This window comes from Rhodococcus sp. IEGM 1379 (assembly GCF_030056815.1).
Classification (GTDB): domain Bacteria; phylum Actinomycetota; class Actinomycetes; order Mycobacteriales; family Mycobacteriaceae; genus Rhodococcus_F.
The window spans coordinates 185,036-242,706 of sequence record NZ_JASHKR010000001.1; the positions used below are offsets into that span (position 1 = coordinate 185,036).

Annotated in this window: 55 protein-coding genes and 5 pseudogenes; 32 read left to right on the forward strand and 28 right to left on the reverse strand. The window is 61.8% G+C overall.

Translation table 11 applies throughout. From position 1 onward, the window contains the following. From QM600_RS00790 to QM600_RS00870, 17 genes and pseudogenes are all read left to right on the forward strand, one after another. Positions 1–392: pseudogene (locus QM600_RS00790) on the forward strand (DEAD/DEAH box helicase); the annotation flags it as partial. Between the two features lie 238 nt (positions 393–630). Beyond that, entirely contained in the window at positions 631–2,088 is a 1,458-nt protein-coding gene (gene gnd, locus QM600_RS00795; protein WP_283259578.1) for an NADP-dependent phosphogluconate dehydrogenase, read from the forward strand. A 56-nt stretch (positions 2,089–2,144) separates the two neighbouring features. Further along, positions 2,145–3,653, forward strand: a complete 1,509-nt coding sequence (locus QM600_RS00800) for a DEAD/DEAH box helicase (RefSeq protein ID WP_283259579.1) — start codon at positions 2,145–2,147, stop codon at positions 3,651–3,653. 5 nt (positions 3,654–3,658) lie between these two features. Beyond that, positions 3,659–4,540 (forward strand): DMT family transporter, encoded by an 882-nt coding sequence (locus tag QM600_RS00805; RefSeq protein ID WP_283259580.1) that lies wholly within the window; start codon positions 3,659–3,661, stop codon positions 4,538–4,540. Positions 4,541–4,543: 3 nt separating this feature from the next. Next, the gene (gene guaB1, locus QM600_RS00810; protein WP_283259581.1) at positions 4,544–5,980 is read left to right on the forward strand and encodes a GMP reductase; all 1,437 of its coding nucleotides are present in this window, start codon (positions 4,544–4,546) and stop codon (positions 5,978–5,980) included. Positions 5,981–6,305: 325 nt separating this feature from the next. Continuing rightward, positions 6,306–7,685 (forward strand): hemolysin family protein, encoded by a 1,380-nt coding sequence (locus tag QM600_RS00815; protein WP_283259582.1) that lies wholly within the window; start codon positions 6,306–6,308, stop codon positions 7,683–7,685. Continuing rightward, positions 7,678–8,766, forward strand: coding sequence for a hemolysin family protein (locus tag QM600_RS00820; protein ID WP_283259583.1), 1,089 nt, complete (start codon positions 7,678–7,680; stop codon positions 8,764–8,766). The genes QM600_RS00815 and QM600_RS00820 overlap by 8 nt, the downstream gene beginning before the upstream one ends. 3 nt (positions 8,767–8,769) lie before the next feature. Next, positions 8,770–9,648: a 3-methyladenine DNA glycosylase gene (locus QM600_RS00825; protein ID WP_283259584.1), complete on the forward strand. Its 879-nt coding sequence runs from the start codon at positions 8,770–8,772 to the stop codon at positions 9,646–9,648. A 25-nt stretch (positions 9,649–9,673) separates the two neighbouring features. Then, complete coding sequence (locus QM600_RS00830) at positions 9,674–11,065, forward strand: CoA transferase (RefSeq protein ID WP_283259585.1); 1,392 nt, start codon at positions 9,674–9,676, stop codon at positions 11,063–11,065. Positions 11,066–11,181: 116 nt separating this feature from the next. Beyond that, a complete protein-coding gene (locus QM600_RS00835; protein ID WP_502942833.1) occupies positions 11,182–11,982 on the forward strand; it encodes a metallophosphoesterase family protein in 801 nt (266 codons plus the stop codon). A 216-nt stretch (positions 11,983–12,198) separates the two neighbouring features. After that, entirely contained in the window at positions 12,199–13,533 is a 1,335-nt protein-coding gene (locus QM600_RS00840; RefSeq protein WP_283259587.1) for a YncE family protein, read from the forward strand. 262 nt (positions 13,534–13,795) lie between these two features. After that, complete coding sequence (locus tag QM600_RS00845) at positions 13,796–15,121, forward strand: hypothetical protein (protein ID WP_283259588.1); 1,326 nt, start codon at positions 13,796–13,798, stop codon at positions 15,119–15,121. A gap of 33 nt (positions 15,122–15,154) precedes the next feature. Continuing rightward, the gene (locus tag QM600_RS00850; protein ID WP_283259589.1) at positions 15,155–15,631 is read left to right on the forward strand and encodes an OsmC family protein; all 477 of its coding nucleotides are present in this window, start codon (positions 15,155–15,157) and stop codon (positions 15,629–15,631) included. Continuing rightward, positions 15,624–16,658, forward strand: a complete 1,035-nt coding sequence (locus QM600_RS00855) for a nucleoside hydrolase (RefSeq protein ID WP_283259590.1) — start codon at positions 15,624–15,626, stop codon at positions 16,656–16,658. Before QM600_RS00850 ends, QM600_RS00855 begins: the two co-directional genes overlap by 8 nt. Before the next feature lie 230 nt (positions 16,659–16,888). Further along, on the forward strand, positions 16,889–17,839 hold the full coding sequence (locus QM600_RS00860; RefSeq protein ID WP_283259591.1) for a sulfite exporter TauE/SafE family protein: 951 nt from the start codon (positions 16,889–16,891) through the stop codon (positions 17,837–17,839). A gap of 160 nt (positions 17,840–17,999) precedes the next feature. Next, on the forward strand, positions 18,000–19,748 hold the full coding sequence (locus tag QM600_RS00865) for a hypothetical protein (protein ID WP_283259592.1): 1,749 nt from the start codon (positions 18,000–18,002) through the stop codon (positions 19,746–19,748). After that, positions 19,718–20,632, forward strand: a complete 915-nt coding sequence (locus tag QM600_RS00870; RefSeq protein WP_283259593.1) for a LuxR C-terminal-related transcriptional regulator — start codon at positions 19,718–19,720, stop codon at positions 20,630–20,632. Before QM600_RS00865 ends, QM600_RS00870 begins: the two co-directional genes overlap by 31 nt. 92 nt (positions 20,633–20,724) lie before the next feature. Here QM600_RS00870 and meaB read toward each other — a convergent pair whose 3' ends face one another. From meaB to mutA, 3 genes are read right to left on the reverse strand one after another with little or no spacing between them, the layout of a single operon-like run. Next, complete coding sequence (gene meaB / locus QM600_RS00875) at positions 20,725–21,744, reverse strand: methylmalonyl Co-A mutase-associated GTPase MeaB (RefSeq protein WP_283259594.1); 1,020 nt, start codon at positions 21,742–21,744, stop codon at positions 20,725–20,727. 17 nt (positions 21,745–21,761) lie between these two features. After that, positions 21,762–24,014 (reverse strand): methylmalonyl-CoA mutase, encoded by a 2,253-nt coding sequence (gene scpA, locus QM600_RS00880; RefSeq protein WP_283259595.1) that lies wholly within the window; start codon positions 24,012–24,014, stop codon positions 21,762–21,764. After that, positions 24,011–25,906 carry a methylmalonyl-CoA mutase small subunit gene (gene mutA / locus QM600_RS00885; protein WP_283259596.1) on the reverse strand — a complete coding sequence of 632 codons (1,896 nt, stop codon included), beginning with the start codon at positions 25,904–25,906 and terminating at the stop codon, positions 24,011–24,013. Before mutA ends, scpA begins: the two co-directional genes overlap by 4 nt. Positions 25,907–26,290: 384 nt before the next feature. Here mutA and QM600_RS00890 point away from each other — a divergent pair, with 384 nt between their 5' ends. The 6 genes from QM600_RS00890 to QM600_RS00915 all read left to right on the forward strand — a co-directional run bounded on the left by QM600_RS00890 (position 26,291) and on the right by QM600_RS00915 (position 29,425). Further along, positions 26,291–26,998, forward strand: a complete 708-nt coding sequence (locus QM600_RS00890; protein ID WP_283259597.1) for a TVP38/TMEM64 family protein — start codon at positions 26,291–26,293, stop codon at positions 26,996–26,998. A 31-nt stretch (positions 26,999–27,029) separates the two neighbouring features. Next, on the forward strand, positions 27,030–27,635 hold the full coding sequence (locus QM600_RS00895; protein WP_283259598.1) for a hypothetical protein: 606 nt from the start codon (positions 27,030–27,032) through the stop codon (positions 27,633–27,635). A gap of 3 nt (positions 27,636–27,638) precedes the next feature. Further along, positions 27,639–27,929 carry a hypothetical protein gene (locus tag QM600_RS00900; RefSeq protein ID WP_283259599.1) on the forward strand — a complete coding sequence of 97 codons (291 nt, stop codon included), beginning with the start codon at positions 27,639–27,641 and terminating at the stop codon, positions 27,927–27,929. A 74-nt stretch (positions 27,930–28,003) separates the two neighbouring features. Continuing rightward, on the forward strand, positions 28,004–28,414 hold the full coding sequence (locus tag QM600_RS00905; protein WP_283259600.1) for a VOC family protein: 411 nt from the start codon (positions 28,004–28,006) through the stop codon (positions 28,412–28,414). Between the two features lies 1 nt (position 28,415). Beyond that, complete coding sequence (locus tag QM600_RS00910) at positions 28,416–29,027, forward strand: VOC family protein (RefSeq protein ID WP_283259601.1); 612 nt, start codon at positions 28,416–28,418, stop codon at positions 29,025–29,027. Between the two features lie 80 nt (positions 29,028–29,107). Further along, positions 29,108–29,425: a hypothetical protein gene (locus tag QM600_RS00915; protein ID WP_283259602.1), complete on the forward strand. Its 318-nt coding sequence runs from the start codon at positions 29,108–29,110 to the stop codon at positions 29,423–29,425. A gap of 209 nt (positions 29,426–29,634) precedes the next feature. Here QM600_RS00915 and QM600_RS00920 read toward each other — a convergent pair whose 3' ends face one another. From QM600_RS00920 to QM600_RS00950, 7 genes are all read right to left on the reverse strand, one after another. Continuing rightward, complete coding sequence (locus QM600_RS00920) at positions 29,635–30,189, reverse strand: TetR/AcrR family transcriptional regulator (protein WP_283259603.1); 555 nt, start codon at positions 30,187–30,189, stop codon at positions 29,635–29,637. Between the two features lie 27 nt (positions 30,190–30,216). Beyond that, positions 30,217–30,903, reverse strand: coding sequence for an ABC transporter ATP-binding protein (locus QM600_RS00925; RefSeq protein WP_283259604.1), 687 nt, complete (start codon positions 30,901–30,903; stop codon positions 30,217–30,219). Next, positions 30,900–32,030 (reverse strand): FtsX-like permease family protein, encoded by a 1,131-nt coding sequence (locus tag QM600_RS00930; RefSeq protein WP_283259605.1) that lies wholly within the window; start codon positions 32,028–32,030, stop codon positions 30,900–30,902. The genes QM600_RS00925 and QM600_RS00930 overlap by 4 nt, the downstream gene beginning before the upstream one ends. A 153-nt stretch (positions 32,031–32,183) precedes the next feature. Further along, on the reverse strand, positions 32,184–32,939 hold the full coding sequence (locus QM600_RS00935) for a succinate dehydrogenase/fumarate reductase iron-sulfur subunit (protein ID WP_283259606.1): 756 nt from the start codon (positions 32,937–32,939) through the stop codon (positions 32,184–32,186). Position 32,940: 1 nt separating this feature from the next. Then, complete coding sequence (locus tag QM600_RS00940; RefSeq protein WP_283259607.1) at positions 32,941–34,872, reverse strand: fumarate reductase/succinate dehydrogenase flavoprotein subunit; 1,932 nt, start codon at positions 34,870–34,872, stop codon at positions 32,941–32,943. A 25-nt stretch (positions 34,873–34,897) separates the two neighbouring features. Then, positions 34,898–35,716: a succinate dehydrogenase subunit SdhC gene (gene sdhC, locus QM600_RS00945; RefSeq protein WP_283259608.1), complete on the reverse strand. Its 819-nt coding sequence runs from the start codon at positions 35,714–35,716 to the stop codon at positions 34,898–34,900. Further along, positions 35,713–36,000 (reverse strand): Rv0250c family protein, encoded by a 288-nt coding sequence (locus QM600_RS00950; RefSeq protein WP_283259609.1) that lies wholly within the window; start codon positions 35,998–36,000, stop codon positions 35,713–35,715. Before QM600_RS00950 ends, sdhC begins: the two co-directional genes overlap by 4 nt. A gap of 184 nt (positions 36,001–36,184) precedes the next feature. Between QM600_RS00950 and QM600_RS00955 the strand changes: the two are divergent. Continuing rightward, positions 36,185–36,701 (forward strand): annotated as a pseudogene (locus tag QM600_RS00955) (dihydrofolate reductase family protein). Positions 36,702–36,755: 54 nt separating this feature from the next. Further along, positions 36,756–37,235: pseudogene (locus tag QM600_RS00960) on the forward strand (HEAT repeat domain-containing protein); the annotation flags it as partial. A 158-nt stretch (positions 37,236–37,393) separates the two neighbouring features. On the opposite strand, the gene QM600_RS00965 reads toward QM600_RS00960, so the two are convergent. Beyond that, the gene (locus tag QM600_RS00965) at positions 37,394–38,164 is read right to left on the reverse strand and encodes a hypothetical protein (protein ID WP_283259672.1); all 771 of its coding nucleotides are present in this window, start codon (positions 38,162–38,164) and stop codon (positions 37,394–37,396) included. Between the two features lie 107 nt (positions 38,165–38,271). Between QM600_RS00965 and QM600_RS00970 the strand changes: the two genes are divergently transcribed. Continuing rightward, positions 38,272–38,805, forward strand: a complete 534-nt coding sequence (locus QM600_RS00970) for a hypothetical protein (protein ID WP_283259667.1) — start codon at positions 38,272–38,274, stop codon at positions 38,803–38,805. Positions 38,806–38,839: 34 nt separating this feature from the next. Here QM600_RS00970 and QM600_RS00975 read toward each other — a convergent pair whose 3' ends face one another. Genes QM600_RS00975 through QM600_RS00985 form a run of 3 tightly spaced genes read right to left on the reverse strand, consistent with a single transcriptional unit; the run spans position 38,840 to position 41,430 of the window. Further along, entirely contained in the window at positions 38,840–40,129 is a 1,290-nt protein-coding gene (locus tag QM600_RS00975; protein WP_283259610.1) for an SPFH domain-containing protein, read from the reverse strand. A 2-nt stretch (positions 40,130–40,131) separates the two neighbouring features. Next, entirely contained in the window at positions 40,132–40,563 is a 432-nt protein-coding gene (locus QM600_RS00980; protein WP_094272868.1) for an NfeD family protein, read from the reverse strand. A 42-nt stretch (positions 40,564–40,605) separates the two neighbouring features. Beyond that, positions 40,606–41,430: a DUF3097 domain-containing protein gene (locus QM600_RS00985; protein ID WP_283259611.1), complete on the reverse strand. Its 825-nt coding sequence runs from the start codon at positions 41,428–41,430 to the stop codon at positions 40,606–40,608. Positions 41,431–41,497: 67 nt separating this feature from the next. Here QM600_RS00985 and QM600_RS00990 point away from each other — a divergent pair, with 67 nt between their 5' ends. Together QM600_RS00990 and QM600_RS00995 are read left to right on the forward strand one after the other, a co-directional pair. After that, positions 41,498–42,316, forward strand: a complete 819-nt coding sequence (locus QM600_RS00990; protein WP_283259612.1) for an Rv1486c family protein — start codon at positions 41,498–41,500, stop codon at positions 42,314–42,316. Between the two features lie 275 nt (positions 42,317–42,591). Further along, complete coding sequence (locus QM600_RS00995) at positions 42,592–43,683, forward strand: metallophosphoesterase (RefSeq protein WP_283259613.1); 1,092 nt, start codon at positions 42,592–42,594, stop codon at positions 43,681–43,683. Between the two features lie 550 nt (positions 43,684–44,233). On the opposite strand, the gene QM600_RS01000 is transcribed toward QM600_RS00995, so the two are convergent. Then, a complete protein-coding gene (locus QM600_RS01000) occupies positions 44,234–44,536 on the reverse strand; it encodes a hypothetical protein (RefSeq protein WP_283259614.1) in 303 nt (100 codons plus the stop codon). Between the two features lie 517 nt (positions 44,537–45,053). On the opposite strand from QM600_RS01000, the gene QM600_RS01005 reads away from it, so the two are divergent. Further along, positions 45,054–45,590, forward strand: coding sequence for a CGNR zinc finger domain-containing protein (locus QM600_RS01005; RefSeq protein WP_283259615.1), 537 nt, complete (start codon positions 45,054–45,056; stop codon positions 45,588–45,590). A gap of 276 nt (positions 45,591–45,866) precedes the next feature. Here QM600_RS01005 and QM600_RS01010 read toward each other — a convergent pair whose 3' ends face one another. From QM600_RS01010 to QM600_RS01020, 3 genes are read right to left on the reverse strand one after another with little or no spacing between them, the layout of a single operon-like run. After that, on the reverse strand, positions 45,867–46,310 hold the full coding sequence (locus QM600_RS01010; RefSeq protein ID WP_283259616.1) for an FAD-dependent oxidoreductase: 444 nt from the start codon (positions 46,308–46,310) through the stop codon (positions 45,867–45,869). After that, positions 46,303–47,463: an RNA polymerase sigma factor gene (locus QM600_RS01015; RefSeq protein WP_283259617.1), complete on the reverse strand. Its 1,161-nt coding sequence runs from the start codon at positions 47,461–47,463 to the stop codon at positions 46,303–46,305. Before QM600_RS01015 ends, QM600_RS01010 begins: the two co-directional genes overlap by 8 nt. Positions 47,464–47,491: 28 nt before the next feature. Beyond that, a complete protein-coding gene (locus QM600_RS01020; protein ID WP_283259618.1) occupies positions 47,492–47,899 on the reverse strand; it encodes a YciI family protein in 408 nt (135 codons plus the stop codon). A 261-nt stretch (positions 47,900–48,160) separates the two neighbouring features. Between QM600_RS01020 and QM600_RS01025 the strand changes: the two genes are divergently transcribed. Then, complete coding sequence (locus QM600_RS01025) at positions 48,161–48,838, forward strand: TetR/AcrR family transcriptional regulator (protein WP_283259619.1); 678 nt, start codon at positions 48,161–48,163, stop codon at positions 48,836–48,838. Beyond that, positions 48,835–49,764, forward strand: a complete 930-nt coding sequence (locus QM600_RS01030) for a TIGR01777 family oxidoreductase (RefSeq protein WP_283259620.1) — start codon at positions 48,835–48,837, stop codon at positions 49,762–49,764. Before QM600_RS01025 ends, QM600_RS01030 begins: the two co-directional genes overlap by 4 nt. 24 nt (positions 49,765–49,788) lie before the next feature. Here the strand turns inward: QM600_RS01030 and QM600_RS29730 are convergent, their stop codons facing one another. Together QM600_RS29730 and QM600_RS01035 are read right to left on the reverse strand one after the other, a co-directional pair. After that, positions 49,789–50,079 (reverse strand): immunity protein CdiI family protein, encoded by a 291-nt coding sequence (locus tag QM600_RS29730; protein ID WP_502942834.1) that lies wholly within the window; start codon positions 50,077–50,079, stop codon positions 49,789–49,791. A gap of 72 nt (positions 50,080–50,151) precedes the next feature. Next, positions 50,152–50,643 carry a hypothetical protein gene (locus QM600_RS01035; RefSeq protein ID WP_283259621.1) on the reverse strand — a complete coding sequence of 164 codons (492 nt, stop codon included), beginning with the start codon at positions 50,641–50,643 and terminating at the stop codon, positions 50,152–50,154. Positions 50,644–50,719: 76 nt separating this feature from the next. On the opposite strand from QM600_RS01035, the gene QM600_RS01040 reads away from it, so the two are divergent. Then, positions 50,720–51,061 carry a metallopeptidase family protein gene (locus QM600_RS01040; protein ID WP_283259622.1) on the forward strand — a complete coding sequence of 114 codons (342 nt, stop codon included), beginning with the start codon at positions 50,720–50,722 and terminating at the stop codon, positions 51,059–51,061. Between the two features lie 6 nt (positions 51,062–51,067). Here the strand turns inward: QM600_RS01040 and QM600_RS01045 are convergent, their stop codons facing one another. The 8 genes and pseudogenes from QM600_RS01045 to QM600_RS01080 all read right to left on the reverse strand — a co-directional run. Continuing rightward, on the reverse strand, positions 51,068–51,481 hold the full coding sequence (locus QM600_RS01045; RefSeq protein WP_283259623.1) for a hypothetical protein: 414 nt from the start codon (positions 51,479–51,481) through the stop codon (positions 51,068–51,070). Between the two features lie 58 nt (positions 51,482–51,539). Continuing rightward, positions 51,540–51,940: pseudogene (locus QM600_RS01050) on the reverse strand (DUF302 domain-containing protein). A 41-nt stretch (positions 51,941–51,981) separates the two neighbouring features. Next, the gene (locus QM600_RS01055) at positions 51,982–52,209 is read right to left on the reverse strand and encodes a YgaP family membrane protein (protein ID WP_283259624.1); all 228 of its coding nucleotides are present in this window, start codon (positions 52,207–52,209) and stop codon (positions 51,982–51,984) included. Between the two features lie 49 nt (positions 52,210–52,258). Continuing rightward, on the reverse strand, positions 52,259–52,528 hold the full coding sequence (locus QM600_RS01060) for a metal-sensitive transcriptional regulator (protein ID WP_283259625.1): 270 nt from the start codon (positions 52,526–52,528) through the stop codon (positions 52,259–52,261). 116 nt (positions 52,529–52,644) lie between these two features. Then, on the reverse strand, positions 52,645–54,798 hold the full coding sequence (locus tag QM600_RS01065) for an MMPL family transporter (protein WP_283259626.1): 2,154 nt from the start codon (positions 54,796–54,798) through the stop codon (positions 52,645–52,647). Positions 54,799–54,864: 66 nt separating this feature from the next. Then, a complete protein-coding gene (locus QM600_RS01070) occupies positions 54,865–55,029 on the reverse strand; it encodes a DUF8730 family Cys-rich protein (RefSeq protein ID WP_283259627.1) in 165 nt (54 codons plus the stop codon). A 60-nt stretch (positions 55,030–55,089) separates the two neighbouring features. After that, positions 55,090–56,472, reverse strand: a complete 1,383-nt coding sequence (locus QM600_RS01075; RefSeq protein WP_283259628.1) for an MBL fold metallo-hydrolase — start codon at positions 56,470–56,472, stop codon at positions 55,090–55,092. A 507-nt stretch (positions 56,473–56,979) separates the two neighbouring features. Then, positions 56,980–57,578: pseudogene (locus tag QM600_RS01080) on the reverse strand (sodium:proton exchanger); the annotation flags it as partial. Between the last annotated feature and the right edge of the window lie 93 nt (positions 57,579–57,671).

A 57,671-nucleotide genomic window follows, 5' to 3' on the forward strand; every position in this document is an offset into this window, starting at 1 on the left:
CCGGTGGATACCAGGGCAACCGCGACAGCCGCCCCTCCACCGGCGGCTACCAGGGAAACCGCGAAGGTGGCGGATACCAGGGCAACCGTTCCTCCGGTGGATACCAGGGAAACCGTGACGGTGGCGAAAGCCGCGGCGGCTACCAGGGCAACCGCGACAGCCGTCCGTCAACAGGTGGCTACCAGGGTGAGCGTTCTTCCGGTGGATACCAGGGCAACCGCGACAGCCGCCCCTCCACCGGCGGCTACCAGGGCAACCGCTCTTCGGGCGGATACCAGGGCAACCGCGACAGCGGAGACCGCGCTGCATCGACCAGCGGCGGTGGCTTCCGCAGCCGCACCGATCGTCGTAGCTACGACGGCTTCGACGGCCCGAAGCGCGACCAGCGCTAAACACGCGCTGAGCTGCGGCTCATCAATTGAATAAGCCGCGTCGCGGCGGGTGAATACTGATTACACTCCGGCCACGCCGGAAGCTGTATCGAGACGGATGCAGGTCACTGCAATAAAGTGATCTGCATCCGTGCTTTGTATGCACGGTCTGTTGTTCACGCGCGTCGTAGCCACAGAATTTTTCGCTGCGCGAGGCGCAGGATTTCACAGCCGCGGACCGAGAGGGAAAGCTGTAAGCATGTCAACCACTAGCACCGAATCACCCCGAGCTCAGATCGGCGTCACCGGCCTGGCCGTCATGGGTTCGAATATTGCCCGCAATTTCGCCCGCCACGGACACACCGTTGCCCTGCACAACCGAAGCATCGCGAAGACCGATGCGCTGATCGCCGATCATGGTTCCGAGGGCGATTTCGTGCGTACCGAAACCATCGAAGAGTTTGTCGCCGCGCTGCAGAAGCCACGTCGCGTGCTGATCATGGTCAAGGCCGGCGATCCGACGGACGCTGTCATCGAAGAGCTCGCGAACGCGATGGAGCCCGGCGACATCATCATCGACGGCGGCAACTCGCTGTACACCGACACGATCCGTCGTGAGGCTGCGATCCGTGCCCGCGGACTGCACTTCGTCGGCGCTGGAATCTCCGGTGGCGAAGAAGGCGCACTCAACGGTCCCTCGATCATGCCGGGCGGCCCGAAGGAGTCCTACGAGGCTCTCGGCCCCCTTCTCGAATCCATCTCGGCTCACGTCGACGGCACCCCGTGCTGCACGCACATCGGCCCCGACGGCAGTGGCCACTTCGTCAAGATGGTGCACAACGGCATCGAGTACGCCGATATGCAGCTCATTGGTGAGGCGTACAACCTTTTCCGCGACGCGCTGGGGTACGACGCCGGCCAGGTGGCCGACGTCTTCACCGAGTGGAACAAGGGCACGCTCGAGTCGTACCTGATCGAGATCACGGCCGAAGTCCTGCGTCAGGTCGACGCCGAGACAGGCAAGCCGTTGGTCGACGTCATCGTCGATGCTGCCGAGCAGAAGGGCACGGGCCGTTGGACGGTCAAGTCCGCTCTGGATCTGGGCGTGCCGGTCACCGGTATCGCCGAGGCCGTGTTCGCTCGCGCACTCTCGGGTAGCCGCACGCAGCGCGCTGCCGCTCAGGCTCTGGATCTGGCTTCCGGTGCACTCGGCGACAGGCCGTCTGATGCCGAGCAGTTCGCGGCAGATATCCAGGCTGCGCTGTACGCGTCGAAGATCGTGGCGTACGCGCAGGGCTTCGACCAGATCGCTGCCGGCAGTGCCGAGTACAACTGGGACGTCAAGCCTGCTGACCTGGCAACCATCTGGCGCGGCGGCTGCATCATTCGTGCGCAGTTCCTCAACCGCATCAAGGATGCCTACGAGACGGATCCGGCGCTGCCGAGCTTGATTCTGGCTCCGTACTTCCGCGAAGCCATCGAGGCCGGTATCGACAGCTGGCGCCGTGTTGTCGCCACCGCGACGATGCTCGGTATCCCGGTTCCGGCGTTCGCGTCGTCGCTCTCGTACTACGACGGTCTGCGTGCGAAGCGTCTGCCGGCCGCGTTGACTCAGGGTCAGCGTGACTTCTTCGGCGCTCACACCTACGAGCGCATCGACAAGCCGGGCAAGTTTCACACGTTGTGGAGCGGTGACCGTAGCGAAATCGAGGCCTGACTCACATCGGGTTCCGGTAGGCAGAGTTCACTCTGCCTACCGGGTACCCTGGGTAAATGCCTGAATCGACGATCGACTCGCCCACTTCTACCGACGGGCGTTCGTTCATCGACCTCGGAATCCCCGCCGTGATGGTGCATGCTTTGCGCCGCAGCGGGATTGATGCTCCGTTCCCCATCCAGGCGGCAACCATCCCTGATGTTCTTGCCGGCCGAGACGTCCTCGGACGCGGTGCGACGGGTTCCGGAAAGACTTTGGCCTTCGGACTTCCGATGCTGGTTCGCCTCAAAGGTGGAGCGAGCAAACGGAATCGTCCGCGCGGTTTGGTGCTCGCTCCCACCCGCGAACTTGCGATCCAGATTCACAAAGCACTCGACGACGCCGCAACCGAGATCGGTTTGCGCGTAGCCAGTGCGGTGGGCGGCGTCCCGATCAAGCGTCAGGCCGACATCCTTGCCCGCGGTGTCGATCTGCTGATTGCCACTCCTGGACGGTTACTCGATCTGGTCGAGCAGAAGTCGGTACTTCTCGACGATGTCGTGATCACCACCATCGACGAGGCCGACCACATGGCTGACATGGGGTTCATCGACGAGGTCGCGAAGATCCTCGATACTACTCCGAAAGATGGTCAGCGCCTTCTCTTTTCGGCAACCTTGGATGGCAAGGTCGACGATCTGGTCGCCGGCTACCTGCGCAATCCGGCGTCGCATTCCACGGCTCCCCCGGTCGCCACTGTGTCGACGATGGACCATCACCTGCTGTTCGTGGACCCGGTGGACAAGAGATCCGTTGTCGCACATATCGCTTCGCGTGCCGGGCGCACCATCATGTTCGTCAAGACCAAGCACGGTGTGGATCGTCTAGCTCAGCAGCTGCATTTGATCGGTGTGTCTGCCGGATCTCTGCATGGCGGTAAGACGCAGAACAACCGAACCAAGACTCTCGCATCGTTCTCCGACGGCACGACGCCTGTACTGGTTGCCACCGATGTCGCTGCCCGCGGCATCCACGTCGACGACGTCACCCTCGTTGTCCACGTCGATCCCCCGGCAGAGGCCAAGGACTACCTGCACCGTGCTGGTCGCACCGCACGCGCCGGTGAATCGGGTGTTGTGGTCACCATCGTCACCGACGAGGAACGCGAAACCGTCGAGAAGCTCACCAAAGCGGCGGGTGTGAAGGTGCACAGCGTGCGCGTGCGCCCGGATGATCTCGAGCTCACTCGCATTACCGGAGCGATGGAACCGACGGGCATTCCCGTCGCAGCGCCGGACACCACCGTCGAGGTCAAGCAGACGTCCAAGCGTGGCCGCCAGGAACATGACGCTGCGGGCCGCACCGCTGTCGGTGGACGTATGAAGAAGGACGGCGACAAGCGCGCCGCGCCTTCGCGACGGGTTAGCGATCCCAAGAGTGTGAAGAAGATCCGTGCGGACGGCACGCCTGTCCCCACTCGGGCGGAGCGTTTGGCATCCAAGGGCCTGACACCGCGCCGCGGAACGGGCATGCCCAACTCGGGTCGCCCAACTGCCGGAAAAGCTGGCGGCAAACGCGCACACTGAGATCTATGGGTGATCTACCACTGATCTCGATAATCTGTGCTCTTGCTGCCGCACTACTGTTCGCGTGCGCGTCGGTGGCTCAACAGCGGGCCGCGTCGGCGGTAGCGGAGGACGAGGCGTTGGTCGCGTCGTTGATTCGGAGTCCGCGGTGGTGGGCGGGCCTGCTCGGCGACGGCGGTGGGTACGTCATGCAGGCATTGGCGCTCTCGCTCGGCTCGGTGTTATTGGTACAGCCGCTGATCGTGTCGTCTCTGCTGTTCGCACTGCCATTGTCCGCGAAGTTCTCGGGTATCCGGATCACTCGTTATGCGTGGACATGTGCCGTCATGCTGGCCATTGCGTTGGCGGTGTTCTTGGTTGTCGGTGACCCCACCGAAGGCAACAGCAATGCTGCCTTCTCGGATTGGATTGCGCCGCTGGCGCTTACGGTGGGCGCTGCGGTTGTCGCTACCATCGCCGGGTTGTCGAAACTCGATGCCGGCTGGCGTGCATTGTTTCTGGGCGCGGCCGCAGGCATCTTCTTCGGCGTTGCGGTTGCCTTCACCAAGTACGTGACCGATCTGCTCGGGCACGGATTGGTCGGAGTCCTCAGCGCATGGCAGACCTGGGCGTTGATCGCATCCGGGGCCGTCGGCGTCTACCTCCAGCAACGAGCCTTCCAGGTGGGCCCGCTGTCTGCGTCGTTACCGGCGTTGACGATCGCTGAGCCCATCGCGGCAATCTTTCTGGGGATGACGGTGCTTGACGAGAGGCTCCGTGTCGACGGTCCGGGAATTGCCCTCATCGGGTGCGCTGTGGCGGTCATGATCTTCACGACCATCGCGCTATCGCGGTCGCAAGGCCGCGAAACACCCGGCGTAACTGCGCCATCGCCGGTAGTCTCGTGAAGCGTGCAGTTCCTCGAAGGGCAACGCCCGCCATATGACCTGACCTACGACGACGTCTTCCTCGTCCCCAACCGGACCGACGTGACGTCCCGCTTCGATGTTTCTCTCGCATCGAACGACGGATCGGGAACCACCATTCCTGTCGTCGTCGCCAACATGACCGCTGTTGCGGGCCGCAGAATGGCTGAAACGGTCGCACGTCGCGGTGGTCTCGTGATCATTCCGCAGGACATCCCGACGGAAGCCGTCGCCGAGACTGTGGCGTTCGTGAAGAGCCGTCATCTGGTTGCCGATACCCCGGTGACCTTGAGTCCTGACGACGCCGTCTCCGACGCGCTGGCGTTGCTGTCCAAACGCGCTCACGGGGCTGTCATTGTCGTCGAGAACGGCAAGCCGCTCGGTGTTGTCACCGAAGTTGCGTGTGCGGACGTCGACCGCTTCACCCGCCTACGTGCCGTGGCGATTACCGACTTCGTGACCGCACCGGTCACTGCGACGCCACGCGAGGTGTTCGAGCTTCTCGAGGCCAAGCACGATCCGCTGGCCGTGATCGTCAACGACGACGGCACCCTGGCCGGCGTTTTGACCCGTACCGGCGCCATTCGTGCCGGAATCTACGATCCCGCAGTGGACGCACGCGGCGCATTGCGCGTCGCGGCAGCGGTCGGTGTCAACGGCGATGTCGGGGCAAAGGCCAAGGCGCTTGTCGACGCCGGAGCAGACGTCATCGTCGTCGACACCGCGCACGGTCACCAGCAGCGCATGATCGACGCGCTGACCACTCTCAAAGCCCTCGATCTGGGTGTGCCACTGGTTGCCGGAAACGTGGTGTCCGCGCAGGGAACCCGCGACCTCATCGCGGCCGGCGCAGACATCGTGAAGGTCGGCGTCGGACCCGGCGCTATGTGCACGACGCGCATGATGACGGGCGTCGGACGTCCGCAGTTCTCAGCTGTCGCCGAGTGCGCCGCAGCGGCCCGTGAGCTCGGTAAGCATGTCTGGGCCGACGGCGGTGTACGTCATCCCCGTGATGTCGCACTGGCACTCGCTGCGGGCGCGTCCAACGTCATGATCGGCTCGTGGTTCGCCGGAACATACGAGTCCCCCGGCGACCTCAAGGTCGATCAGGCCGGTAACGCCTACAAGGAAAGTTTCGGTATGGCGTCCAAGCGCGCTGTTGCTGCGCGCACTGCCACCGAAACAGGCTTCGACCGGGCCCGGAAGGGACTGTTCGAGGAAGGCATCTCGAGTTCACGGATGCGCCTAGACCCGGAACGTCCGGGCGTCGAGGATTTGATCGACCAGATTTGTTCCGGTGTTCGAAGTACCTGCACATACGCGGGCGCTCGTTCTTTGGAGGAACTGCACGAGAAAGCTGTGCTCGGAGTGCAGTCCGCCGCCGGTTTTGCCGAGGGACGCCCCCTTCCGTCGGGTTGGTGAGACGCAGGTAATGCCGATCGGCGGGTGCTCGGGTCCCAATACCGGAGCACCCGCCGGTATCATTGGACTCGGAAACATAAAGAAAACTCGGTCGGGAGCCCTATGGCGACCCGACCGAGTCCGCTAGAGCCGAGAAATCTTCGGCCTCGACGAGAGGAACCCGGTGCCCGAGGCACCCACACACTTACCCGGCGCAACACCCGTCGTCATATCCGAGGAATCATCCGATTCCGCTGGTTCGGAGGGCTCCTCTAGCGAGCCGGGAGACAAACCCGGCGCGCTCCGCTCACTTCCCCGCCGTTCAATCCTCAGGTGGCGATGACCCATGGACATCGTTTTCACCATTCTCAGCCTGCTCGGCTTCGTTGCCCTGACTGCAGGCACCGCCCTCTTCGTGGCGGCAGAATTCTCCCTCACTGCTCTCGAACGCAGCACTGTCGACGAAGCAGCGCGTAACGGCGATCGTCGTTCTCGTCAGGTTCAGCACGCGCACAAGACGCTCTCGTTCCAATTGTCCGGCGCGCAACTCGGCATCACGATCACCACGCTCATTACCGGTTACCTCGCCGAACCTGTTCTGGCCCGCTTCATCACCCCGGTGATGAAAGCAATCGGACTGAGTGAATCTGCTTCCTCCACAACATCATTGGTGATCGCACTGGTCCTCGCCACGTCGTTCTCGATGATTTTCGGTGAGCTTGTCCCCAAAAACTTGGCGATCTCCAAGCCGATGCCCACTGCACGTGCAACTGCAGGAATGCAAGCCGGTTTTTCACTGATCTTCCGGTGGGCGATCAACGGACTCAACGGAGCCGCCAACTGGATCGTGCGCCGCATGGGCATCGAGCCTGCGGAAGAACTGCGCTCGGCGCGGTCGCCTCAGGAACTCGGCTCGCTGGTTCGGACGTCGGCGCAACGCGGTTCGATCGACAAGGGAACCGCGCTCCTCGTGGACCGGTCACTGCAGTTCGGTGAACGTACCGCAGAAGAGTTGATGACTCCACGAGTGAAGATCGAATCGTTGGAACTCTCCGATACCGTCGCGGATCTGATCGTGACAGCGTCACGGACCGGCTACTCACGGTTCCCCGTCGTGCGCGGCGACTTGGACGACACTGTCGGTGTCGTCCACATCAAGCACGCATTCACCGTTCCGGCAGACCGTCGTCGCACGACGCGAGTCGACAGCCTGGCCCAGCGGGTTCCGGTCGTACCGTCGAGCCTCGACGGTGACGCCGTCATGGAACGCATCCGTTCCGACGGTATGCAGGTAGCCCTCGTGGTGGACGAGTACGGCGGAACTGCCGGAATCGTCACCATGGAAGACCTCATCGAGGAAATCGTCGGCGATGTGCGAGACGAGCACGACGAACCCGAACTGGACGTGGGACGCGCCGGCGACGGCTGGTCCTGCTCCGGACTCCTGCGTATCGACGAGGTCAACTCGGCTACCGGATATACCGCACCCGAAGGCGACTACGACACCCTCGGCGGTTTGGTGCTCACCGAATTGGGGCGCATCCCCGAGGAAGGCGACGAAGTCGAATTGCCTGACGTCGATTCCTCCGGTGATCATCGCGGGAAGTGGATAGCGCGGGTGACCAGCATGGACGGCCGACGTATCGACCGCGTGACCATCACCCCGGTACCGGGAGATGTCGAACCCGAATCCACTGACAACAAGAAGGAGTCCGACGATGAATAACCTCTTCGGCGTTCTCCTCACTGTCGTGCTGTTGGCCGCCAACGCCTTTTTTGTCGCGGCGGAATTCGCGCTGATCTCAGCTCGTCGTGACCGCCTCGAAGCGTTGGTCGCTCAGGGCAAGAAACGCGCGCTGACAGTCATCAAAGCCGGTGAGAACCTGTCCTTGATGCTTGCCGCTGCGCAGTTGGGCATCACGATCTGTTCGATCCTGCTCGGTAAGGTCGCCGAGCCTGCCATCGCCCATCTCCTCGAGGTGCCGATGGAAGCCATGGGTCTGCCCGACGGTCTGCTGCATCCGATTTCGTTTGCCATCGCTCTGTCGCTGGTGGTTGTTCTGCACATCCTGCTCGGTGAGATGGTTCCGAAAAACATCGCCTTGGCCGGACCTGAGAAGTCCGCGATGTTGCTGATTCCGGTGCACCTGGCGTTTCTCAAGATCGCTCGACCGCTCATCTCCTTCTACAACCTCTGTGCAAACGGAACACTGAAGCTGCTGCGGGTCGAACCGAAAGACGAACTCGACGTCACAGTTTCAGCGGTGGAGTTGTCCGCGATGATCGGCGAATCACGATCCGAAGGTCTCATCGACGCCGAAGAGCACCGGCGATTGACGCAGGCCCTCGAATCGACTGATCGCACCGTCTCCGAGGTTCTCATTCCCCTCGGCAAGGTGCGCACCATCCCGCTGACCCCGTCCGGCACCACGCTGGGCGACATCGAGAGGGCAGTCATCGAGACGGGTTACTCGCGGTACCCCGTGAGGGCTACCGACGGCACCCTCGCCGGATACGTTCACCTCAAGGACGTGCTCGACGAGGTGCTCGACGAAGCAGCCGGCCCGGACACCGTCGTTCCCACGTCGGATATCCGTCCCCTGCCCATCGTTCCGCTCAGTACCCCGCTGGCCGAAGCACTGGCCGGACTGCGCCGGGCAAGCTCGCACCTCGGTGCGGTGACGGACGCCGACGGCATTGTCATCGGCATCGTCGCCCTCGAAGATCTCCTCGAGGAGTACGTCGGAACAGTTCGCGATGGCACTCACCGCGGAACCGATGCTGTTCCCGGACAACGGAACAACTGACCCATGACACGTTCGGTGGCAACACTCGCACTCGCACACAGCGAGTGGACGGCCCGGCAAGGGATCCACGTCGAGAAGGTGGAGCAACTTGTCGGGCCGCACCGAGCGCGTCGTAGCGCCGGAATCTCGCACCCCGTGCACGACTTTCTGTTCACGTATTACAACTTCAAGCCGGCCCAACTGCGACGTTGGCATCCCGGCTACGGCGTGGCTCTGGAAAACGGTTCCTCGTACGCCGAGTACTCCGGATACCGGATCGATGAATCAGGCTGTGCGACAGTCGGCGAGTCCGTGTTGGAGCGTCGACGAAATACCGTCGAATTCGTCGGGAATCTCCTGAGCCGAACTGCTTCTCGCCCTGCTGTTCTGGGTTGCTTCGGCCTCCACGAATGGGCGATGGTCTATCGCGGGGGTGAGGAAGCAATCCGTCACCAAGCAGTTCCACTTCGGCTCGGGTTCGCCGGTACCGACGCCGTCGTGGAGTCCTTGCCGCTCAAATGCACGCACTTCGACGCATTCCGGTTCTTCACACCCGATGCTGCACCCAAGAATTCCCTGACGCTGGTCCGCGAGACGCAGATCGATTACGAGCAGCCCGGTTGCCTCCATGCCGGCATGGATCTGTACAAGTGGGCCTTCAAACTGTTGCCGTTGGTCGATTCGGATCTGGTGATGCAGTGCTTCGAACATGCACTTTTAGCCCGTGAACTCGACATGCGTGCCAGCCCCTACGATCTGAGCGAGTACGGGTATTCCCCGATTGCGATCGAAACACCGACGGGCCGCGCCGAGTACGTTCGTCAGCAACAGCAGTTGGCTGATCGGGCTTTACCGCTGCGGGCTGCTCTGACGGAGCAATGCCAGGTTCTGCTCGAGATGTAACGCTCTGCCAGACGGAAGGATCGATATGCAGCATGGGTACGGGTTCTATCTGGACGAGTATCTGCGCGATGTCGGACTGCATGTCCACGACCGGCGCGAGTTTATCGAATGCCCTGATTCCGCCGGATACCTGTCGGCACACCTTCCCGTGTTCGATCTGGCCGCGGGTTCAGTGGCTGCCTATGCTTCGGCGATCGATCGCGCGACTGTGCGTGATTGTTCACCAGTTCACGATTTCGGCGGAAATCCGCGAGTTGACGCAAGTTTTGTGCACTCAGGCGCGGGGAGCACCCGCTGGAAACTCGATCCCCAGCGAATTGCCGCGTCTTTCTCCAGCGACCGACTACTGCGGATAGGCGGTCAACCAGTTGACGCGTTCTCGCAATACTCCGGCTTCTTTGCCGCCCGTGACGGCTGGCTACGCACCCACGGAAACTATCCGCACCATCGCGACCGCCTCCTCGCGATCCTCGAACTCGCACCGGGTGCCTCTCAAGCGGAAGTAGCACAACGCATATCCGCGATGGACGCCATTGAGATCGAGCAGGCCGCTGCCGAGAACGGGGCCATCGCAGTCCGTGTGCGAACCGAGAACGAGTGGCGATTGAGCGAGCAGTCTGCGGCTGCGCGGTCGGCGCCGCTTGTCTCCATCCACGCCAGGGGCGCTGGAGCGCCACGGGAGCGTCCGACGCGTATGCGTGTTCTCGACCTCACGCGTGTCATTGCCGGACCGGTCGCGACACGTGCCCTTGCACTTCTCGGCGCCGACGTACTGCGCATCGATCCCCCGGCTATCCCCGAAATCGAATGGCAGCACCTCGACACAGGTCAAGGGAAGCGCTCAGCTGTCCTCGATCTGAAGAGTGCCGACGGGTTGGCAATTTTCCGGGACCTTCTCGAGAGTGCTGATGTGCTGGTCACGGGCTACCGACCAGGCGCTATCGAATCCCTGATCGGGCAAGAACTCCCCGCACACCTAGTTCACGGACGCGTCAGCGCCTGGGGATGGGACGGACCGTGGGCGGATCGGCGAGGGTTCGACTCCATCGTTCAGGCTGCGTCGGGAATTTCGTTCCTCGAAGGCGTCGACAAGCCCGGGGCGCTGCCCGCCCAGGCGCTCGATCACGCGACCGGATACTTCCTCGCTGCGGGAATCGTGGATGCACTGACCTTGCGTGCCCAGGATGGCCAAGGACGCGATGTCGACGTAGCTTTGGCCCGAACCGGGGCGCGACTGCTCGATGCCCCGGGCCGAAACCTCCAACCCGTTCCACCCACGGCACCCGGAGAGGACGTCGTCGTCACCCACGGTGAGGTAACAACCGCCCGGCCGGCGCTCGCCGAATTCGACGGTTATCCGGCGCCGGCACATGCGTGGGGAACTGATCAGCTGACTTGGTTCGCCTCTGCTCCGTAGACCGACGCGGGCGTATCGTGAAGACAGTCGATGAGGCGGGCCTTCAATTGCGCCTATCAGTGCTGATGGCTTCTCACACGTGTGACACGGCGAAGTTCTCGGTTGGGAGGTTGGCCATGCGCGGTAGCACTTCTGGCGAATCGACAGCATCCCAATTCCTTTGCCCACCAAGGCGTGTGGCAATCGCGGGAGATTGGCACGCGAATACCCGATACGGCACGGAAGCAATAGCGCACGCGCGCAAGCGCAATGCGGATGTTGTGGTCCACCTTGGAGATTTCGGGTTCACCTTCACCGAGTCCTACCTGAATGCTCTCGACGGCGCGCTCGAGGAACACGATCTTGTCTTAGGATTTGTCGACGGTAACCACGAGAATTTCGATTGGTTACTCGCACAGCCCATCGCACCGGATGGATTGCGGTATCTACGCGATCGCATCGTTCATCTCCCCCGCGGGTTCCGTTGGTCATGGGGCGAGACACGTTGTCTGGCAGTCGGTGGCGCGTACTCGATCGACCGCATTCTCCGGATGCCGGGTAAAGCGTGGTGGCCCCAGGAGGTCTTGACTGCCGACGATGTCCGAGACATTGCCGGGGCCGGCGGCGCGGACGTGATGTTCTGCCACGACTGCCCCGCCGGTATTACCGGGCCGGCGATGAACCGAGCGCGGTACGGATTCCCGGACGCAGAACTGTCCGCTTCCGAAGCGAACCGGGCGAAACTGAGGCAGATCGTCGACGGCGTTCGACCGCGTCGCCTCTGGCATGGCCATTTCCACCACCGCTACCAGGCAATCCTCGAGGGCAACGACTATCGGACCGTCGTCGACGGACTCGGACGTGACAAGGGTCCGATCGACAACAACATGGTCGTGATCAACCTCGACGATCTGGGGCGACACCGAATCGTGGGATAGATGCTCCCAGTGGCAGCACGGGCGTCCACACATCCCAAGCACACAAAGGGGCACTTGCGGCCACCAAAATAGAGATTCACTATTGGCCACAACCGGCCACACTAAACCGGCACACGCGACCAAAATATCCGATACCTTCCAATTCGGTGGTTGCCTCCCCGCGACCGCCCCCGCACCCCCGACAACGGGGCCCGGACATCGGAAGGGCGCACATCTGTGACTGTTCTCGATCGGCCACATCCATCCCAACAACGGTCTAAGACCGCCGCGGTACTCGGTACTGCTGCTCTCGCGCTCACGATGAGTATCGGTGGCGCGGTCGGTACCGCGGCCGCGGACACTGTCGTCAACACCATCCCTGTCGGCACCTCCCCGGAAGCAGTGGCGATCACCCCCGACGGCGCCTACGCCTACGTCACCAACAGTCTCGACGGCACTGTATCGGTGATCGACACCGCCAACCCCACAGCGACTCCCACCACCGTCTCCATCGGCGAGGGTCCCGAAGGAGTGGCGATTACCCGGGACGGCAAACACGCCTACGTCACCGACCAGGGCAGCGGCGCGACCAACGGCACGGTGTCGGTGATCGACACCGCCCACCCCACCAACCTTCCCGCCCTGATCCAGTTCGGCTTGCATCCGCGCGGGGTGGCGATCACCCCCGACGGCGCCTACGTCTACGTCACCAACCAGGGCAGCAATACGGTGTCGGTAATCGACACCGCCAACCCCACAAACCCACCCGTCACCGTCTGGGTCGGCAGCTCCCCGGAAGCGGTGGCGATCACCCCCGACGGCAATCACGCCTACGTCACCAACGTCGGCAGCAATACGGTGTCGGTAATCGAGACGGCCAACCCCGCCAACCCTGCCATCACCGTCGGGGTCGGCTCGCGTCCGGCAGGGGTGGCAATCACCCCCGACGGCGCCTACGCCTATGTCACCAACTTCGACAGCGCCACGGTATCGGTGATCGACACCGCCAACCCCACAGCGACTCCCACCACCGTGCCTGTCGGCACACAGCCGCGCGGGGTCACGATCACCCCTGACGGCAAACAGGCTTACATCACCAACGCCAACACCAGATCGGTGTCAGTGCTCGACACCTCCACCAACACCAAAATCACCGATATCGCGGTCGGCGGGAACCCGCGAGCGGTCGCGATCACCCCCGACGGGAACCACGCCTACGTCACCAATGCCGACGATGGCACAGTGTCGGTCATCGCGATCGACCGCGCACCGACCCTGACCGGCGCACCGCCCGCCGGTGTCCTCGGCCAGCCCTACAGTCACACCTTCACCGTCACCGGGACAGCTCCGGTGACGGTCACCGCCACCGGCACACTGCCGGACGGGCTCACACTCACCGAGGCCGGGGTGCTCTCCGGAACTCCTACCAAGGCAGGACGGTTCACCTTCTCGGTAACTGCTACGAACAGCGTGGGTGATTCCGATCCGCTGTCGGTAAACATGGAGGTCACCGAAACCGCCTCGCCGTCGACTGGGTCCCTCGGCTCGCTCGGATCGATTTTCGGATCATGACCACGATGGACTAACCCACCACACACATAAAGCAATTCACTGGTTGCAGTACGACACAGGCGACGCCCGGCCGGGAAACCTCAGCCGGGCGTCGCCCGTGCGTAGAAGTTGCTCCCAGCCAACTCTTCCCAGATCTTCGACCCGATTCAGGCAGATCGCCAGCTTCCGGAAACGGCAATCACTGACAAACGACCCCACGCCCCTATCTGTGGTAGTCCTGAATCGACAGCAACCAGCATTTTCCTGGCCGGGAGGATTTTCGATGAACACGTCAACGCAGGTCACCAACGCAGGTGAATTGGCTGAGGCACTCGCTTCTGGCGCCAGGGAGATTCACATCGTAGGAACGATCGCGGGTTCTCCGATGATCACCGTTCCCCCCGGCGTGACGCTGCGAGGTGGCGTCCTGAAGTTCGGCGCGAAGGGTATCCGCGTGACCTCGGACAACACCCTTGACGGCATGACCGTGATGACTGCGGACGATGAGGTCGCAATCCTCAACGACACCAGCATCGAGGACATGGGCACGCTCACGCTCCGTAACGTCCGCACGGTCGGACAGGTGCTACTTCTTGCCGACGACGCCGTCCGCGCCGGCCACGTGCAGGTCGACGGACTGCACATCGACCGCGCCGACGTACGCGGGCGGTCGCGACGCCCGCACGGATTCGGCGTCGAAGCATTACAGGGTGCGCTGACCATCTGGAACCGACAGCCCGACCCCGCGGTGATCATCACCGCCGAAGTACTCGACGTGAGTGTCGGAACTGAGTCGACGCCGGTGCGGGGTAGCGGAATCTTTGTTGGTGGACACGGGGATTGGGACGGTATGGCCAACGGCGGAATACTACGGGTATCGCACCTACGAACCGGTGAGATCCATACCAACGGTGGCATCCCTGAGGCCACTCCGGACCTGATTTCCGGCGGCGTCTTCGTGATCTCGGGCGCCGTCGTCGAGCAGGTCACCAACATCGGCCCGGTTACCACCTACGGGCAAAACGACATGGTCCTCGATAACTGGGGTGACGTCGCGGCCTGGACTGCCACGGCACCGGTCACCTCGAATGGTCCGAGCGGCATTGGGTTCGTCAACTTCGGAAACATCGATCGACTCGACGTGAAAGCACCGATCCAAACGAATGGCAAGGGCGCCCGCGGGTTCAATCTCTACGACGGTTCACTCCGTGAGGCGAACTTCGCGGGTGTGTCCACCACCGGCGACGGGTCAGTAGGAATCCAGATCAGCAAGCCATTGGGAACCCTGTCGGTGTCCGGTGACGTAACAACCAGTGGCGGTGAAGGTCTCAGCCTGGTCAAGGGAGTTCAGGTCGTCCTCAAAGCAGTCGGCCTGAGCATCAAATCCGGCGGCGAGGTCGGCAACATCACGATCGGAGGTCGCATCAAGACCAGTGGCGACGGCGTCAACACTGTAGAGATCGAAGGACTCGTGAACCGGCTGGAAGTCGGAGGCGGCATCAGTGCGAGTGGGAAGGGTTCCGATGCAGTACATGTGGTGGGCAACGTATCTGGACTCGACACCATCGAACTTTCATCGGCAGACGGTTACGACATCATCGGGTCATGACGCGAACTTCAGGCCACAAGGCAAGATAGACCCGTGAAGTCGCATACCTACACTCTGGATCTGCAGTGGACCGGCGACCTGGGGACCGGCACCTCCAGCTCACAGGCATACTCACGTGACCATTCCGTCTCAGCAGATGGAAAGCCCGAACTGCTCGGAAGTTCCGATGCGTCATTCCGCGGCGACCCCGAACGCTGGAACCCCGAAGAACTGCTGGTCGCGTCGCTCGCTCAGTGCCACATGCTCTGGTACCTCGGGCTTGCTGCCGAAGCCGGCGTGGTTGTTCTCGATTACACCGATCAGCCCGTCGGAACCATGATCGAGGAGGCAGACGGGGACGGCCAGTTCATCGAAGTCACCTTGCATCCAACAGTTTTGGTGGCTGATTCGTCGATGGTCGAGAAGGCAGCGGCGCTTCACGGACCAGCCCACGCCAAGTGTTTCATCGCTCGTTCCGTGAACTTTCCGGTCCTGAACTCCCCGACAACCGTGGCGGCCGGCAATGAATGAACAACACAAACTGATCGTGGACGTCGATACCGGAATCGACGACTCCCTTGCCCTCCTATACCTCCTCGCCAGCCCCGAAGCTCAGATTCTGGGGATAGCCAGCACTGCCGGGAACGTCCCCGTAGAGCAGGTCGCCGCCAACAACCTCAACTGGTTGGCGCTTTGTGGAGCCCCCGAGATCGAGGTTGCACTGGGCGCCACAGTGCCCCTGGTGATCCCGCTGCGCACCACCGAGGAAACTCACGGACCTCAGGGCATCGGTCACGCGGTCCTTCCCGATTCCGGGCGCGAACTGTCGGTACGGACGGCCACCGAACTCTGGGTGGATCTGGTTCGCGAATACCCGGGTCAGATCACCGGATTGGTGACCGGACCGCTGACCAATCTCGCCCTGGCGATCAGGGTTGAACCGGACCTCCCGAAGCTGCTGAAACGACTGGTCGTCATGGGCGGGTCATTCAACTACCCCGGAAATACAACGCCGACAGCCGAATGGAACGTCTCCGTCGATCCACATGCAGCCAAGGAAGTTTTCGACGCGTTTTCCGTCGTACCACCGCATCGACGTCCAATCATTTGCGGCCTCAACGTCACCGAGTCCATCGAGATGTTCCCGGAGCATGTGCGTCGGCTCGCTGAGGCTGCGGGCAGCACACCAGAGGAGATCATCTCCCCCGACGACGGTCCCGACGTCCGTAGCAGAGCATCCAACAGCGTCATCCGGCATACTTCCGATGCCATTCGCTTCTACATGGAGTTCCATCGGGAGTACGACCAGGGCTTTCTCGCCCATATGCACGATCCGTTTGCCGCTGCCGTCGCATTGGATCCGTCGTTGGCAACAATGAAGCCGGCAACCGTGGATGTCGAAACCGAGAGCCCGTTGCTGATCGGGACCACCGTCGCCGACTGGGTGGGCCATTGGAAACGTGACCCCAATGCGGATATTGCGGTCAGCACGGATCCGGCAGAATTCTTCGATCGACTTGTCCACCGTGTGGGAAAGTATGCCCGCGCTGTGAGTTGACTACGTCTTCAGCGGTTATGCTCCGAAGGACAGAGAACCAACGAACGAGAGATCAGGGTCCCGACGTGCAGATTCCCAGCCACGATGCCTCACCGGCATTCGCGCTTGGATTGATGGCGTTCTGGCCTACTCGTCGTAGCGCATGCTTTGATCAGGCGTGTTGCTGAGCGGCGATTCTCGCTGCCTGCACCCCTGACTTTGTCGCTACTTCGCTCGGAGTCCGTTTCCTCATGTTCAACCTTCTGTTGTTCACCCTTGTCGGTGCCGGCGCTCAACTTGTCGACGGCGCTCTCGGCATGGCTTTCGGTGTCACTGCCACGACGCTGCTGATGATCGGCGGTCTCGGTCCGGCGCAAGCTAGTGCCGCAGTGCATTTGGCCGAGGTCGGTACCACCTTGGCGTCCGGGCTTTCACACTGGAAGTTCAAGAACATCGACTGGAAGTTGGTCGCGAAGCTCGGCGTTCCGGGCGCAGTCGGCGCTTTCATCGGTGCAACAGTGTTGTCCGGCCTGTCCACCGAAGCGGCCGTACCGATTACGGCCACCATCCTGCTCGCGATCGGTGTCTATGTGGCACTGCGCTTCTCGGTGCGACCTCCCGCTACCGCTCACGCGCGCACCACTCCGCACACTGCACGCTTCCTGTCGCCACTCGGATTGTTCGGCGGATTCATCGACGCCTCCGGTGGCGGCGGTTGGGGTCCCATCACCACCAGCACACTGCTCTCGCGCGGAAAGACCGCTCCTCGGACGGTAATCGGTTCGGTCAGCGCGTCGGAGTTCCTGGTCGCGTCGGCCGCCTCCCTAGGGTTCCTGGTGGGATTGGGCCGTGAATCTGCCGGAAACCTCCTGGTCGTTGCTGGTTTGGCGATCGGCGGAGTAATTGCCGCGCCATTCGCAGCGTGGCTGGTCAGCCGGGTACCGGCGACCTTGCTCGGTACCGCGGTCGGTGGCGTGATCGTGCTGACCAATATGCAGAAGCTGTTCAAGTCTTTCGAGGTCACCGGCGCCGTGACGGTCGCCGGGTACGTGGCCATCCTCAGCGCCTGGGTCGCGCTGCTGGTCTACGCCTGGCAGCGTTCCAAGCTCACGGCAGCCGAAGCGCAGGGTGAGTTCGCCGGTATCGAGCTGGCCGTCGAGAAAGAAATCAACGAACCTGTGATCCAGCCCGAGAATCGATAGTCACCTCACGCACGAAAAACACCTCCGGGGCAGTTCTGGCCCGGAGGTGTTTCTGAATGCCCAACTCAATTCAAACCAGATACAATCCCGAGTACAAACGGTAGTAAAGGACAATCCACCCCGATATAGCGAACGTTACCGGTAGAAGGAGTTCGTCCTGGTGATCGGTAAGGACCGCCACATATGGTGGACTATTCCTGATCGGCGTACGCACCCCGATTCGATTCCCCACCGAGCACACTTCACGAAACTCGATCAGCATGCCGCGCTGACCATCATCCGCGCGCCGATCGGTTACGGAAAATCAACACTGGTCGCCTCCTGGTTGCGCACAATTCAAGCGACCGAGCGCATTGTCGTCTGGGTCCCCGAGCCTGCTCCGTCTCTGACCTCCCACGACTACTGGCGAGGCGCGCTACACAAGCTCCTGAACGCTGGAGTTGTGTTGCCGAATGGTGCGGACGATCCGGAATTGGATCCGTATACCGCGATAATCAGCGTCCTCTGCGACACCCCACGCCCGGTAATTCTTGTACTGATCAGACCTGACAAGGTCGATAGCAGGCTGGACGAAAGCCTGGTCGATCTCGTCAAATATTGCGAAAATGTCAATCTCATCGTGACGTTGACCGGTCGCAGAGTATTCTCCGAACCTCACCTGCTCGATATCGATCAAGAATCGATCAGCACACACGACCTTCTGTACACACTCGAGGATACGACCAGCGTTCTCGAAGCGTCCGGGGCAAAATTACTTCCCGGCGAGACCGAACATATTCATTCGATTACCGGCGGGCTACCGGCCTTGATACGCCGCGCAATATCAGTACTCAAGAACCTTCCAGCACTGGCCGGCCGCGAATATCTCCTCGGGCATAATCTACGACAGGTAATCGAGCACTACACCCAGGAATTTATCGCGGCCAAGGCGCACCTGGTGGACCAGTACGATCTTGTCCTCGCAACGGCACCGGCTCGTGAACTCACCGTCGATATAGTGATGCGATTGTTCACATCCCCCGATTCCCCTGAACAAATTCGCGATCGACTCTTGTCGCTCGAAGCCGTCGGGGTGCTGTCGCCGGTCGACACTGCGGTCACCGAAACCTGGAGATTCGCACCGCCGATCCGGCAAGCCATCCTTAGGCTGGATGCCACTCAGGGCTCTAACCTGGCTGGACGATTGTCTTACCTCGCGCGCGCACAACTTCACGCGGGGGCACATGCGTCCGCGCTCGACTATGCGGTCGAGGCACAGGATTGGGCCCTCGCAGTCGACATCCTCGACAAGCACTGGCCAACGATGATTGCGGACAATCTCGAGTTGGTATTCTCTGCCTTCCAACAGATTCCGATTGACACCACCGACAAGAACTCGAGCTTCCGGGCCGCCCGCAATCTGTACCTGCAACATCCCGATGAGCAGGTGGCCTTCGGAGACTCACTACCCGAATCATCAAACGAGCTGCGTGATCTCGGAGCGAGTGCCGACGCGGTGTCAGCTTTGAGCATCGGTTGCATTCAAGCTGTGATGCTCATTCATGTCGGCGAATACGATCGCGCAGCAGAACTCACTGTCCGTCTTATCGAACTGAGCCGCAACATCGCCGAAATCGATCGACATGACATCAGCGACCAGATTTCCACCATGCGGGCGCAATGGGCGATCACCTTCCAGTTGAACGGTCGGCTTGCCGAATCGACCAGCCTGGCTCGGATGGCTTACTGGGGCGCCAGATCACAACGAATTGAGTACGTCGCTCGCAGTGCTGCGGGTACTGCCGCCTTGAACTGGGCCATAGTGGGTGAACCGCGCCGCGCACGTCAATGGTCTGATCTCGAGCAAGAACATCGGAACATCGGAACATCGGGATCAGGATGCAGTCCCAAGTCAAGGTTGCCGGACTGACTGCCTGCGCCTTGACATCGCTTGATTCGCTCGATTTCGAGGGCGCCGAAGGGGCGCTGACCGAACTGGGGCACCCCACGGAGAACGACGCACTCTATGCGGACGAATTCTGGGCGTTTACCGTCTACGCGCGCAGTCAGTTCGCCCTCAGCTGCAATGACGCGTTCTCCGCATTGTCCTTGCTACGCAGAACAGTCGCTGCCCACAGCGCACAGTGCAATCCCACGTCTATAGCCCAACCACTGATGCAGTCCGCCGAGATGGATCTACTTCTCGCCCTCGGGGAAGGAAACATGGCAGCATCGCTGGCAGGCGACATCACCGACCCCGGAAGCAGTCCGTGGACCCTGGTCTCCGTCGCACGCGTTCGGCAACGGATGGGTCAGAACCGATCCGCGATCGCGTTGTGCCATCAGTACAACGGGGACGGTCAACCCTACCCGCGGGCTCAGATGGAGTCCCTTCTGATTCAAGCAGTTGCGCACTGGGGACTGGGTGAACAACAGGATTCGGTCGATGCCTGGTCCAGAGCCTGCACCATCGCAGATCAGAACGGATTACTGCGCTCGTTCGCCACCGTCGCTGCGCTCGACATCGAGAACCTCGAATCGGCGGCGGCAACGCATTCGCCCGCCCTCACAGAATTCCTGAAAACCGCTACGCGGGAAGTATTTCCGAAGTCTGTACACATCGTCACTCTGACCGAACGTGAACGCAAAGTCCTTCTGTTACTTGCCGCCGGGATGAGTTCCACCGCGATGTCCGAGAAACTCCACGTATCCACCAACACCGTCAAGTCGCAATTGCGTTCGGTATACAAGAAACTCGACGCACACAATCGGGATGAAGCAATCGCACAAGCGCATGCGCTGCGATTTATCTGACGTTGGTCCCGAGAACAAAGCAGCGTGGTCGCTGTAATTCCCCAGCTCGGAGAATTACAACGACCACGCTGTCTATGCTCTGACGAACGCGTCTAGTTGCTTCCGTCGAATGCGTCGAGAATCCGCTGAGCAGCCAGAGCTGCCGTCAAGGATCCGTCGCGCACACTCTCCTCGACGTCGGCGCGAATGGCCCGAACCCGCTCGTTACTCGAAAGTCTGCGCAGCAGTTGGTCGTTGACCATAGTCCACGTCCAATCGACTTGTTGCTGTCGACGCTTCTCGTCGAACTGACCGGCTTCGGTGAGCACCTCACGATGCTTGACGACGGTTCTCCAAAACTCGTCCAGACCAAGTCCCTCGAGGCCGCTCATCGTGATGACAGGCGGTTTCCAGATTGCGTCGTGCGGGTAGATCAGTCGTAGTGCACCGGCGAGTTCGCGGGCCGCGCCCTTCGCTTCACGTTCATGCTTTCCGTCGGCCTTGTTGACGGCCACCAGATCGGCGAGTTCGAGGACACCCTTCTTGATGCCCTGCAACTGATCTCCGGTGCGGGCGAGCGTCAGGAAGGTGAAGCAGTCCACCATGTTTGCGACGGTGACCTCGGACTGGCCGACGCCCACCGTCTCCACCAGGATCACGTCGAAGCCGGCAGCTTCGAGCAACACGATGGTCTCGCGTGTCGCCTTCGCGACACCGCCGAGGGTTCCGGACGTGGGTGACGGCCGAATGTACGCGTTCGGTTCGACGGTAAGCCGAGCCATGCGCGTCTTGTCGCCGAGAATGGAACCGCCGGTGCGGGTGGACGACGGATCGACCGCCAACACCGCAACGCGATGTCCCTTGCCTAGCAAGTACATTCCGAGCGCGTCGATGAATGTCGATTTGCCGACGCCCGGAACACCGGTGATACCGATGCGATGCGCTCCCCCGGCCTCGGGCAACAACTTCAGGAGAAGCTCCTGAGCCAGGGCCCGGTGATCGTCGCGAGTGGACTCGACGAGGGTGATCGCCCGAGCGAGGCCGGCGCGCTGATTTGCGCGCACGGCCTCGGCGAGGGAGTCCACAGATGGCCTAGCCGTTGGCGTCGGCGTGTCGATGGGCCTACGTGCCATCTTCAGTGAATCCCTTCTCAGGTGAGATCGTGCCCCAGTGCGACGGCCAACTTCTCCAACAATCCGCTGGCAGCGTCGGCGATGACCGTGCCGGGCGGGAAGATCGCCGTAGCGCCTGCCTCGTACAGTTCGTCGAAGTCACCGGGCGGGATAACGCCGCCGACAACGATCATGATGTCGGGGCGACCGGCCGCAGCCAAAGCTTCCCGCAATGCCGGCACCAAGGTGAGGTGACCGGCTGCCAACGACGACACACCGACTACGTGGACGTCGTTGTCGGCCGCCTGGTTGGCGACCTCTTCTGGGGTCTGGAACAGCGGTCCGACGTCCACGTCGAATCCGATGTCGGCGAAGGCCGTGGAGATGACCTTCTGGCCGCGGTCGTGACCGTCCTGGCCCATCTTGGCGACGAGGATGCGGGGACGACGTCCCTCTTCCGCGGCGAACTTCTCGACCAACTTCATTGCATTGCTGATGTTGCTCACCGACCCTGCCTCGTCGCGGTATACACCGCTGATGGTGCGAATCTCGGCCTGATGGCGTCCGTACACCTTTTCGAGGGCGTCGGAAATTTCGCCGACGGTGGCCATAGCCTTTGCTGCGACCACGGCGAGGGCGAGCAGGTTGTTCTCCATGCCTCCTTCAGCGGAGGCAGCTGCGCGGGTGAGGTTCGCGAGTGCAGCTTCGACGGCGTCCGAATCACGTTCCGCGCGAAGAGTAACCAGCTTCTCGAGCTGTTCCTTACGCACCTTGGAGTTCTCGACCTTGAGGACCTCGATGGTGTCGGCCTCGTCGGGAACGTACTTGTTGACGCCGATCAGCGGCTGGCGACCGGAGTCGATGCGTGCCTGGGTGCGTGCTGCGGCTTCCTCGATGCGGAGCTTCGGGATACCTTCGTTGATGGCCTGAGCCATGCCGCCGGCCTCTTCGACCTCCGCGATGTGCGCGCGTGCCCGGTTGGCGAGCTCGTTGGTGAGCCACTCGACGTAGTACGAGCCGCCCCACGGGTCGATGGGACGCACGGTGCCCGATTCCTGCTGCAGGAGCAGCTGGGTGTTGCGGGCGATGCGAGCGGAGAAGTCCGTCGGCAGAGCCAACGCTTCGTCGAGCGCGTTGGTGTGCAGCGACTGGGTGTGGCCCTGGGTAGCGGCCATGGCTTCGACGCAGGTACGCGGAACGTTGTTGAAGACGTCCTGCGCGGTGAGCGACCAGCCCGAGGTCTGCGAGTGGGTACGCAGCGACAGCGATTTTGCGTTCTTGGGATCGAACTTGGCAACAAGTTCGGCCCACAGGAGACGGCCGGCGCGCAGCTTGGCGACCTCCATGAAGAAGTTCATCCCGATTGCCCAGAAGAAGGACAGGCGCGGCGCGAATGTGTCGATGTCCATGCCTGCTTCGAGGCCGGCGCGGATGTACTCGACGCCGTCGGCGAGGGTGTATGCCAACTCCAGATCGGCTGTGGCACCGGCTTCTTGGATGTGGTAGCCCGAGATAGAGATGGAGTTGTACTTCGGCATCTCAGCACTGGAGTAGGCAAAGATGTCGGAGATGATCCGCATGGACGGCTTGGGCGGATAGATGTAGGTATTGCGGACCATGAACTCTTTCAGAATGTCATTCTGAATTGTTCCGGCCAGCTTGTCCGGGGTGACACCCTGCTCGGCTGCCGCAGCAACGTAGAGCGCGAGGATCGGCAGCACAGCGCCGTTCATCGTCATCGACACCGATACCTGCGAGAGGTCGATTCCGTCGAACAACTGACGCATGTCGAGGATGGAATCGATTGCCACGCCGGCCATTCCGACGTCGCCCGCGACGCGCGGGTGATCGGAATCGTAGCCGCGGTGCGTCGCGAGGTCGAAGGCGACCGACAGGCCCTTCTGGCCGGCTGCGAGGTTACGACGGTAGAACGCGTTGGACTCAGCGGCCGTCGAGAAGCCGGCGTACTGGCGAATCGTCCACGGCTGGTTCACGTACATGGTCGGGTACGGACCACGTAGGAACGGTGCTGCACCGGGGAAACTGTCCAGCGGGTAGCCGGACTGCGCTGCGGCATCGCGGTCTGCACCGGTGTAGACCGGCTTGACGTCGATACCTTCCGGGGTGGACCACACAACCTGCTCGGCCGCGTAATTGTTGGCGGTAGCACCCTCTTCGATGAGTGCCTGCGTCTGCTGCGCCGACGGCGGGGTGGGTACCGGAGACTGCGGGTCCTCGAGTGGGACCTCGGCGAAACTGCCGATCACGTGCTTGACCTCTCGTGTCGTCACTTGGAGCTTCCCGTCTCGATGAAGTCGAGCAGTTCGGTCAGAGCCGAGACTGCGTCGATGCGGGCTGTGAGGAATCCGTCCGGACGACTCTCGCCCGTAGCGTCGGCGACTGCCTTTTCCGGTCCGGCCAGCAGCACCTTGGTGATGCCTGCGCTGCGGAGTTCCGCGACAGCGGCTGCGGCGTTTTCGCCGTAGCGCTTGTCAGTGCCACACAGCACGGCGACGGTTGCACCGGAAGCCTTGACGGCTGCGGCAATGGCGTCAGCGCCAACCTCGAGCTGGCCGGGGTTGACTGCGTCGATTCCGCCCGAAGCGAGCAGGTTGGACGCAAAGGTGGTGCGCACGTTGTGTTCTGCGACGGACCCCAAGGGTGCGAGCAGAACAGTCGGGCGGGCACCGCCGGCGCTCAGGAACGCGTCCGAGCGATCACGCAGAGCCTCGAAGGCGGCTGCGTAACGGGCAACAACCTGACCCGGCTCGACAGCTGCCGCGGAGAGCGGATCTTCGCCGAGGTTCGGGAACTCGTTGACTCCGGTGACGGTTGTCTTGCGGTGTGCGATGTCGGAGTCGCGCTTGGCCTTGGTAGCGGCGATGCGATCGGAGACGATTCCCGCCTCGAGCGCGGCCAGGTATCCACCGGCTGCTTCGATTTCCTGGAAGAACTCCCACGCCGTGGCGGCGATCTGCTGCGTCAGGTCCTCGACGTACCAGGAACCTGCCGACGGGTCCAGCACGCGGCCCAGATGCGACTCCTCGAGAAGGAGCAGCTGCGTGTTGCGGGCGATGCGCGAGGAGAAGGACTTGGTGACGCCGAGTGTGCCGTCGGCCAAAGCCACGTCGAACGGAAGAACGGTGACGGCGTCTGCTCCGCCGACGCCCGCGCCGAACGCAGCGAGGGTGGTGCGCAACATGTTCACCCAGGGATCACGCTGAGCCATCATCGCGGCCGAGGTAACCGCGTGCTGCGGAGCTCCACCGAAGTCGGATGCTCCGCAGACCTGCGCGATACGTGCCCAGACGAGACGGGCGGCACGGAACTTCGCGATGGTCTGGAACTGATCGTCGGTAGCCGAGTAACGGAAAGCCAACTGCTGCAATGCAGCTCCGATGGTCAAGCCGTTTTCTGCAGTGAGTGCGCGCAAGTATTCGAGGCCTGCTGCGATCGCGGCGCCGAGCTCCTCGGCGTCACCGGCACCGGCATTGTGGAATGCGGTGCCGTCGACGGTGATCGCGTGCACGGTTTCGGTGCGAGCTGCAGCAAGTGCTGCCAGCTCGACGGCTTCAGCCAGATCGACGTCGGCTGCACCGGAGAAAGAACTGGTGAGCGGAGCGGCACCGAGGTGGACGCGGATGCTGCTACGTTCGCTGACACCGTCGCCGGCTTCAGCGCGAGCATCGAGGAGTACCAGCACTGCGCGAGCAGCGGCACTTGCCTCTGCGCCGGCGTCGAGTGTCAGCGGAGCGAGATCGAGGAGAACGCCGTCGAGTGCTGAGGCAAGGTCAGCGACGGGAACGCCATCGACGCCGGCCTTGAGCCAGAGCGCACTGACACCGTTCTCGAGGGAATCGAGGATGGTGCGATTGGTGTCAGCGGCGGAGGTGGTTCCGAACTGCGCGGAAACCAACCAGCCGGCGTTGACGTCGCGGTGGGCGTCGACTCCACGCACGTAGGGGAAGCTGCCGGGCAGCGTCTGCTCGGGGCGCTCGTCGCGAGGGCTGTAGAGCGGCGCGACAGTGACTCCGTCGTAGGTGACGGTTTCGAGCAGCTTCTGCGGCTCGGGGCCTAGTTCTGCTGCATCGACTCGACGGGACTTGGCGAGCACTCCGGCGACGGAGCGTTGCCACTCCGCGTATGCCTGCTCGACAGCCTCGGCTTCTGAAGCTAATGACACTGTGTCCGCTGCCTCTCATTGTGCGTGAGCGTTATACCGGTAATCGGTTTTCTTCGTTAGTTCTGTGATGCTAACCCGCGTCTGGACGCACATATCGTGAGGATCACGTCACGTTCGCAGCGAGCGAGTCCGTTAAGGCCTGTTGTTAACGCGTGGACCCGCAGATTCAGCAGACCCCAGGTCTATTTCCCAGTCATTACCTAGCGATTGTTCAGCATGTTTGCGGGTTACCGGCGAGTAGTTTCATTGAGCAGGACCGCGCAGGTCACCTACCCCGACAGCGCAGTGGCGTTCATCACACGACGCTGATCGTGGCGTGAATTCTCGGATTTCTTGCACGCTGAACGCGGGCATTCGGCACCGGCACCGGTAGCCTTGGGCCCTGTGATGCGGCGCCTGCTGGACCGAAGATTGATCGTGATTATCCTGGTTGTGCTCGGCCTGTTCGCCGTAGCACTCTTGGCCCCACACCCGACGGTGTCGCAGATGCGCGAATGGGCGGATTCCGTCGGACCGATGTTTCCCCTCGTGTTCTTTCTGGTTCATGCACTTGTCACTGTCGCGCCCGTTCCGCGCACAATCTTTACTCTGAGCGCCGGCGTTCTGTTCGGTTCTGCGATGGGTATCGGCCTCACTATTGCGGCTACGACAGTCAGCGCAATCCTTGCCCTCTACCTGGTACGTGCCATCGGCCGTGACGCCGTCTGGCAACGGATATCGAGTCCGACGATCAGGCGAGTGGACGAACGAATCGAGAAGCGCGGCTGGCTGGCCGTGGGCTCGTTGAGACTGATCGCGTTCGCTCCCTTCTCTGTTGTGAACTACTGCTGTGGAATCTCATCCATCCGCCTGGTGCCTTATGTACTGGCCACCGTGGTGGGGATTCTGCCCGGCACGGTTGGCATCGTCGTCCTCGGCGACGCCCTGTCCGGCGAAGCCGATCCGCGCCTACTTGTTCTGTCGGGAGTCTGCATTGCCGTCGGCATCGGCGGATTGCTGTTCGATGCGCGCAAGACGACTGCCGATCTGAAGCAACACCCCACAGGTCAACCCATTAAGGTTGATCTTCTAACATCAACCGTTAAAGATTGACTTGTAATAGTCAACCTCTTATCATTGACCTATGTTCGTGTTGACGGTAGACCAACGGCGCAGTCGTCACGACATCGATCGTGTCGAAAACATCCTTCATGAATTGCGGTCCACTCCGCTCCTTCGCCCATTCGAGCGGACGGCGGGAGACGAAATCCAGGCGGTCACCGACAACCCCCAACTCGTAGTGGACCTGGTACTCGACCTCTTGCGACGCGGATACTGGAGTGTCGGAATCGGACTGGGTCCCGTCGAAGAACCACTTCCGGCCCAGACACGCGCCGGTCGGGGTCCCGCATTCGAAGCCGCCCGCGTTGCCGTCGAGCGCGCCAAGAAGGCCCCGGCACGCATCGCTGTCGAACAGGAACCCGCCGATACAACCCTGGCCGAACGTGCCGCCGACATCGAAGGTGCATTCACCCTGCTGGGCACGATCGTGATCCGCCAGACCCCTGACGGACGTGAAGCTATCGCCTTGATGGACGCCGGCCTCACTCAAGTTGCTGCAGCGCAGCAACTCGGAATCACCAAGCAAGCCATGTCGAAACGACTCCTGACCGCGGGGTGGCAGGCCGAACTTGCTGGTCGCCGACTCGTAGAGAGGCTCCTGACCGCGGCTACGGACGAGCATCGCTGACCAATGAGAAACTTTCTTGCGCAGCATCAACGCCGAATTCTGTTGATACTTCTCGTCGGAGTGCTGGTCGCCGTCGGAAGTCTGTGGTGGACGAAGACGATCAACTTCTCAACATTGCGGTCGACTTCAGTTCCGAATCCTCCGAGAATCCTGGTCGCAGCACTTGGCCGAACCCCCGGCGCCCCACAAACACTGGCCAACTACGCCGCGCAAGCACTCAGTTCCATGATGAACGCCACCACCCTTGCCCGAACCGGTGAGGCGAACGTGACTTCACTCCTCCTCGAAATTTAGTCCACGGACGGTGCCATCACATTCGATCAGGAATCAAGAAGCGCCCATACGATCCGGCAACTAGCGTCATTTCTATGAACCTCACCATCCACTCCGCCTTTCTCCCCCACATCGATCACGAGGCTTCGCTGGCCTTCTACCGCGACATTCTCGGCTTCGACGTTCGCAAAGACGTCGGCTACAACGGGATGCACTGGATCACCGTCGGCCACCCGAACCAGCCCGATACCTCCCTCGTCCTGCACCCACCGACCGCCGACCCCGGAATCACCGACGGCGAACGCCGCACCATCACGGAAATGATGGCCAAGGGCACGTACGCCATCCTCACGCTGGCAACCCCCGACCTCGACGCGACATTCGCGCAGCTCGCAGCGAGTGGCGCCGAGATCGTCCAGGAACCGATCGAGCAGCCGTACGGAATCCGCGACTGCGCAGTTCGCGACCCCGCCGGCAACCTGATCCGTATCAACGAGGTGAAGTGACATGGCGACCATCGAATCTCTGGTGCTCGAGGTTTCCGACCCCGAAGCCGCCGCGAACTTCTACAAGAACTTCGGCGTCGGCGACCACGTGAAGGTCACCGCCTCGGAAGCACCGACCACCGGATTCCGCAGTTACACACTCTCACTCGTCGTATCCCAGCCGAACATTGTCGACGCCTTCCTCGGGGCCGCTCTCGACGCCGGCGCAACCACATTGAAGCCCGCGAAGAAGGGATTCTGGGGTTATGGCGGCGTGGTCCAAGCACCGGACGGCGCGATCTGGAAGGTTGCGACATCGTCGAAGAAGAACACCGGACCCTCCACCCGAGAGATCGACGACCTCGTGCTCCTTCTTGGTGTCGAGGACGTCAAGGCAAGCAAACAGTTCTACCTCGACCACGGCCTCGAAGTAGCGAAGAGTTTTGGACGCAAATACGTCGAATTCGCCAGCCCAGCAAGAACCGTCAAAGTTGCGCTCTACGGGCGCCGGGCCCTCGCAAAAGATGCCGGAGCCTCCCCCGAAGGCACGGGATCACACCGAATGGTCATCGTCAGCGACGCCGGGTCTTTCGCAGACCCTGACGGCTTCACCTGGGCAACCAACCACGACTGAACACTGTTCCGGTCGTTCGCAATTGCGCGAAACGACTGTGCGATACGGTCACACTCCGCACCACCGCATAGTGATGCGGAGTGTCGTGCATCCGACTGGGCGACGGCGTGTATCACGAAGTTGTCGGCATTCTGCACGCCGATCCAGAGCACGTTCGTTATCTCGGACCAGTCACCATGACCATGCCCCCAGGTCGATACGCCTTCGCCCGCCACGATGGACGCGTCGAAGATATCGGGCACACGTTCGGAGCAATGCAAGAGTGGGCCAGTTCTCGTGGACTACCCGCCGGTCGCCACAAACTCGACCTCGGATACAGAATGTCGAACGGGTCGGAGAAGCACGATCCGTACCTCCAACTTGTCGATCCAGCGGAAAACTCCCCTATCACTCGGTAGTGGAGAGGCACTCGGTTGTCCTCGGTCCGCGATCCAAATCTGGTCGCAGCAATAGCGTCAAAAGCAGTTTAATTGCCAATATCGGCAATCTATTTGCCGATATATTTCGCCAATCTTCGATCTCCGGTGGATCGAGCGGTTCCAGCGGTAGCTAACGATCGCAGATGCCAGCGGACGGCGGCTACTCGTGGTGCCGCCGTCCGCTGGCATTACCGCCCGAGAACTTCACGGACCGCGGACCGAACTTGCTCGACGCTCTGACCTGACTCGATCAACTCGGTGCCCGTATGCACGAGAGCGTTGATCAGTTTGGCCGTCAACCTCGGGTCCGGCACGCCTTGGGCGCGGAGCGCGTCGACCAGGGGAAGCACCAAGCTGTCGTGCATATCCATGATCCGTGAATCACGAAATGTCTGCGGCGTCAATGTCGCCAGCGCTCCGACGATCGCATGTTCACCGTCGGCGACCAGTTGCAGGTTTGCGTCGACGTATGCCCACACCGGGTCGTCGGCTCCGTCCATCGCCTCGACGATCTTGCCGTTCCAGCGCGGGAACATGTCCTCGACCACAGCGCTGAGCAGATCTTCTCGGGACCGGAAGTAGTGGTACACGCTGGACCTGGCAAGACCCGCCTTCGCAGCCACCTCTCCGAGCCCCGGCGGCTGATCCGGGGTCTCGGAGAGAAGTGCGTGGGCGGCATCGAGGAGCGCTCGCCGCTGAGCAGCACGATGCTCTCCGACAGTGGCGGCGTCGATCTTCGGCACCGAACCTCCTCTACTCCGCGGACGGGCCTACTCGTGCCGGTGCAGTTGTCCGTCAACCATTTCGAGGATGCGGTCACAATGCACGAGGACGTCATGATCATGGGTCACCATGATCGTAGCGACGCCCGCCTCATGGGTTTCGTGTGCCAGCAGTTCGACGACCTCATGGCTGCGCTTACGGTCGAGTGCCGCTGTCGGCTCGTCGACGAGCAGTAGCGACGGATTACTCATCAGTGCCCGAGCGATACCGACTCGCTGGCGTTCACCGCCTGAGAGTTGCCCGGGCCGCCGGTTGCCACGGTGGCTCATGCCTACTGACTCGAGGAGTTCGTCGACGTCACGACCTGGCCGTCCCGTGATCTTGGAGACAAGCCGCAGTTGGTCGCGCGCCGTCAGTGCTGGGATGAGGTTCCCGGACTGAAATACGAATCCGACCTTGTCGCGTCGTAATTTGGCCAAGGCGCGATTGGGCATTCCTGTCACGTCGAGGCCGTCGATGGAAACCGAGCCACTTGACGGACGACCGAGGCCACCGGCAACGGCGAGCAGGCTCGACTTTCCGGCGCCCGACGGTCCGACAATCGCGACTAGCTCGCCCCGTGGCACTTCCAAGCTCACGTCGTCGAGGGCAAGCACGGTGGAATCGCCGTCGCCGAATCTGAGGCTGACTGCGGTGAGCGCGAGTCCGGTGGTGGTCTTTTCGATGGTGGTCATCGGTTCTCTCCCAGTGCGGTGAGCGGATTGACGCGGGTTACGCGGACGATGGCAACGGCTGCGCCGATCAAGCCCAGTAAGGCGAGCAGTACCGCGCCATTGACGATGGGACCGGATTCGAGCGCGAACGGCATTCCGCCGCCTTCGAGTCCCGAGCCGAGTCCGACGCCAAGCAACACACCGACTGCGATGGACCCGAACAGCACGACGAGAGCCTGCAGCAGTCCGTCGCGCAGCAGGAATCCGGTGGAGGCTCCCATTGCGCGCATGACGGCGAGTTCACGGCCACGCTGCACCGTCCAGATACTGAAGAACGCGCCGACGACAAGGGCGGAAATTGCATACAGGAATGCCTTGATCATCGACATCGTCATCATTTCGGCGGAAAAACCCGGTGACGAGTCGAACGAGTCCTCCAGGATCTTCGCGGACGTCCCTGCTGCCGCGTCTCCTGCGGTGAGGTCCGGAAGCGCACCGTCCACGCCTCGAATCGCAATCACGCTCGCTTCGGAGTATGCACTGGCGCTGGGTGTTTCACCGATCTTGGCGCCTGCGTGCACTTCCTGCCAGGTCCGCAACGGCAGGTACGCGACGTCGACGTGCCCGAAAGTGCGTTTGTCCACGGTAAAGCCGACAACAGTCAGCTCGGTACCGAGCCGATCAAGGATGACGGTGTCACCGAGCGCGACGCCATCATCACGAAGGGTAGTGCTGACGATGATGTCGGTGTCGGAGTGCAGCGCGACTCCCTCGGCAGAGGCCGGTTCGAGGAAGGACCCCGGTTCGATACCGAAAAGTGTGAGGTCGACCGGGGTTCCACCGCCAGTCTTAGCGTTGACGATCATGTTTCCGAATAGTTCGGCAGCTTCGACGTCAGGCTGTGCGCGCCACGCCTGCGCTTGCTCCTCGGTAACGACCGAGCGCGAAAACGCGGAGTCCGACTTCGTGCCCTGTTCGAATGCGAAGGCCTGGATCGGCGTCCGCTGCAACGCGGAGACGCCGTCGTTGACCAGGCCAGACGAGAGTCCCGACAGGATCACCATCAGGATCGAGATGAGGGCGACAACGGCGCCCATCAAGAGAAATCGGTTGCGCGCAAACCACAGTTCACGCAGAGCGAGGAACATGCCGGGGAACTCCTATGGAGTCGAAACGGATCACGCCCACTTTTGTCGACGCACTGTCGACATCATATCGACAAGATGTCGACAAGATGTCGATACCTAACGTGATCTACGCTACTACGCCCAGTAGTATCAATGGGAGAAGTCCGGCGGCAGTCACTCTCCGCCGCGACGAAAGATTTTGTTACCCAACCAAACCAGCGGGTCGTAGCGCCGATCCACCACCCGTTCTTTCATCGGGATGATCGCGTTGTCCGTGATCTTGATGCCCTCCGGACACACCTCGGTGCAGCATTTGGTGATGTTGCATAAGCCGAGGCCGTATTGATCCTGCGCAGCATCCCGACGGTCTGCCGTATCGAGCGGGTGCATCTCGAGTTCGGCGACGCGAATGAAGAAGCGAGGGCCAGAGAAGGCCTCCTTATTGTCCTCGTGATCGCGCACGACGTGACAAGTGTTCTGGCACAGGAAGCACTCGATGCACTTTCGGAACTCCTGCGAGCGTGCAACGTCGATCTGCTGCATCCGGTACTCACCCGGCGCTATCCCGGGCGGCGGTGTGAACGACGGAATCTCACGCGCCTTGCGGTAATTGAACGAGACATCGGTGACCAGATCACGGATGACCGGAAACGACCGCATCGGTGTCACTGTCACCACCTCGTCCTCGGCGAATGTCGACATCCGCGTCATACACATCAGGCGCGGACGCCCGTTGACCTCCGCCGAGCAGGATCCACACTTGCCCGCCTTGCAGTTCCACCGCACCGCCAGGTCCGGGGTTTGGGTGGCCTGCAGGCGATGGATGATGTCGAGCACCACCTCTCCCTCGTTCACCGGAACCGAATAGTCCTGCAGATCACCTCCGCCGGCATCGCCGCGCCACACCCGAAATTTCGCGTCGTAGCTCATGTCAGGGTTTCCTTCCCGGATGGCCGGCGAGTTCGGCATCGGTGTAGTACTTGGCCAGCTCGTCGATCTCGAAGAGCGCCAACAGATCTGGCCGCATAGAGGACTGTGGTTCCGAGGTGACCTCCACCTCCGGCACGGCGGCGTCCGGATGCGCGGCCATATCCCCCACTGCAGCGCACACCAGCAGGGTGTTGCGCCACTGGGCCTGCATCGCCGGATGGTCGTCCCGGGTGTGCCCACCGCGGCTTTCGGTCCGCAGCAACGCGGCCTTCGCCACACATTCGCTGACCAGCACCATGTTTCGCAGGTCCACAGCCAGGTGCCATCCCGGATTGAACTGCCGATGTCCCTCCACCACCACTGCACCGATCCGGAGTTTGATCTCATCGAGTGTGCGCAGCGCACGCTCGACTTCCGCAGCGGTGCGAATAATGCCCACCAGATCGTTCATCGTCTGCTGCAGTTCGGTGTGCAGAGTGTACGGATTCTCGAGTGCAGCATGACTGCCCTGGGTCTCGAACGGCGAGAGCAGCATTCGCGCCGCAGCATCGATGTCGGCCGGATCCACCGCCGGGCGCACGGGCAGTGATTTCACGTATGTTGCGGCGCCGAGGCCGGCACGTCGGCCGAACACCAGCAGATCAGACAGCGAATTTCCGCCCAGGCGATTGGAGCCGTGCATTCCGCCGGAACACTCGCCGGCCGCGAACAATCCCGGCACGTTCGAGGACCCGGTATCGGGGTCCACCTCGATACCGCCCATCACGTAATGGCAGGTGGGGCCCACTTCCATCTGTTCCTTGGTGATGTCGACATCCGCGAGTTCCTTGAACTGGTGGTACATCGACGGCAGACGACGCTTGATTTCCTCGGCCGGCATCCGGGACGCGATGTCGAGATACACGCCGCCGTGCGGGGTTTCACGACCCTCCTTGACCTCGGTGTTGATGGCTCGAGCCACTTCGTCGCGGGGCAATAGATCGGGGGTGCGGCGGTTGTTCTCCTGGTCCTCGTACCAGCGGTCGGCTTCTTCTACCGTCTCCGCGTACTGGCCTTTGAACACCGGTGGGATATACGAGAACATGAAGCGGTCGCCCTCGGAGTTCTTGAGCACCCCACCGTCGCCGCGCACGCCCTCCGTCACGAGGATGCCTTTGACACTCGGTGGCCACACCATGCCTGTCGGGTGGAACTGGACGAATTCCATGTTGATCAAGTTGGCACCCGCGCGCAGGGCCAACGCGTGACCGTCGCCGGTGTACTCCCACGAATTGGACGTGACCTTGAAGGACTTGCCGATTCCGCCTGTCGCCATCACCACGGCCGTGGCCTCGAACAGCACGCAGCGGCCACTTTCGCGCCAATAGCCGAAGGCCCCGGAAATGCGGTCACCGTCCTTCGTCAGTTCCGAAATAGTGCATTCGGCAAAGATCTTGATCCGGGCCTCGTAGTCGCCGGTCTCCGCGAAATCCTCCTGCTGCAGCGAGACGATCTTCTGCTGCATCGTCCGAATGATCTCGAGTCCGGTGCGGTCACCGACGTGAGCGAGCCGCGGATAGGTGTGACCACCGAAGTTGCGTTGGCTGATCCGGCCATCGGGAGTCCGATCGAACAGTGCGCCATAGGTTTCCAGTTCCCACACCCTGTCAGGCGCCTCGCGCGCATGCAGCTCCGCCATCCGCCAGTTGTTGAGGAACTTGCCGCCGCGCATGGTGTCCTGGAAGTGCGTCTGCCACGTGTCCTTTTCATTGGCGTTGCCCATCGCGGCAGCGCAACCACCCTCGGCCATCACGGTGTGGGCCTTGCCGAACAGCGACTTGCAGACCACGGCAACGGAGAGTCCCTGCTCTCTGGCCTCGATCACCGCGCGTAGTCCGGCTCCCCCCGCCCCGATCACTACGACGTCGTAGTTGTGCCGTTCGACTTCGGTCATGTACTCCCCCTACAGGGTTCGGCGGTCAATTGAACAGACGCAGGTCATTCACCGTTCCGCTGGCCACGAGCATGATGTAGAAATCGGTGATCATCAGCGTGCCGAGAGTGGTCCAGGCCAGCTGCATGTGTCGGGTGTTGAGCTTGCTCACCTGCGTCCACACCCAGTAGCGGATCGGGTGCTTCGAGAAGTGGGTGAGCCGCCCACCCGTGACGTGACGGCATGAATGGCATGAGACCGTATATGCCCACAGCAAGCAGACATTGACCACAAGAATCAGTGTGCCGAGCCCGATCCCGAAACCACCGTCGGCGCCGTGGAACGCGCGAATCGCGTCGTACGTGTTGATCATCGACACAAGAAGTGCCACGTAGAAGAAGTACCGATGCGAGTTCTGGACGATCAGCGGAAGCCGAGTTTCACCCGAGTACGTGCGATGGGGTTCCGCGACCGCGCAGGCAGGTGGCGCCAGCCAGACGGACCGGTAGTAAGCCTTTCGGTAGTAGTAGCAGGTCAGCCGGAATCCCAGCAGGAACGGCAGCACCAGGAAACCGAGCGGGATCCACATCGGCAATTCACCGATGGGGGTGCCGAAATCGCTGGCACCCGGCGCGCACGAATCACTAAGGCACGGTGAGTAGAACGGGGTCAGATAGTGATAGTCCTCGACCCAGTACGCAGTTCGGACAAAGGCGCGGATCGTCGCGTAGACGACGAACACAGACAGGCCCAGCACCGTCAGCAGCGGCGCCTGCCACCACCGGTCGGTTCGCAGCGTGCGCGCAGCGATCCGCGCACGCGAGGGCGCGCCCACTCCGTCGGCATCGACCGGCGGCGCACTCATGTGTCGTGATCTGCCGGGTGGCCGCCAACGCCCTCGTCATCGGCGCCTTGCCACATCGACGCGTCGTACGGGGTATCGGGCACTTGAATCCGCTCGACAGGTCTGTGATGCGTCAGGTGCGGCGGCGATACCTCGAGGTCGACGTAATCGATCTCGAGCCGCTCCACATCGTTGACCAACCTACGTACTGCCGGTGCGTCGCCGTACAACGACTGCAGCGAAGCGACACAGTGCCGGAGGTTGTCGATGATGCGCCTGAGCTCGAGCATTTCGGTGGTTGACATAGACCTCTCCAACCAATCGGTAGAAGTGGTGACCCTTATCACGTTACGACATTGACGCCGCAATGGCAGGTCTGTCCGAATTTCGGTCCGGCAGACTTTACCGGTGGACCTCCACCGATGAGTTTTGCTTTCCCACCGAGTCTCAATCTCAGGACCACCATCATTGACAGTGACGGAGAACAAAATGAGCCAGCTACTGCGAGTCCAGAACTTCAACATTTCGAGCGACGGAATTGCTGCCGGACCCGACCAAAGTTTCGAGAGTCCGTTCGGACTCGATCATGGGCCGCAATAAGTTCGGTCTCCAACGCGGACACTAGGACAACCACGAGTGGCTCGGTTGGTGGGGCGACGAGCCACCATTCCGCACTCCGGTATTCGTCATGACTCACCACACGCGTCCTTCTTTCCCGCTCTCCGACACCACCTTCCACTTCGTCGACGGCGACCCGGCAACCATCCTGGAACAGGCGTGAGAGGCCGCGCAAGGCAAGGACGTCCGACTCGGCCGCGGAGTGAGCATCATCCGGGAGTTCCTCGACGCTGATCTTGTCGACACCATGTTTGTGGCGGTCTCACCGATCAAGTTCGGAGGCGGACTGAAACTCTGGGAGTCGCCCGAGGAGTTACTCGACCGGTTCAACCTCGAGGTCATCCCCAGTCCCAGCGGCGTAAACCACCACCTGTTTTGGCGAAAGTAGCCGCCAGACTTGACCTTGACACAGTGGCAAGGACTCCAATGGTCGACGAAGGAGGTGGTTGTCTTGAACACAACCAACCCCAGTGGGCCGAATGCTCACCTCGTCGACTCACTGTCCGCAGCCGACCCATCGGTTCGGCTGCGGACAGCACTCACGGCCGGCACGCACCCTGATCCGCGATTCCTGGACGCTCTGGTCGATCGGTGCGCCGTCGAACCGGATTTCTTCGTCCGCGACATGCTGACCTGCGCGTTGTGCCGTCTACCGGCCGAGAGCACAGTGCCGAGGCTGGTCCAAGAGCTCACGTCTGGCACCGTGCAGGCCCGCAGTCAGGCGCTGCACACCCTGTCCAAGATCGGGGATCGGCTTACCTGGCCTGCCGTGGTTGCACTTCTCCACGACGCGCACGACGAGACCGCGCGTACCGCGTGGCAGACGGCAGTGGTACTCGTACCGCCCGGCGACGAGGCAACGCTCACGGCCGATCTGGCGACCGAACTCGGACGGGGTGACCGACGGTTGCAGATGCAGCTAGTCCCAGCCAAAAGACCATTAAGCCTCCGATCAGCACGAATCCAATCAGAAACATGTCGAATCCCGGCATACAGTCAGTGTCAGTCTGTGCGCATTCGCTCAGCCCGGCCTCAGCTAGCAGACTCCTCATCATGCGTGCCGACTCATGTCCATCCCCGTCACCTGTTCACGAGATCCGCGTCGTACTGCAACGAGTCGTCCGGATTGATGGGAAACGCTTCGAGGTCGCTGCACGCGACGATCTCGTTCGCAGCCTCACGACTGCAGCCGACAAGAGTCGAGTCGAAGTCAACCTCGGTCGCAACACACCACGAACGATCCTGCGGCCATACAAGATTCGCCGAAGGACTCCACGGTCGCGCTCCGATGATGTCGGGGATCGTCGACGCTTCAGTCAACGAACCAGAGAGCACGACGTAGTCCCGTCCGGGATGTCGTATCCGCGGCCCATCTATCAATCGTGACGCCATCGGGGCAACAGGGTCAGGACGTGAGAAGAAGCGCCTGACCCCGGTGGAATAGTGCACCGTGGCGCCGGTGCGGAGGAAACCCCAGCCGTCCCACAGAGCAAAATAGGCCAAGTCTGACGAATTCGTATGGTGAGCAAGCACATCTAGAAGCCGTTGATTGTCCGGTTGGTCGATCGAACCGACTTCAGGCTCGTCGCCGTCCCACCGTTCGCTATGCGGGTTGATGGAATCTTCAGCATCGATCAGACGCCACCACTGAACGAGCGGATGCAACGTCCGCCCTGTCGTCGCTGCAACATCCCGCCACCGCACCACGTGATCGCCGTCGACATCGATGGGATGCAGGACCCGCACATAGGCGTCGAAACCGCCAGGCACAACTCCGGTGGTTGTTCCCGAGCCCATGGTCAAGCGTGGTTCGATCCAGTCGCTGACCGATGCGTCGTTGACGGGTTGCATCATTGGATCGTTGCAGACTGGCGGAAATTGCGTGAACACCCCGCTGAATCTCCACATACCATCATGTAACTTCGCACTTTCGAATGAAGCAGGGGGCTTGGACTTATATGGTCGTTCTCGCGTTGATTGCACTGGCAATGGCAGCGGCCGCACCAGCTGTTGCGGCGGTCTTGCCGAAACTCGGTGGTGGCCACATCCAGATTCCCGAATGGGCGTCTGCGACAGTTTCACTGCCCGCGCTCGGTGTTGCAGCCCTTGCCGCCGCTCGAACCATGCCGGTTACCGGATTCGCGCTGGGAGCAACGCTTGTACTCTGCGTACTTGCCGCCGCGACAGCCGGCGCACCAATAGTATTGGCCACCTTCAAGATTGCTCGGCGGCAACCAGACGGAAGTCCCGCCCCCAATGCGGGCCCCTTACGTGGTGGCCGCGTCATCGGCGTGCTCGAGCGGGTCGCCGTCGCGGTCTCCATTCTGGCCGGGTGGCCTGAAGGTATCGCAATCGTCTTGGCAGTCAAGGGTTTAGCGCGCTACCCCGAACTGCGTGAACCCCATGCATCCGAACAATTCATCATCGGCACCTTCGCCAGCGTCCTCTGGGCGATCGCCGTCTGTGGAACGGGAAAGGCGCTGATCACGTAAGTTTCGTGATCAGCGCCTTCGTCAATCAAGCAGGTCAGTGCCTGGGTCCGCCTTCTGGCGGCTGATCCTGGTACGGGTACTTCTGCTGGAACTCTTCACGATCGGACTGCAAGGGAAGCTGTCCGGGGAAGGCACTCTCTCCCGCCGGTGGGAGTGCTGGCTCGGTGAATCCCGAAGCCGGAGCCTGCGGAGCAGTGTCACGAAGCGATCGAACAGCCGCCGCCGGATCCTCGACGGGTGTACGAGCAGCAACTTCCGCTGCGCGCACAGTTTCCGCGATGGCCGGATCAGACTTGGTCTCGAACCACTCTGCTACCTCGGCAGAATCGTCCTCAGGCTTGGGGAGATCCGCGTCGGCCGTCGACGGCTCGTAGCGGAATACGCCATCCTGACCCTGTGCACCAAGGGTTGTCGCGAAACCCTTGAGCGCATCGCCGAAGTCGCTCGGAACGAGCCACACCTTGTTGGCATCGCCCTGCGCCATTTGCGGCAACGTCTGAAGGTACTGGTACGCAAGCATTTCCGGGGTCGGCTTGCCCGCCTTGATTGCGGCAAAGACCTTCTCGATGGCCTTGGCCTCACCCTGCGCCTGCAGGTATTTGGCAGCGCGATCACCTTGTGCACGAAGGATCTGCGACTGACGCTCACCCTCAGCGTTGAGGATGGAGGCCTGCCTGTTGCCCTCAGCCGAAAGGATCTGACTCTGCTTGGCGCCCTCGGCGGTCTTGATCGCAGATTCGCGATGACCCTCAGCAGTCAGAATCATGGCGCGCTTCTCACGATCGGCCTTCATCTGCTTTTCCATCGACTCCTGAATCGACGGCGGTGGATCAATGCTCTTGAGTTCCACACGTGCGACGCGCAAGCCCCAACGTCCGGTTGCTTCGTCGAGTACACCGCGAAGCTGACCGTTGATGGAATCACGCGAGGTCAGTGTCTCTTCCAGCGTCATACCGCCGACGACGTTACGGAGCGTCGTCGTGGTCAACTGCTCGACCGCGGCAATGTAGTTGCTGATCTCGTAGACCGCTGCCTGCGGGTTGGTGACCTGGAAGTACACGACGGTATCGATGGACAGCGTCAGGTTGTCCTGGGTGATCACCGGTTGCGGTGGGAACGACACGACGCGTTCGCGCAGATCAACCTTTGCCCGCACTCGGTCCGCAAATGGAATCAAGAACGTGAGCTGACCCGATACCGTCTTCGAGTACCGGCCGAGCCGCTCGATAACCGCGGCCTCAGCCTGCGGCACCAGTGCTACCGACTTCGCGACCACCAAGATCACGAAAAGCACCACCACACCGAGCACTATGAGTGCTGCCATTTTTAAGGTCCCCTCCAGACAACTGCTGTTGCGCCGTTGATTTCCATCACCGTCACCGTGGTGCCCGGCGGGTACACCTCGGAGCTATCGAGGGGACGAGCCGTCCATACTTCGCCGTTCAGTTTGACCTGACCGGCGTGCTCTCCCACCTCTTCGAGAACGATGGCGTGTTTGCCTTCGAGTGCCTGGATTCCCATCGCAGTGGGCGGCGGGGTGCCGAAGCGTCGCAACAGAAAAGGCCGAACGACCAAGATCAATGCTGCCGACGACACACCGAACATCACGGCATCTACCCACACGGGAAAATCCGTGACCGAACTGAATCCGGCAGTAGCCAACGCGCCACCGGCGAGCATCAGCAGGAAAAAATCTCCTACCAGTGCTTCGGCGCCGGCGAGCACGAGTGCCCCGATAAGCCAAATAAGTGCAGCCACAACACCATCTAACCAGAATGTGTGACTCGGGCCGCGCCTGCGTCAGTTCGGTTCGGTCACGAAATCGACAAGTTGCTCGACAGCACCGATAAGTGGAGCTTCCAAATCACGAAAGCTCTCGACGGCGTTGTAGACACGTCGCCAGCCCTCCTGAGTTGTTCCCCAACCGAGTTCGCGGCAGATTCCGGTCTTCCAGTCCTCACCACGCGGAATCTTCGGCCACGCAGCGATTCCCACAGCCTTAGGACGCACCGCTTCCCAGACGTCGATATACGGGTGTCCGGTCACCAACACATTCGGACCGAGCCCCTGCGTCAACTGCGTTTCCTTCGAGCCTGTGACGAGGTGATCCACCAGGACACCCACCCGTCTGCCGGGACCGGGGCCGAACTCGGCGAGGCGCTCCCCCAGATTGTCGAGGCCCTCGAGGTGTTCAACCACAACACCTTCCACGCGCAAGTCGTGTCCCCACACTCGCTCCACCAGGGCCGCGTCGTGGACACCTTCCACCCAGATCCGGCTCGGCAGCGCTGTGCGAGCGCGCAATCCTTCGACCCGAGTCGAACCCGAAGCGGACCGCGCAGCCTTCGCCGAGGCAGCCTTGGGCACCGGACGCACCAACGTCACCGGTGAACCGTCGATGAGGAACGCCGCCTCACGCATCGCGAACAATCGGGTCCGGGACCGTCCGTCCTCGAGTCGCACGAAATCGCCGTCGTAGGTTCGCTCGAACCCGACTACCGCACCGCAGAATCCCGTCGCCACGTCTTCGACAACGAGGTCGCGTTCGGCCGCTACCTGGGGCGTCACACGCTTCTGGGCGCGGGTGTGGCCCGCAAAAATGTCACCGTATCCATTACCGCTCACGCCGAATAACGCTAGGTCACGATGCCCGCGCCGCACAGGTTGCCACGCCGAACTAAACTCCTCTGACATGAGTTCCCCCAGCGCAACACTCACAGTGTGGGCAGCGTCATGGCTGGCCGGTGACAGTGCGCCGGACGACGTCATCGACGCACTCGCGGCGTGGGCGCCAATGCATCTGATCGGTGCCGCCGACGCCGATACCGCCTCAGCTCTCGGGCTCGACTGGCCTGGCATCACCGACGGCGGCGCCCCGATGTTGCTCCGCGTACTACGACGCGCCGGTAACATCTCACCGGCCGAATTGCGATTAGTGCTGCCCGCTGCCGGCGATGTCCGAGGCCTACCGGCCCGAACGGATTTTGCCGACGCTGCCTTATTCACCGGTCAAGGCGTGTTGGTCGGTGAACCGGGATCTGCCGGGTTCGGTCTGGTTCCGGTTGTCGAGGGACCCGACGTTCTGCGGTGGACTGTGTACTCCGTCCCGAACGTATCCGGTCCGGCTGAACACATCGGGTTGGGTGAGGCTGAATACTCGATGCGCGAGGCCGTCCGCAACGCCGCAGCGGCCCTGCTGCAATTGCAGACGGTTCCCACGGGCACACCCACCGACGACGCTCGTGCCAGAATCGCCGACGCCCTCTCCGAGCACGCCCATCACCGATACCCGGAATCGCTCTCGTCCCGAGCCCTGCGCGTCCTTGACAGCGCCGATCAAGTTGCCGCGATATTGACTGTGGCGGAACATGATTCCACCAACGAGGCGCCGAGCGTATCTGCCATCCATGCCCGCGAATCAATGTTGCGACCGTTGTGGGCCGCAGTCCGATCAGCCCGAATGGCAGCGGCGGCAAGCGTGGCAACCCACCACCCGGCCAGCGGACAATAGCGAACCATTGCGCCTAAGCATGTCGATGTGGACGCCGCTGTCAGGTTCCCGGATTAAGAAAATGGCGCTTTTCACACGCATGTTCACATGATCGACTCCGGCCGCTCCCCCAATGCCGATATCCGGTGCTGGATACCTGGCTAAAATGCCGCGAACAAAAGACAACTGAGTGAACGGCAGGTTAACGTCGTCATTGGCCCGGCCTTTTGAGTTGAACGGGCGTCCACTTAGGTGTTTGCTTGCCAGCGCACCGAACCGAATCGACCAAGAGGCCTGTGATGGAATCCAACCCAATAGATCGCCGCAAATTCTTGGCCTGTGCCGCCGTCACGGGGGCAGCCATACCCGTGGCAGCGATGGCGTCGGGAATCGCAAACGCCACCGATTTCAACAATGTCGCCGCAGACAACGGCAAGTTCCCTTTTCCCACCGACAACGACCTTCGAGTGCTCCTCACCGGGGACGCCGGCACTGGTACGCCTGCACAATGGGCAGTTGCCGATGCGATCAGAGAACTACATACCCGCGAAACGCTCTCGATGGCACTAGGTCTCGGCGACAACATTTACGAGCTCGGCCCCAACGGAGTCGACGACGGTCAGTTTGCCGCGAAATTCGAGGATCCTAACCACGCTCTCGATTTTCCGTGGGCGATGGCGTTGGGCAATCACGACAACAGTGCTGTTTTTCCGGGCGACGGTGGATGGTTGTTGCGAGGGGACGACGAGGTGGCCTACCACTCTCGCTCGCGCCGTTGGTGGATGCCGAGCCGGTACTACTCGGTGCGCGTGCCGGAGGAAAATCCGGTCGTAGAGTTCTTCGTTCTGGATCTCAACCCGCTCGCAGCATCCCTGCCGCCGCTGTTTGTGCAATATTGGGCAGTGGACGGGCAATACATGAATGAGCAACGCGCATGGCTGGATGCGGCGATCGACGCGTCGCCGGCGAAGTGGAAGATCGCGTGTGCCCACCATCCGTACCTGAGCAACGGGTCGCACGGTGATGCCGGCGAGTACGACGGCATCCCGATCGAACCGATGAACGGCGTGCACGCCAAGCGGTTCTTCGAAGAAGATGTCGTCGGACGTTGCCAATTGATCCTTTCGGGCCACGATCATTCGATGCAGGTACTCGAGCCGACTATCGAGTCGAAGGGCACCCGGCAGATCGTCTCCGGCGCGACTGCGAAGAACAGCCACGGTAAGGCCGGGCCTCGGGCCGACGATCGTCGCACCCTCTTTCAGAACTTCACCGACGTCGGGTTCATGGTGATGGATCTGAACGCCGACGAGGTGCGACTGCGAACCTATACAGTCGATATCGCGACTGGGGCCTCAACTCTCGCATTCGACCGTCGCCTCATCTGATCCATGTCGATGCACACCAGGTCACCGGACTCTGATTCCGCCCGCGGTGACCTGGTGCACCGATCGCGGCACTCGCTTGCCCTTGCCGAAAGGTGGTGTTCGGCAACGCCACCACATCCGCGACGCGTGATTGCCGAGCACTCCGTGCCAAATAGTGTCCGTGAAAATCCTGCCAAATGATTCCGAGAGCCACAGGCGAAGGCCGTCTCAGGTCAGACGCACTCGAGTATGCGTTGGAGAAGGTGAAACAGGTTTCTGAGACACACGACGATTCAACAACTGTTGCAGCTGATTTCACTCCGAAAACGATTTCTACCGCCCGATGGTCCTCGGCTGATGATCTGAACTCGCTTCTCCGATCGGTGGTGTCTCACCGATCAATGCCTCAGAACCTGCCTTGGTCTCAACAGGTCAACGCATCACCGACGATAACCGATCAACCCCAGAAAATCGGGTCCCCCACTTCTGTCGATGTGATCGAGTCCTCCCGCCACGGCGGCCGACATTCACAGATCGCCACATGACGTGGCGCGATGTCGCCTTCAGTGATTCAACGAGGGATGAGATCCGTCAATATCCAGACACCCGCTGCCGTGAGGGCAAAGTTCATGATCAGGAAGGCGATCGGCACACCGGTACTATTTCGACTTCGTGACAACTTTTCCAGAATGCCGGAGCTCACTGCACCGACCGACAGTGCGAACATCGTGACAGCACCGTCGACGCCTCGGGCATAATCGAAAAAAGAGCTGGCCAGCAGGGCCACGCCAGTGGACGCAGCCACGCCGCACATCGCCAGAAATATGCCATGCAACTTCTCGTACTGTCGCGGGTTCAGGATAGACGTGAACAACGGATGCTCCTCGATTCTGAAGCGGCATTTTCCTGGCGAGCTACGTTAACACCCTTGGCAGATCCCCAGATGAGCCTAACGAGCACCCGAAATTGAGGCACTGCTGCCTCATTCTTGTTGACAGACAAAGTGGTGCCCTACAATTTTCCTCAAACTTTTCGTGGAAAAGTCCTTTCTTGCCAAGCTCTTTGAATCGGATGAAGCTGAACGCGGCCCTTAAGTTGACGAATCCCCAATGCTCTAAAAGCCTCAATAGCAAAAGGACCTTCCCTCCCTGCTACTGCCGACAGATTGTGCCGTTGCACGCCAGAAGAAGCTGCGCTCCACATCAAGCCCTAGCCTGATCGTGAAGGATTTCGTTCGCTGAGCGAGCGAAATCCTTCACGATCGTCGCGGATGGTGTCGCCGCCGTTGGAGTCCCGGTGCTCCATGATGCCGTCGATCATGTAGGTGACTTGCCGCATTCCTTTCTGTCGCCAATCCCATCGTCACGCCCAAACAATGCTGAAATGAACTTGTGCATCTAAACCCTTACGGCGAGTATGCCGTCCTGCTTGCCGCATCGCTGGCCAACGACTGGCCAGCCGACCGAGACGGCATCGTCGAGCGGACGCGCGACTTCGGAATGACCATGGACTTCCCCAACTCCACCGTCGACGACCATGCGGTAACCCGCGCGGTCATTGACGCCTGGCTCACGGTCGTCGACGCACGTGATCCCCAAGAACGGGCCGGCCTGCTCAACAGCCACATGGCCACAGCCACTGCGTATCCGCGGCTCACAGACCACAACGACGAAGGTTGGCATCTGCACTACCGCGACCACGACCAGACGCTTTCGCACGTGTTGCTCGCCGTTATCAGCGTCGGGACCGCGCTGCACCTCAGCACTCGCGGCATGCACCGACTCGGCAGATGCGCCGCGGGAGATGCTCCCGGTGACCCGTGCGAAAACGTCGTTGTCGACGTCACTCGCAATGGCCGCCAGCGCTATTGCTCAGTACGCTGTGCAAACCGTGCTGCCGTCCGCCGACACCGCGCCCGCACTCACTGACCAACGGTTGATTGGACGGACTGAATGCCTGCCCGAATCCGCTCGACGCCCATCCAGAGTGCAGCTCGAAAATATCGATATCAACACGTCAAGCTGTACAACTGACGGATGAGATCCTTCGTCTGGCGCAATCGCACCCTGATCGTTCTTGCTGTGGTGCTGGCCGTAATCGGAGGTCTGTGGTGGACGAGAACAACGGTTTTCTCGAGGACAGCTGTCGTCGCGTTCAATCCTGGAAGCCCATTCACACCGTGGCCAGAGGATGAACAGGACACGTCACCGGGCATTTCTATTCGAATGCGTTTCACTGCCGAAGATGTGCGAAAGATCGCCGACCGGGTCGCCGAAACCTATGGCGGTGAACAGGTTCACGCCGGGGGTGGTCGTGCTCATCGCGAGTAGCTGGTCGGCCAGTCCGCGGGCGTCGAGCATCTCCAGCGTTCGCGCCATGGTTGCAAAAGCGCGACTCGACGGGTTGATCGTCGGCCACCGTTCCAACACCGCTACCGAACGGCCAAGGCGCGCAAGATCTCCCGCTACTGTCATGCCTGCCGGCCCACCGCCGACCACGACTACGTCGACTTGATAGTCCGGCTTCTCACGCTGCACTACCGGGGTGTTGTTGTTCGGGCCTGTCACCATCGTCGCTCCGGTCGATAGGAGTTTCGTATGACGAGTACCCGCAAAGGTAGCTTTCAGTGCAGCGGTTGCCTCACTCACGCAGCGCTTGGCTGATCCGCGCGGCTTGCTTCGTGAGATGGTGACGTTCGGCGAGGTTGGGGGCAGATCGGGCGGCATCGGCATACAACTGCGCCGCAGTCAGAAAGTCGCCCGCTTTCTCGTGGAGGTACGCCGAGGCGGCGGTATGCCGGGGCAAGTCCGGATCGACCGTGGCCAAGACCGCGAGGCCGGCCACGGGGCCATCTGCCTCACCGATCGCGACAGCCCGGTTGAGTTGCACTACCGGACTGCCTGTGAGCCGGAGCAGTTCGTCGTACCAGCCGACGATCTGCACCCAGTCGGTCTCCTCGGCGCGCGGCGCGTCGGCATGCAGTGCGGCGATAGCGGCTTGGGCCTGGAACTCTCCCAGTCGGTTACGAGCCAGCGCTGCCTGCAGGATGTCGACTCCCTCAGCGATGAGCGCGATGTTCCACAAAGAACGGTCCTGCTCGGCGAGGGGCACCAGACTGCCGTCGGGCCTGGTCCGGGCCGGCCGCCGAGCGTGGTGCAACAGCATGAGCGCCAGCAGTCCCGCGATCTCCTCGTCTTCGGTCCTCGACTTCTGCGAGGTGTCGGTCAACTGCCGGGTGAGCCGGATCGCTTCTGCCGACAAGTCGACGTCTCCGGTGTAGCCCTCGTTGAAGACCAGGTAGAGCACCCGAAAGACGGTCGCCAGGTCTCCCGGCTGATCGAACCGCACGTCACGGACAGTGCGTTTGGCCCGGCTGATCCGCTGCGCCATTGTTGCCTCCGGAACGAGGTAAGCCTGGGCGATTTGCCGGGTGGTCAAGCCGCCGACGGCACGCAACGTCAGGGCCACCGCGGAAGCCGAAGTCAGCGACGGGTGGGCGCACAAGAAGAAGAGCTGCAACGTGTCGTCGGCGATCTCCGTCGGTCCGGGTGGTGGTTCGAGGTCGAGCAGCCGCTCGCGATCGCGGCGGGAGGCCTCGGAGCGGTGGGCGTCGAGAAACTTGCGCCAGGCAACCGTCACCAACCATCCCTTCGGGTCGGACGGTGTCCGGGCCGGCCAGGTCAGCGTCGCCTGGATGAACGCTTCCTGCACGGCGTCCTCGGCCGCAGCGAAGTCAACTCCGCGGCGTACGAGGATGCCGATCACCGCGGGAGTGAGCTCCCGCAGCAGTATGTCGTCCATCACCGGAAATCTTCCCTGGCCGGCTCGGTCACTCGGTGACCGTCGGAGGTGCAGTCAGGAACGGTCGCACCTCGAGCCACTCGTGAATCGGCTTGCCGCCGGCTCCGGGGGCAGCCGACAGCTCGCCGGCGAGCTCGAGTGCCCGCTCGTAGGTGTCGACGTCGATGACCATCCAGCCGGCGATCAGGTCCTTGGTCTCCGCGAAGGGTCCGTCGGTGACGGGCGGACTACCCTCCCCGTCGTATCGGACGAATGTGCCCTCGGGAGAGAGTGCTTGACCGTCGACGAACTCTCCTGTCGTCTCGAGTCGTGCTGCGAAATCGGACATGTACTTCATGTGGTCCTCGATTTCGTCGGGCGTCCACTGGTCCATCGGGACATCGTTGACGGCCTGGGGTGCGCCGCGGTAATGCTTGAGAAGCAGGTACTTCGTCATGCTGATCTCCTTGGTGTGTGCGGCCCGGGTTGCCGCGTCTACCCCTGGAACGGAGCCGCTAGGCCGTTCTCGACATCCCGATGTCATTGTGCCAAATAACCTGGGCAAGGCTGTGGAAACAGGGCGCGGACTCACACGCAGCACGTGACCCACTTTCCTCACTCCTCCAACAGGATGACCACCCGATGAACCCCTGAATTTGAACGTGTTCAAATTCAGGGCGTACTCTAAAGTTGAACACGTTCAAATAGAGGAGCCGTCATGAGCGATCGCGGGACCGAGACGCGGGAAAAGCTGGTGGAGACCGCATTACGACTCTTCCGGGACGAGGGATTCCAGGCGACGACCATGCGCCGAATCGCAGGCGAGGCGGGCGTCTCGCTCGGTAACACCTACTACTACTTCGCCGGCAAGGACGAACTCGTCAGCGAACTGTATGTGGTCATTCAGCGCGATCACCGCGCGCTAGCGCTTCCACAACTGCGCGATGGCGGTTCGCTCGAGGAGAATCTCAAGACCGTTCTGCACGCCGGACTCGATGTCATGAGTCCCTATCACGGCTTCGGCAGCTCATTTTTGCAGATTGCACTGCCGTCCACATCCCGATCCAGCCCGTTTTCGGTCGAGTCGACCGATGCGAGAGAAATGGCGATCGATCTGATGCGCCAGGTTCTGACGGCCTCGAAGCAGCGGACGCCACCGTCCTTGGAGAAGCAGCTCCCCACACTGCTGTGGCTGACCTATCTGGGCGTAACTTTGCACTGGGTTACCGACTCGTCTCCTGGTCAGACGTGTACCCGCACTCTGGTCAACGGCGTTGTCCCCGTCGTCGCGAAGGCAATCAAGCTCGCCAGATTGCCAGTAGCCCGTGGCCTGGTTGGCGACATCGCCAAGCTGATTACCAATACCCCTGCTAGCGAACAGGTTACAGTGCGATGAGCGTGCTGAACGATGTCGTCATTTGTGGGTCTTCGGGCTACGTCGGGCAGCACCTTCGTCGCGCATTGGACGCCAGCGGAGTCACGGTGCGAACCATCGGCCGGGGAGGCACGAGCGATGGCGTCTGGTCCGACGAACAAAGTGTCATCGATGTTCTGGACGGCGCGGATCTGGTGGTCAACCTTGCCGGACGCTCCGTGAGCTGCCGGTACAACAAGCGCAATGCCGATGAGATCTTTTCATCACGGGTGGAAACAACAGCACAACTTGGTCGCGCACTGGTACGCACACCGCAGCCGCCCTCACTCTGGGTGAATGCCAGCACTGGCACGATCTACCGAAACGCTCGCGATCGTCCGATGGATGAGAAGTCCGGTGAACTGGGGAAAGGATTCTCCGTCGCAGTCGCGCGGGCCTGGGAACAGGAACTCTTCGACGCACCCACGCCCATTCGGAAGGTGGCGCTACGCCTGTCGATCGTCCTCGGCGCCGGCGGCGGTGCGATCAACCCGCTCATCAATCTGGCGCGGATGGGCTTTGGCGGAAGAATGGGTGATGGCCAGCAGATGTTCAGCTGGGTACACATCGATGATGTCGTTCGCTCGATCATCCACATCGTCGAACATCAGGACATCGCCGGTCCGGTCAATATCGCGACGCCCTTCCCCGTGACCAACGACGCGATGATGCGTGAGGTGCGGGCGACCCTGGGTCGACAGCACGGATTGCCGACACCCGGTTGGATGTTGGAGTTCGGCGCACGGATCATCCGCACCGAAGCCGAATTGGTGCTCAAGAGCCGCTGGGTCGAGCCGGGAGTGCTCGCAGCCACGGGATTTCAGTTCAAGTTTCCGACCCTGGAGTCGGCGCTGAGCCAGATCGCACATGAGACTCCACGAGGTCTGCTGCCCGTAGCGCTGGGCTGACAATCAGACCTAGCGTCGCCCTGCTCACACCCACCGGATGTCCGGACGCCCAGTCTCATCTCGAACCCGCCGAAGTAGATCAGACCCAACCCGCACATGTTGCTGCGCGCGAGCAGGGTCATCCCACCCATCCAGAAAATCGTAATGGGTGTCCCAAAATTGTTGCCACCCAAGCAGATCAAGAATCAATGCATCCGACAGCCCCAACGAATTCTGCTCCGGCCTGAGCGGACCATAGCTGCCGGGACACGGATAATCGGTACCCCACAACGGAAAACGGGCACCATACTCCACCATCAGCCGGATACCAGACATCCTCGCTGCCACCCGCCAAACATATCGTCCAACTCGACGTGGAAAACACTCTTTGCGCTGGACTGCCGAAGGCTAGCCGGTCATTTTGTGATTGATCGCGATATGCCGGTCAATTCGGATGTGCTCGTCCAACGTCGGGTAGCGCAGGCCCGTGTCCTGCCCGTACCCCTGGCGGCGCAGCCACGCCAGAACGTCGCCCCAGAACCAGATGCCTCCGGCCACGGAGTTGTAGGGAACAGGAAAGGGCGTCGACGCCTGCCTTACTCCGCGCACCCACTGCCCCACTGCTTGCCGCGTTACGCCGGCGCGATCGGCAATGTCCTGCCGCGAGACAAGGTCCGGATGGGTCCGCTCCGGCCTTACCCCTTCGCCGACGAGTTGGTCGACGAGAGTGATCGCGGTGGTAGCAGCCCGCATGCCTTCTGCCGTAAGGGTCAGCAGCTGAAGGCCTTTGCGCTCTTCTACTCTGCCGCCCAAGGTGTTTGCGAGCATTTGCTCCTGAGAGAGGGTCAGTAGGGGAATGATGAACGTGAATTCGTAACGCTGGTACAGATCGTCGGCCACTCCAATAACTTAGCCGCACGCTGCACTGTTTCCAGATGGACACACCCGAAGATCCACCTGACCGCACAATGGGCTGATGATCGACGTGGAAGATGCGCAGTTCGAGGAAATGGTCAAACGTGCCATGGACAGTTTGCCGCCGAAATTGGGCCGGGAAATGGCCAACGTTGCCATCACCGTCCAACTAGAGGGCGGCCCTCCCAATTTGCTCGGCCTCTACCAAGGCATTCCCCTCACCAAGCGAACAACGACGTACGCGGGCGTGCTTCCCGATCGCATCACGATCTACCGTCGTTCAATCTGTTCGATCTGCAGCACCGAGGACGAGGTCATCGAGCAGGTACGGCGCACGGTGATCCACGAAATCGGCCACCACTTCGGGATCGGGGATCCTCGACTGCGCGAACTAGGCTGGTAAGCGCACTCAGACCCATGACATCCTGAACACGCGAATCGCCGTCATAATCAGCGCGAGCACCGCAACTCCGGTCGCGACATAAACAAGGGTGCTCACGCCCCAATCGTTCTGCATGACGACGAACTCTCCGCTATCGACGTCTGTTCCACTGCATTCATTGCCGATCGGCCACCAAGTCCGTGCGTCTTCAACTGAACCGATGGCCTGTTCCCAGTTAGGTGCCCGGTACCCGAACTGTTCAGGAAAAGTCTCGCGACAACCATGCGAGTTCACCCATCGATACTGAGCAACAAAGAGCGCGCCGTAAGCCAGCAACATCGCGGTTCCGGCCAAACCCGCGCATCGCTTCACCAACTGGTCGCGGGACCGAACTGCGACGCCGATAACTGCCCCGACTGCGAGTGCGATTGCGATTGTCATCGACGCCCTTTCTGCTCACCGGCGTTCGATGATCTCTGGTCATTGTTCGAGCTCGGCTCTACTGTGCCGTAAGCGAATCGAGAGCTGCCTGCAGCCTGGCGGTGGCCTCGTCGACAACGAACTGCAATCGGGGTTCGCCGGTCACCTCGACCATGAGGGCGGGGTTCATCGCATCGACGATGACGGTGTTCTCCGCGGAGGGATCGGCGCGCACGACGACGTGCAAGGCAACAGCAATCCGATCCCCCGCATCACTCCGACGGCTCGATTCGCCAACGTCGGGTTGCAGGCGCCGAGGATGAGGTAGTCCTCCAGGTCCTCGTCGAGCTTGGCCTCGAGGGCCGCTTTCATATCGATCTCGGTAAGTATCCCGAAACCTTGCTCCGACAATGCTGTGCGGGTGCGTTCGACGGCGTCGTCGAAGGTGGCGTTCAGGGTAGTCGTGAGTGCGAGTTGCATGATCTACGCCCCTTTTCGGGGGATCCGGGGTCTGGGATCGGTCAGCGGGTGCCGAGCCGCGGGATACCGAGGCGTTGGAGTATCAGGCTCATCGGGCACCAGCCCACTGCGCTGTAGAGCAGGAGATTCACAGCGACGAATGCAGTGAGAAGCAGCCACCAAATGGAGAAGGCGAGTGTCAAGGCCACGCTGAGCAGGACGACTACCCCGCCCAATAGTGGAACGATCCGTTCGATGGTCCAGCCGTGGTGCCGTGGGAGAGCTGTCATGATCTGTGTCGTCCTTTTCGTTCGTTGTTCCGCGATACCCGCTGCGGGGTCAAGCGAGCGCGAGAAAGAGCTTTTCGAGTTCAGCCTCGGTCATCGGCTCCTTACCGTTCTCGCTGTCGCCGGTCACACATTCGCGCAGGCCGGTGGCGACAATCTTGAAGCCGGCCCGGTCCAGGGCCCGTGAGACCGCGGCGAGTTGAGTGACGACGTCCTTGCAGTCTCGGCCCTGTTCGATCATCGAGATCACTCCGGCAAGTTGGCCATGCGCGCGGCGGAGTCGGTTGAGTACCAATGCGATGCTGTCGTCGTCGCCGACCATGGCAGTTCCTTCCGAAGATCAATCAGTGACCTCGAATATACCCCTATGGGTATATTCGGGTGGGTGGTCCGGCAGATCTGTGCGTCACAGCTGCCGAACCACGCCATCCGGACCTGTCAGTGCGAGAAACTGATGTTGGGCAATACCTTTCGCAACCAAGCCGGGGACCACCATGCGGCATGCCCTGTCAACCGCAGTAGCACCGGCAGCAGGATCAGCCGAATCAGTACCGCATCGAGGAGTACAGCGACACCGAGAATGATGCCCATCTCCTTCGGCGGCAACGGATCAGCGAGCGCGAAGGTGAAGAACACGGCCACCATCACCGCGGCAGCGGCGAGGATCACCCGCCCCGAATGAGCCAGGCCGTCGACGTGCGCAACCTTGGGATCACCTGAGCGCTCGTAGTGCTCCTTCGCCGTGGCCAACAAGAAGACGGTGTAGTCCATGGCGATCGCGAAGATCATCGCGAAGAAGAACACGGGCCCCCACCCGTCGAGGAACCCCTGCGGGGTGAAACCGAGCAACGACGCGCCGTGCCCGTCCTGGAAGATCAACTTCGCGACCCCGAATGCGGCGGCGGTGGAGAGCAAGCTGACCACGGTACCGAGGATGGCGATCAACGGCGCCTGCAGCGCCACCAGGAGCAGCAGGAACCCGAGAACCAGGATGATGCCGACGATCAGCGGGAGGTAGTCGTTCAGCGCTTGCTGCAGATCGAGGTTCTCCGCCGGTGCGCCGCCCACCAGAGCGCCCGAGGGAAGGTCCGCACGCAAAGTGTCGAGGATGGCTCCCATCTGTGCGTCGGACGGATCGACGGTAGGCATGGCCTGCAACATCACGTAATCGCTGCCATCGAGTGCGGACTGCGGCGGCGTCACCATGGAGATACCTTCGGTCGCGGCAGCAGCCTTCGCGGTCTCGGCGCCCTCCGCGGCGGGGGCGATGATCTGCAACATGCCCGGCGCCCCCTCACCCATCTGAGCTTGGACGAGTTCGTAGCCCTGGCGGACCGGGGCATCGGCGGGGACAACCGCGATAGAGGGCATCGCCACCTTGAGCCCGAGCACCGGGATCGACAGCGCGATCAGCACCAGGAGAGAACCGATGGCGAACGGCCACGGGTGCTTGTGCAGCAGCTCGCCCCAGGCGGCGAACTTCGGTGAGCGGTGTTCCTGACGCTTGGCGTAGGGCAGGGATCCAGCATTGACCTTGGTGCCGAGTTTCCCGAGAACGGCAGGCAGCAGAGTCATCGAGGCGAGCAGGACGAAGAACACGGCGAGCATGATGCCGATAGCCATCGTCCGCACGGCCGGTGCTGGAACGAGAAGTACGGCGGACAAACTGACCAGCACCGTGATTCCGGACAGGACGACGGCCTTGCCCGCGGTGTCCATGGTTTCCGCGACCGCTGCCCGCGGCGAAGGTGCATGGCGTATCGCGTCGCGGAACCGGGAGACGATGAACAGGGCGTAGTCGATACCGAGGGCGAGGGCGAACATCATCGCGAAGTTCATCGCCCACACGGAAATCGGGGTGATCTGGTTGAGCAGGACTAGTCCGCCCGCAGAGGCGACGAGTCCGGCCAGGGTCAGCAGCAGTGGGAGTCCGGCGGCGACGAGGGACCCGAACGCGAGCACCATGATCGCGAGGGTGACCGGCCAGGAGAACAGTTCGGCCTGGATCATCGCGTCGTGGTTGGCCTTGTTGAAATCACTCCACAGTGCCGATGCACCGGTGGGATAGACCTCGATGCCGTTCCCGGACAGGGCGGTCAGTTCCCCCTTGAGATCGTCGACGGCCTTGACCATCTCGTCGGTGGACGCGTTCGCGCCGGCGATGAGAATTCCGGTGTGCCCGTCGGGGCTGATGGACATTCCCGGCTGGGGCGCGATGATCGCACCGAAGCGAGTGTCCCCGGTGAAGACATCGGTGACCTCGGTGAGGGTGTGCTGCATGTCGGGGCTGTCGATGGTGCGGTCGTCGGAATGGACGACAACCTGGACGGCAGCGGAAGAGTTACCGCCGAAGTGTTCCTGGGCGAGTTCGCGGACTTGGACGGATTCGGATCCGTTGGCCTGCCATCCGGCGCCGGCAAGGGAGGTGAACACCGACGGCGCGGCGGCACCGAGTGCAATGAGCACGATCAGCCAGACGCCGATCACCCATTGTGCGTTGCCGGCCATCGATGCGCCCATGCGGCCGAGTACGCCGCCGGACGCTTGTGAGATCGGCGAAACGCCGTCCCCGACCGTGGTGTTACTGGACATTGGTTGACTCCTGAAAATGTGAGGGGTTCGAGCGTGGGCGAGCGCCGGGTAATCCGGCGCGGCGGGTCAGCGTCCGAAGAGGGAGCGGAAGAAGCCGGGCGGAGCGGCCGCGGCAGGGTCGCAGGTGCAGCGCTGCGCTTTCGGGACGCCGGCCATGACGTGGTCGGCGTGCTGGCCGCATCCGGCCCAGGTGGTCTTGGAGCAGGCGGAATATTTCGTGCGGTAACACATGCTGGGAAATCCTCGTCTGGGGGTGCCGTGCCCTGTTCCGGGCACGAAAGTTGTTGTCAATCAGTTGGACCCGGCAGCGCGTTCGGCCCAAGCCGTGTATCCGCCGACCAGGTCGCTGACCTTCTCGATACCGTCGGCACGCAACAGTGATGCGGCGACCGACGAGCGCCAACCGCCGGCGCAGTGAACGACGATGGGCTTGTTTCGTGGCAGGTCCGCGAGTTGGGAACGCAACTGTGCGAGAGGAATCGACTGTGCGCCGTCGATGACACCGAAGTCGTGCTCGCCGGGGTTACGGATGTCGATCAACGTGACCGCATCCATGTCCAGCAGTTCTTCGAGCTCGAACACCGTGGTGCGCAGCGCGGTGCGGACAAGGTCGGCGAGCGCGTTCGGGAAAGTGCCGTCGGCGTCGACGGTGAGGTACCCGATAGCGTTGTCGGATCCGATGCGCGCCAAACGCATCGCCGCATCCTGTTCCTCACCCGGATTGGAGATGAGCACGATGCGCTCCCCGATATCGGCGACCATGCCGCCGGTTTCGGCGAATCTACCGTCGAAACCGACATTGACCGAGCCCCGCAGATGCCCGGCCGCGAAGTCCTCGGGGGTGCGGGCATCGAGAACACGTGTTCCGCTGGCCATTTCCGTCCGGAGTTCTCCCGGTGAGAGTTCGGAGATGCGCCGATCTTGTTCGAGGAGAGCGCGATTCGACTTGTTCAAAGCTACGGCGGCAGAGAAGTACCTCGGCACAGCAGGTTGGCCGTCGGTGACCAGAGCGACGAATTCCTCCTCGCTCATCGGCTGCACTGACGGGTTGGTGCGGCGTTGCTCGCCGAGGGTGGAGGTCAGCTCGGTCGAGAGGTTCTTGCCGCAGGACGATCCCGCACCGTGGGCCGGCATGACGGTCACTGCGTCGGGCAAGGTCAGCAGCGTCTCATGGACGATGCGGTACATCGCCCGAGCCAGGTCGGTGTTGGTGCCGTCACCGAGATTGGCCAGGTCGGGGCGACCGACGTCGCCGATGAACAGAGAATCCCCGGTCAGCACAGCAGTGGGCTCGGCGTCTCGATTCTCGCGAACGAGCAGGCTGATCGACTCCCACGTGTGGCCGGGGGTGGAGAGGATCTCGATGTCCACCTCCCCCAGCGTCAGGTGCTCGCCGTGACGCAGTCGCCGAATCGGGTAATCGGTGTCCGCGGCGTCGCCGAAACCGATCCACGCGCCGGTAGCCTCGACCAACTCGAGGTGACCGGAAACGAAGTCCGCATGAAAGTGCGTGTTGACGACACCCTCGATGGTCAGGCCTAATCGGGCTGCGTCCTCGAGGTATCCGGTGATGTCGCGGCGCGGGTCGATCACGATAGCGCGGCCGGTGCTCTCGTCGCCGATGAGGTACGACGCGTGCGAGAGGCACTCGATGTAGTACTGCTCGAGGATCATCGGACAACCTTCCCTGTTCTGTGGAGTGCGATGACTACAGGTTGCCATATACCCCCCAGGGTATGTCAAGTACCCCGGGGGGTATCTATGGATCGCGCGGAAACTCAGGCAGATCGCATATCGCGTGACAGCTGCCGACCCCGGGGGTCGATCTCAAAAGTGAATCCGAGAGAAAGGGACGCTCTCGGAACGAGTGTTGGGGTTGCCTCACGTAGCGCAGCAACACCCATGAGCGGATTGTTCGCGCCGCTTACCGCGGCCGTCACCATTGCCATCGTCGGCGGCTGCCGGCCATGATCTCGGCACCAACCCCTGATCGCCACAGCCCTGCCGGATTGTCGGAGTGATCACCGCGACGGTTGAATCCGCCCGTCGTCTCGCACACCCGACCGAAGTGGTCGAACGGCGGTTTTCGCGCAGTTCGCCCGTGGTTCGTGGTCTGAGGCCACGCGGATCGCCGCGCTGCTACGCGGCGAGACGGTGGGCGGTGCGCTGCCCTGGCAGCGACGGCGCAAGCCATTGCACGAGAAGGAATTGGTCGATCCCGAGTTCGGTTCCGGCGTCCATGAGGCTATTCGCGAAGGGTTCTGCGCAGATCAAGATGCCCGCGGCGGCGACGAACATCGCAATCACCGTCGTTCGGCGTGCGCGTGTGGGTAGTGCGCCGATGGCGGCGGCGGTGCCGATCAGTTCGGGTTCTTCGACGTCACCTCGGGTGAGTTTGTAGAGGTAGAAACCAAACCAGGCCAGCAATGCGATTCCGAATACGAGGTGGATATCGCCGGTGGCGGGAATGAGGAACGCTGCCATGCCGGCGATGAGCAGGAAGCCCACCATCCGATGCCGATGAGCAGTCTGTTCGATCCGGTCATGTTCGCGGCGGCGTACTGCACGAATGCGGGATCGTGGCCTGCGGTGTAGGCGTAGTACAGGTCGACTGTGTATTCGGGGAGTACGGCGATCAGGGCGAGAAGGGCGATGGCCAGTCCGCCGGAGATGTCGACCTGCGCTGCTTCGGCGGCCCAGGCGAGGATGAAGCTGGCTGCAGCGGCAGCGTACACAGCAAGGGCGAGGACCGGGTTGAAGTGCATCCCGGAAATCCGCATGACCAGGGCAGGGGCAATGAATACGACTGTGATCAGTAGTGGGCGAAACAGTGTTCGTCTCAGGTTACGGGCCTGTTCGAGAGCGTTGGCCGA

What these genes read in the sequence shown, in the direction of transcription:
- QM600_RS00930 (WP_283259605.1), bottom strand. Translation starts at nt 32,030, where the DNA reads ATGTTCCTCGCTCTGCGTGAACTGTGGTTTGCGCGCAACCGATTTCTC.
- gnd (WP_283259578.1), top strand. Translation starts at nt 631, where the DNA reads ATGTCAACCACTAGCACCGAATCACCCCGAGCTCAGATCGGCGTCACC.
- QM600_RS01040 (WP_283259622.1), top strand. Translation starts at nt 50,720, where the DNA reads ATGATCGACGTGGAAGATGCGCAGTTCGAGGAAATGGTCAAACGTGCC.
- QM600_RS00905 (WP_283259600.1), top strand. Translation starts at nt 28,004, where the DNA reads ATGAACCTCACCATCCACTCCGCCTTTCTCCCCCACATCGATCACGAG.
- QM600_RS29730 (WP_502942834.1), bottom strand. Translation starts at nt 50,079, where the DNA reads ATGTCTGGTATCCGGCTGATGGTGGAGTATGGTGCCCGTTTTCCGTTG.
- QM600_RS01020 (WP_283259618.1), bottom strand. Translation starts at nt 47,899, where the DNA reads ATGACGAAGTACCTGCTTCTCAAGCATTACCGCGGCGCACCCCAGGCC.
- QM600_RS01025 (WP_283259619.1), top strand. Translation starts at nt 48,161, where the DNA reads ATGAGCGATCGCGGGACCGAGACGCGGGAAAAGCTGGTGGAGACCGCA.
- meaB (WP_283259594.1), bottom strand. Translation starts at nt 21,744, where the DNA reads ATGGCACGTAGGCCCATCGACACGCCGACGCCAACGGCTAGGCCATCT.
- QM600_RS00990 (WP_283259612.1), top strand. Translation starts at nt 41,498, where the DNA reads ATGAGTTCCCCCAGCGCAACACTCACAGTGTGGGCAGCGTCATGGCTG.
- QM600_RS00855 (WP_283259590.1), top strand. Translation starts at nt 15,624, where the DNA reads ATGAATGAACAACACAAACTGATCGTGGACGTCGATACCGGAATCGAC.
- QM600_RS00965 (WP_283259672.1), bottom strand. Translation starts at nt 38,164, where the DNA reads ATGCAACCCGTCAACGACGCATCGGTCAGCGACTGGATCGAACCACGC.
- QM600_RS00830 (WP_283259585.1), top strand. Translation starts at nt 9,674, where the DNA reads ATGCAGCATGGGTACGGGTTCTATCTGGACGAGTATCTGCGCGATGTC.
- QM600_RS00860 (WP_283259591.1), top strand. Translation starts at nt 16,889, where the DNA reads ATGTTCAACCTTCTGTTGTTCACCCTTGTCGGTGCCGGCGCTCAACTT.
- QM600_RS00845 (WP_283259588.1), top strand. Translation starts at nt 13,796, where the DNA reads ATGAACACGTCAACGCAGGTCACCAACGCAGGTGAATTGGCTGAGGCA.
- QM600_RS01045 (WP_283259623.1), bottom strand. Translation starts at nt 51,481, where the DNA reads ATGACAATCGCAATCGCACTCGCAGTCGGGGCAGTTATCGGCGTCGCA.
- QM600_RS01055 (WP_283259624.1), bottom strand. Translation starts at nt 52,209, where the DNA reads ATGACAGCTCTCCCACGGCACCACGGCTGGACCATCGAACGGATCGTT.
- QM600_RS00805 (WP_283259580.1), top strand. Translation starts at nt 3,659, where the DNA reads ATGGGTGATCTACCACTGATCTCGATAATCTGTGCTCTTGCTGCCGCA.
- QM600_RS00820 (WP_283259583.1), top strand. Translation starts at nt 7,678, where the DNA reads ATGAATAACCTCTTCGGCGTTCTCCTCACTGTCGTGCTGTTGGCCGCC.
- QM600_RS01030 (WP_283259620.1), top strand. Translation starts at nt 48,835, where the DNA reads ATGAGCGTGCTGAACGATGTCGTCATTTGTGGGTCTTCGGGCTACGTC.
- QM600_RS01075 (WP_283259628.1), bottom strand. Translation starts at nt 56,472, where the DNA reads ATGATCCTCGAGCAGTACTACATCGAGTGCCTCTCGCACGCGTCGTAC.
- QM600_RS00940 (WP_283259607.1), bottom strand. Translation starts at nt 34,872, where the DNA reads ATGACCGAAGTCGAACGGCACAACTACGACGTCGTAGTGATCGGGGCG.
- QM600_RS00800 (WP_283259579.1), top strand. Translation starts at nt 2,145, where the DNA reads ATGCCTGAATCGACGATCGACTCGCCCACTTCTACCGACGGGCGTTCG.
- QM600_RS00900 (WP_283259599.1), top strand. Translation starts at nt 27,639, where the DNA reads ATGAGAAACTTTCTTGCGCAGCATCAACGCCGAATTCTGTTGATACTT.
- QM600_RS00975 (WP_283259610.1), bottom strand. Translation starts at nt 40,129, where the DNA reads ATGGCAGCACTCATAGTGCTCGGTGTGGTGGTGCTTTTCGTGATCTTG.
- QM600_RS01065 (WP_283259626.1), bottom strand. Translation starts at nt 54,798, where the DNA reads ATGTCCAGTAACACCACGGTCGGGGACGGCGTTTCGCCGATCTCACAA.
- QM600_RS01060 (WP_283259625.1), bottom strand. Translation starts at nt 52,528, where the DNA reads ATGGTCGGCGACGACGACAGCATCGCATTGGTACTCAACCGACTCCGC.
- QM600_RS00895 (WP_283259598.1), top strand. Translation starts at nt 27,030, where the DNA reads ATGTTCGTGTTGACGGTAGACCAACGGCGCAGTCGTCACGACATCGAT.
- QM600_RS00815 (WP_283259582.1), top strand. Translation starts at nt 6,306, where the DNA reads ATGGACATCGTTTTCACCATTCTCAGCCTGCTCGGCTTCGTTGCCCTG.
- QM600_RS00825 (WP_283259584.1), top strand. Translation starts at nt 8,770, where the DNA reads ATGACACGTTCGGTGGCAACACTCGCACTCGCACACAGCGAGTGGACG.
- QM600_RS00935 (WP_283259606.1), bottom strand. Translation starts at nt 32,939, where the DNA reads ATGAGCTACGACGCGAAATTTCGGGTGTGGCGCGGCGATGCCGGCGGA.
- QM600_RS00910 (WP_283259601.1), top strand. Translation starts at nt 28,416, where the DNA reads ATGGCGACCATCGAATCTCTGGTGCTCGAGGTTTCCGACCCCGAAGCC.
- QM600_RS00835 (WP_502942833.1), top strand. Translation starts at nt 11,182, where the DNA reads ATGCGCGGTAGCACTTCTGGCGAATCGACAGCATCCCAATTCCTTTGC.
- QM600_RS00970 (WP_283259667.1), top strand. Translation starts at nt 38,272, where the DNA reads ATGGTCGTTCTCGCGTTGATTGCACTGGCAATGGCAGCGGCCGCACCA.
- QM600_RS00870 (WP_283259593.1), top strand. Translation starts at nt 19,718, where the DNA reads ATGCAGTCCCAAGTCAAGGTTGCCGGACTGACTGCCTGCGCCTTGACA.
- QM600_RS00950 (WP_283259609.1), bottom strand. Translation starts at nt 36,000, where the DNA reads ATGTCAACCACCGAAATGCTCGAGCTCAGGCGCATCATCGACAACCTC.
- QM600_RS00925 (WP_283259604.1), bottom strand. Translation starts at nt 30,903, where the DNA reads ATGACCACCATCGAAAAGACCACCACCGGACTCGCGCTCACCGCAGTC.
- QM600_RS01015 (WP_283259617.1), bottom strand. Translation starts at nt 47,463, where the DNA reads ATGGACGACATACTGCTGCGGGAGCTCACTCCCGCGGTGATCGGCATC.
- QM600_RS01070 (WP_283259627.1), bottom strand. Translation starts at nt 55,029, where the DNA reads ATGTGTTACCGCACGAAATATTCCGCCTGCTCCAAGACCACCTGGGCC.
- sdhC (WP_283259608.1), bottom strand. Translation starts at nt 35,716, where the DNA reads ATGAGTGCGCCGCCGGTCGATGCCGACGGAGTGGGCGCGCCCTCGCGT.